At 52.2% G+C, this 57,671-nt stretch carries 52 protein-coding genes and 6 tRNA genes (1 of these 58 running past the window's edge); 48 read left to right on the plus strand and 10 right to left on the minus strand.

Annotated elements, in window-relative coordinates; translation table 11 throughout:
• From ACH6EH_RS04200 to ACH6EH_RS04215, 4 genes are all read right to left on the minus strand, one after another.
• The coding region (locus tag ACH6EH_RS04200) for a helix-turn-helix domain-containing protein (RefSeq protein WP_397331265.1) at positions 1-250 on the minus strand (250 nt) is incomplete at its 3' end.
• 131 nt (positions 251-381) lie between these two features.
• Positions 382-1,293 carry a glycine betaine ABC transporter substrate-binding protein gene (locus ACH6EH_RS04205; protein WP_397331266.1) on the minus strand — a complete coding sequence of 304 codons (912 nt, stop codon included), beginning with the start codon at positions 1,291-1,293 and terminating at the stop codon, positions 382-384.
• A 14-nt stretch (positions 1,294-1,307) separates the two neighbouring features.
• Complete coding sequence (locus ACH6EH_RS04210) at positions 1,308-2,141, minus strand: ABC transporter permease (RefSeq protein ID WP_397331267.1); 834 nt, start codon at positions 2,139-2,141, stop codon at positions 1,308-1,310.
• On the minus strand, positions 2,134-3,336 hold the full coding sequence (locus tag ACH6EH_RS04215) for a quaternary amine ABC transporter ATP-binding protein (protein WP_397331268.1): 1,203 nt from the start codon (positions 3,334-3,336) through the stop codon (positions 2,134-2,136). Before ACH6EH_RS04215 ends, ACH6EH_RS04210 begins: the two co-directional genes overlap by 8 nt.
• Positions 3,337-3,679: 343 nt before the next feature.
• On the opposite strand from ACH6EH_RS04215, the gene ACH6EH_RS04220 reads away from it, so the two are divergent.
• From ACH6EH_RS04220 to ACH6EH_RS04265, 10 genes are all read left to right on the plus strand, one after another.
• A complete protein-coding gene (locus tag ACH6EH_RS04220; RefSeq protein ID WP_397331269.1) occupies positions 3,680-4,243 on the plus strand; it encodes a GbsR/MarR family transcriptional regulator in 564 nt (187 codons plus the stop codon).
• Between the two features lie 112 nt (positions 4,244-4,355).
• Positions 4,356-5,090, plus strand: coding sequence for a LytR/AlgR family response regulator transcription factor (locus tag ACH6EH_RS04225; RefSeq protein WP_397331270.1), 735 nt, complete (start codon positions 4,356-4,358; stop codon positions 5,088-5,090).
• Positions 5,087-6,424, plus strand: coding sequence for a sensor histidine kinase (locus ACH6EH_RS04230; RefSeq protein WP_397331271.1), 1,338 nt, complete (start codon positions 5,087-5,089; stop codon positions 6,422-6,424). The genes ACH6EH_RS04225 and ACH6EH_RS04230 overlap by 4 nt, the downstream gene beginning before the upstream one ends.
• Before the next feature lie 124 nt (positions 6,425-6,548).
• Positions 6,549-7,349 (plus strand): ABC transporter permease, encoded by an 801-nt coding sequence (locus ACH6EH_RS04235; RefSeq protein WP_397331542.1) that lies wholly within the window; start codon positions 6,549-6,551, stop codon positions 7,347-7,349.
• A gap of 14 nt (positions 7,350-7,363) precedes the next feature.
• Complete coding sequence (locus ACH6EH_RS04240; RefSeq protein ID WP_397331272.1) at positions 7,364-8,932, plus strand: hypothetical protein; 1,569 nt, start codon at positions 7,364-7,366, stop codon at positions 8,930-8,932.
• A 29-nt stretch (positions 8,933-8,961) separates the two neighbouring features.
• On the plus strand, positions 8,962-9,630 hold the full coding sequence (locus tag ACH6EH_RS04245; RefSeq protein WP_397331273.1) for an ABC transporter ATP-binding protein: 669 nt from the start codon (positions 8,962-8,964) through the stop codon (positions 9,628-9,630).
• A gap of 107 nt (positions 9,631-9,737) precedes the next feature.
• Positions 9,738-10,847, plus strand: a complete 1,110-nt coding sequence (locus ACH6EH_RS04250) for a LolA family protein (protein WP_397331543.1) — start codon at positions 9,738-9,740, stop codon at positions 10,845-10,847.
• Between the two features lie 277 nt (positions 10,848-11,124).
• On the plus strand, positions 11,125-12,300 hold the full coding sequence (gene alr / locus ACH6EH_RS04255; RefSeq protein ID WP_397331274.1) for an alanine racemase: 1,176 nt from the start codon (positions 11,125-11,127) through the stop codon (positions 12,298-12,300).
• A 227-nt stretch (positions 12,301-12,527) separates the two neighbouring features.
• Positions 12,528-12,809: a CopG family ribbon-helix-helix protein gene (locus tag ACH6EH_RS04260; protein ID WP_138226796.1), complete on the plus strand. Its 282-nt coding sequence runs from the start codon at positions 12,528-12,530 to the stop codon at positions 12,807-12,809.
• 5 nt (positions 12,810-12,814) lie between these two features.
• Complete coding sequence (locus ACH6EH_RS04265; protein ID WP_138227849.1) at positions 12,815-13,165, plus strand: type II toxin-antitoxin system PemK/MazF family toxin; 351 nt, start codon at positions 12,815-12,817, stop codon at positions 13,163-13,165.
• Positions 13,166-13,256: 91 nt separating this feature from the next.
• On the opposite strand, the gene ACH6EH_RS04270 is transcribed toward ACH6EH_RS04265, so the two are convergent.
• Complete coding sequence (locus ACH6EH_RS04270; RefSeq protein ID WP_397331275.1) at positions 13,257-13,406, minus strand: hypothetical protein; 150 nt, start codon at positions 13,404-13,406, stop codon at positions 13,257-13,259.
• A gap of 245 nt (positions 13,407-13,651) precedes the next feature.
• On the opposite strand from ACH6EH_RS04270, the gene ACH6EH_RS04275 reads away from it, so the two are divergent.
• On the plus strand, positions 13,652-15,871 hold the full coding sequence (locus tag ACH6EH_RS04275; protein WP_397331276.1) for a Tex family protein: 2,220 nt from the start codon (positions 13,652-13,654) through the stop codon (positions 15,869-15,871).
• 132 nt (positions 15,872-16,003) lie between these two features.
• On the opposite strand, the gene cmpA is transcribed toward ACH6EH_RS04275, so the two are convergent.
• Positions 16,004-16,132, minus strand: coding sequence for a cortex morphogenetic protein CmpA (cmpA, locus tag ACH6EH_RS04280; protein WP_138226794.1), 129 nt, complete (start codon positions 16,130-16,132; stop codon positions 16,004-16,006).
• A 130-nt stretch (positions 16,133-16,262) separates the two neighbouring features.
• On the minus strand, positions 16,263-16,613 hold the full coding sequence (locus ACH6EH_RS04285) for a hydrolase/acyltransferase (RefSeq protein WP_397331277.1): 351 nt from the start codon (positions 16,611-16,613) through the stop codon (positions 16,263-16,265).
• A 141-nt stretch (positions 16,614-16,754) separates the two neighbouring features.
• On the opposite strand from ACH6EH_RS04285, the gene ACH6EH_RS04290 reads away from it, so the two are divergent.
• From ACH6EH_RS04290 to ACH6EH_RS04340, 11 genes are all read left to right on the plus strand, one after another.
• Complete coding sequence (locus tag ACH6EH_RS04290) at positions 16,755-17,237, plus strand: SprT family protein (RefSeq protein ID WP_175415432.1); 483 nt, start codon at positions 16,755-16,757, stop codon at positions 17,235-17,237.
• Positions 17,238-17,267: 30 nt separating this feature from the next.
• Positions 17,268-17,343: transfer RNA gene (locus ACH6EH_RS04295), tRNA-Asn, on the plus strand.
• Positions 17,344-17,350: 7 nt separating this feature from the next.
• Positions 17,351-17,439 (plus strand) — tRNA-Ser (locus ACH6EH_RS04300).
• A gap of 289 nt (positions 17,440-17,728) precedes the next feature.
• Complete coding sequence (locus ACH6EH_RS04305) at positions 17,729-18,568, plus strand: HAD-IIA family hydrolase (protein ID WP_397331278.1); 840 nt, start codon at positions 17,729-17,731, stop codon at positions 18,566-18,568.
• Between the two features lie 78 nt (positions 18,569-18,646).
• Positions 18,647-20,008 carry an ABC transporter substrate-binding protein gene (locus tag ACH6EH_RS04310; protein ID WP_397331279.1) on the plus strand — a complete coding sequence of 454 codons (1,362 nt, stop codon included), beginning with the start codon at positions 18,647-18,649 and terminating at the stop codon, positions 20,006-20,008.
• 64 nt (positions 20,009-20,072) lie between these two features.
• Entirely contained in the window at positions 20,073-20,969 is an 897-nt protein-coding gene (locus ACH6EH_RS04315) for a carbohydrate ABC transporter permease (RefSeq protein WP_397331280.1), read from the plus strand.
• 13 nt (positions 20,970-20,982) lie between these two features.
• A complete protein-coding gene (locus ACH6EH_RS04320; RefSeq protein ID WP_397331281.1) occupies positions 20,983-21,795 on the plus strand; it encodes a carbohydrate ABC transporter permease in 813 nt (270 codons plus the stop codon).
• Positions 21,796-21,827: 32 nt separating this feature from the next.
• Complete coding sequence (locus ACH6EH_RS04325; protein WP_397331282.1) at positions 21,828-26,807, plus strand: S-layer homology domain-containing protein; 4,980 nt, start codon at positions 21,828-21,830, stop codon at positions 26,805-26,807.
• Positions 26,808-27,029: 222 nt separating this feature from the next.
• Positions 27,030-27,104: transfer RNA gene (locus ACH6EH_RS04330), tRNA-Glu, on the plus strand.
• 47 nt (positions 27,105-27,151) lie between these two features.
• A tRNA-Lys gene (locus ACH6EH_RS04335) sits at positions 27,152-27,227 on the plus strand.
• A gap of 28 nt (positions 27,228-27,255) precedes the next feature.
• A tRNA-Leu gene (locus ACH6EH_RS04340) sits at positions 27,256-27,338 on the plus strand.
• A gap of 99 nt (positions 27,339-27,437) precedes the next feature.
• Here the strand turns inward: ACH6EH_RS04340 and ACH6EH_RS04345 are convergent.
• Complete coding sequence (locus ACH6EH_RS04345; protein ID WP_397331283.1) at positions 27,438-28,079, minus strand: PAS domain-containing protein; 642 nt, start codon at positions 28,077-28,079, stop codon at positions 27,438-27,440.
• Positions 28,080-28,244: 165 nt separating this feature from the next.
• On the opposite strand from ACH6EH_RS04345, the gene ACH6EH_RS04350 reads away from it, so the two are divergent.
• The 6 genes from ACH6EH_RS04350 to ACH6EH_RS04375 all read left to right on the plus strand — a co-directional run bounded on the left by ACH6EH_RS04350 (position 28,245) and on the right by ACH6EH_RS04375 (position 30,718).
• Positions 28,245-28,601, plus strand: coding sequence for a helix-turn-helix domain-containing protein (locus ACH6EH_RS04350; protein ID WP_208203205.1), 357 nt, complete (start codon positions 28,245-28,247; stop codon positions 28,599-28,601).
• A 177-nt stretch (positions 28,602-28,778) separates the two neighbouring features.
• A tRNA-Leu gene (locus tag ACH6EH_RS04355) sits at positions 28,779-28,861 on the plus strand.
• A gap of 183 nt (positions 28,862-29,044) precedes the next feature.
• Positions 29,045-29,464, plus strand: a complete 420-nt coding sequence (locus ACH6EH_RS04360) for an organic hydroperoxide resistance protein (RefSeq protein ID WP_138226785.1) — start codon at positions 29,045-29,047, stop codon at positions 29,462-29,464.
• 165 nt (positions 29,465-29,629) lie between these two features.
• Complete coding sequence (locus ACH6EH_RS04365; RefSeq protein ID WP_138226784.1) at positions 29,630-29,872, plus strand: zinc ribbon domain-containing protein; 243 nt, start codon at positions 29,630-29,632, stop codon at positions 29,870-29,872.
• Between the two features lie 89 nt (positions 29,873-29,961).
• Positions 29,962-30,240, plus strand: a complete 279-nt coding sequence (locus ACH6EH_RS04370) for a hypothetical protein (RefSeq protein WP_138226783.1) — start codon at positions 29,962-29,964, stop codon at positions 30,238-30,240.
• A gap of 79 nt (positions 30,241-30,319) precedes the next feature.
• On the plus strand, positions 30,320-30,718 hold the full coding sequence (locus ACH6EH_RS04375; protein WP_397331284.1) for a thiol-disulfide oxidoreductase DCC family protein: 399 nt from the start codon (positions 30,320-30,322) through the stop codon (positions 30,716-30,718).
• Between the two features lie 2 nt (positions 30,719-30,720).
• On the opposite strand, the gene ACH6EH_RS04380 is transcribed toward ACH6EH_RS04375, so the two are convergent.
• The gene (locus ACH6EH_RS04380; RefSeq protein WP_397331285.1) at positions 30,721-31,575 is read right to left on the minus strand and encodes a thermonuclease family protein; all 855 of its coding nucleotides are present in this window, start codon (positions 31,573-31,575) and stop codon (positions 30,721-30,723) included.
• 315 nt (positions 31,576-31,890) lie between these two features.
• Between ACH6EH_RS04380 and ACH6EH_RS04385 the strand changes: the two genes are divergently transcribed.
• From ACH6EH_RS04385 to ACH6EH_RS04430, 10 genes are read left to right on the plus strand one after another with little or no spacing between them, the layout of a single operon-like run.
• Positions 31,891-33,057, plus strand: a complete 1,167-nt coding sequence (locus ACH6EH_RS04385; RefSeq protein ID WP_397331286.1) for a P-loop NTPase family protein — start codon at positions 31,891-31,893, stop codon at positions 33,055-33,057.
• The gene (locus tag ACH6EH_RS04390) at positions 33,054-34,313 is read left to right on the plus strand and encodes a TadA family conjugal transfer-associated ATPase (protein ID WP_397331287.1); all 1,260 of its coding nucleotides are present in this window, start codon (positions 33,054-33,056) and stop codon (positions 34,311-34,313) included. The genes ACH6EH_RS04385 and ACH6EH_RS04390 overlap by 4 nt, the downstream gene beginning before the upstream one ends.
• Before the next feature lie 53 nt (positions 34,314-34,366).
• Positions 34,367-35,128 (plus strand): type II secretion system F family protein, encoded by a 762-nt coding sequence (locus tag ACH6EH_RS04395; RefSeq protein ID WP_397331288.1) that lies wholly within the window; start codon positions 34,367-34,369, stop codon positions 35,126-35,128.
• Positions 35,129-35,167: 39 nt separating this feature from the next.
• A complete protein-coding gene (locus ACH6EH_RS04400) occupies positions 35,168-36,040 on the plus strand; it encodes a type II secretion system F family protein (protein WP_397331289.1) in 873 nt (290 codons plus the stop codon).
• 41 nt (positions 36,041-36,081) lie between these two features.
• On the plus strand, positions 36,082-36,255 hold the full coding sequence (locus ACH6EH_RS04405; protein ID WP_397331290.1) for a Flp1 family type IVb pilin: 174 nt from the start codon (positions 36,082-36,084) through the stop codon (positions 36,253-36,255).
• A 7-nt stretch (positions 36,256-36,262) separates the two neighbouring features.
• Positions 36,263-36,922 (plus strand): TadE/TadG family type IV pilus assembly protein, encoded by a 660-nt coding sequence (locus tag ACH6EH_RS04410; RefSeq protein ID WP_397331291.1) that lies wholly within the window; start codon positions 36,263-36,265, stop codon positions 36,920-36,922.
• Positions 36,922-39,111: a hypothetical protein gene (locus tag ACH6EH_RS04415; protein WP_397331292.1), complete on the plus strand. Its 2,190-nt coding sequence runs from the start codon at positions 36,922-36,924 to the stop codon at positions 39,109-39,111. The genes ACH6EH_RS04410 and ACH6EH_RS04415 overlap by 1 nt, the downstream gene beginning before the upstream one ends.
• Before the next feature lie 9 nt (positions 39,112-39,120).
• Positions 39,121-40,137, plus strand: coding sequence for a TadE/TadG family type IV pilus assembly protein (locus ACH6EH_RS04420; protein ID WP_397331293.1), 1,017 nt, complete (start codon positions 39,121-39,123; stop codon positions 40,135-40,137).
• Positions 40,124-40,681 carry an A24 family peptidase gene (locus tag ACH6EH_RS04425; protein WP_397331294.1) on the plus strand — a complete coding sequence of 186 codons (558 nt, stop codon included), beginning with the start codon at positions 40,124-40,126 and terminating at the stop codon, positions 40,679-40,681. Before ACH6EH_RS04420 ends, ACH6EH_RS04425 begins: the two co-directional genes overlap by 14 nt.
• A 21-nt stretch (positions 40,682-40,702) precedes the next feature.
• Complete coding sequence (locus ACH6EH_RS04430; protein WP_397331544.1) at positions 40,703-42,730, plus strand: DUF6382 domain-containing protein; 2,028 nt, start codon at positions 40,703-40,705, stop codon at positions 42,728-42,730.
• A 180-nt stretch (positions 42,731-42,910) separates the two neighbouring features.
• Here the strand turns inward: ACH6EH_RS04430 and ACH6EH_RS04435 are convergent, their stop codons facing one another.
• Positions 42,911-43,384, minus strand: coding sequence for a DUF2621 domain-containing protein (locus tag ACH6EH_RS04435; RefSeq protein ID WP_138226771.1), 474 nt, complete (start codon positions 43,382-43,384; stop codon positions 42,911-42,913).
• Between the two features lie 133 nt (positions 43,385-43,517).
• Here ACH6EH_RS04435 and ACH6EH_RS04440 point away from each other — a divergent pair, with 133 nt between their 5' ends.
• From ACH6EH_RS04440 to ACH6EH_RS04485, 10 genes are all read left to right on the plus strand, one after another.
• Entirely contained in the window at positions 43,518-44,633 is a 1,116-nt protein-coding gene (locus ACH6EH_RS04440) for a deoxyribonuclease IV (RefSeq protein ID WP_397331295.1), read from the plus strand.
• 195 nt (positions 44,634-44,828) lie between these two features.
• Positions 44,829-45,722 carry a formyltetrahydrofolate deformylase gene (gene purU / locus ACH6EH_RS04445; RefSeq protein ID WP_138226769.1) on the plus strand — a complete coding sequence of 298 codons (894 nt, stop codon included), beginning with the start codon at positions 44,829-44,831 and terminating at the stop codon, positions 45,720-45,722.
• 295 nt (positions 45,723-46,017) lie between these two features.
• Entirely contained in the window at positions 46,018-48,363 is a 2,346-nt protein-coding gene (locus ACH6EH_RS04450) for a DUF7408 domain-containing protein (protein WP_397331296.1), read from the plus strand.
• On the plus strand, positions 48,364-49,293 hold the full coding sequence (locus tag ACH6EH_RS04455) for an ABC transporter ATP-binding protein (RefSeq protein WP_208203196.1): 930 nt from the start codon (positions 48,364-48,366) through the stop codon (positions 49,291-49,293).
• The gene (locus ACH6EH_RS04460) at positions 49,290-50,240 is read left to right on the plus strand and encodes an ABC transporter permease (protein ID WP_397331297.1); all 951 of its coding nucleotides are present in this window, start codon (positions 49,290-49,292) and stop codon (positions 50,238-50,240) included. The genes ACH6EH_RS04455 and ACH6EH_RS04460 overlap by 4 nt, the downstream gene beginning before the upstream one ends.
• A 59-nt stretch (positions 50,241-50,299) precedes the next feature.
• Complete coding sequence (locus ACH6EH_RS04465) at positions 50,300-51,991, plus strand: coiled-coil domain-containing protein (protein ID WP_397331298.1); 1,692 nt, start codon at positions 50,300-50,302, stop codon at positions 51,989-51,991.
• Positions 51,992-52,017: 26 nt separating this feature from the next.
• Positions 52,018-53,007 (plus strand): AAA family ATPase, encoded by a 990-nt coding sequence (locus ACH6EH_RS04470; RefSeq protein WP_208203193.1) that lies wholly within the window; start codon positions 52,018-52,020, stop codon positions 53,005-53,007.
• Positions 53,004-53,957 carry a DUF58 domain-containing protein gene (locus tag ACH6EH_RS04475; protein ID WP_397331299.1) on the plus strand — a complete coding sequence of 318 codons (954 nt, stop codon included), beginning with the start codon at positions 53,004-53,006 and terminating at the stop codon, positions 53,955-53,957. Before ACH6EH_RS04470 ends, ACH6EH_RS04475 begins: the two co-directional genes overlap by 4 nt.
• 90 nt (positions 53,958-54,047) lie before the next feature.
• The gene (locus ACH6EH_RS04480) at positions 54,048-56,036 is read left to right on the plus strand and encodes a BatA domain-containing protein (protein WP_397331300.1); all 1,989 of its coding nucleotides are present in this window, start codon (positions 54,048-54,050) and stop codon (positions 56,034-56,036) included.
• Positions 56,020-57,671, plus strand: the 5' portion of a protein-coding gene (locus ACH6EH_RS04485) for a VWA domain-containing protein (protein ID WP_397331301.1). 1,258 nt of this gene lie beyond the right edge of the window; 1,652 of the gene's 2,910 nt are visible here — the first part of the coding sequence; its start codon is at positions 56,020-56,022; its stop codon lies off the right edge, out of view. The genes ACH6EH_RS04480 and ACH6EH_RS04485 overlap by 17 nt, the downstream gene beginning before the upstream one ends.

Here is a 57,671-nt window from a genome sequence, read left to right on the forward strand (position 1 = left end):
ACTTTGATAGTCCACTATTCAAATAATCCAGTACTGCTTGGAGTTTAAGCTCCGCAGAGTAACTTCGATAATGGGTCCGTACTTCTAGGCCTTCATATCCGTGAACCTCATAACGACGTCTCCATTTGGCAAGAGTTGATTTAGAAATACCGTATTTTTTCACTGCAGCTTTAACTCCGATATGTCCCAGCCTGATTTCTTGAATAATGGCAAATTTCTCTGAGGCATTCCGCTCTATTTTTCTGGACACAAAAAATGCTCCCCTCACGAAAACAGGTTTTATTATTTCACCTGTCTACCGTAAAGGGAGCATATCATCTTTTGGGACAGCCTCTTTGTCATTATACGTTATGCGTTAAGTACGAAAGAATCGAGTCTTCTTTATTCGCCTTTGAGATCCTCAATAGAATTGGCTTCGACATAAGAAGGAACGACCAGCCCTGTCTTCACGCCTTCCATGCTCGGGCCGAGATCGACCACCTTGTCCTCAAACTCAGCCATGTAATCGGCGTGAGTCAGCGGCAGCCATGCTGCAACAGTGGCATCCACGTCACCGTTTGCGACGCCGGTCCACATTGGGCCAGCCTCAACCTGCAATGCCGTTACTTCATAGCCAAGTCTGCTTTCCATAATGTACTGCACAAGGTTCGTGCTCGCAATTTCAGAGTCCCAGGCTACATAGCTGAACTTGAATTCTTCGCCATCTACAGGCTGAATATCCTTTGTCCATTCATCGACGAGATCCGTGTTATTCTCCGCCCATTCCTTCGCAGCTTCGGCGGGATCCTGGCCTTCTTGAATCGCGGTCATGATTTCACCCATAGCATCGGAGGTCCACATGAAGTTGTCCAGGAACTGATACGCTTCTGGCTGGTCCTCTTCCAGTCCCAAACGAACGAGAGTGTGAATCTCTTCAGCTTCACCATAGATCTTCTTCGGATCCTCCAGATATTTCAGATCATATTTAGAGAACATCCAGTGTGGCGTCCAACCGGTAATGATGACCGGCTCTTCGTCCTTGATCGCTTTATCGAGAGCTGCGGTCATGGCAGCACTGGAGCCTTCCACCAGCTTCCAATCGCTGAGCTCGTAGTCCTCGATTGCTTTGGCCGTTGCCTTCATGATCCCTGCGCCGGGATCGATACCGATAATTTCATAGTCTACCTGTTCTCCGATGGAAGCCGCAGCTTCTTCATTGCCGCCTTCACCGGTACCTGCTGTCCCTTCGTCACTTTGACTGCACGCCGACAGGAGAAGCATCGCGGACAAGCTGAGCATTAACAACCATTTCATGTTCTTTTTCAAAACTAAGCACCCCTTTTGTTGGTTTTAAATATATTTTGTGTAAAGCGGTCCAGCACAATCGCCAGGATGACGACAGCCAGGCCGGCTTCAAACCCTTTACCAATCTGAAGCTGAGTGACAGCACGGTACACTTCGGCACCAATGCCCTGCGCTCCGATCATGGACGCGATGACGACCATAGACAGAGACAGCATAATAGTTTGGTTCACGCCCGCCATGATGGTAGGCATCGCCAGCGGCAGCTGTACCTTGAACAGCTTCTGCCCCGAAGTGGAGCCGAATGCGTCTGCGGCTTCGGTCAGCTCTCCGGAAACCTGCATAATACCAAGCCGCGTCAAGCGGATCGTAGGCGGAATCGCAAAGATGACAGAGGAGATCACCCCCGGTACCACACCGAGACTAAAGAAGGTGACGGCAGGCAGCAGGTATACAAAGGCTGGCATCGTCTGCATAAAGTCCAGCACCGGAATAATGATGCGGGAGGCACCTTTACTATAGGCCGCCCAAATCCCGATCGGCACACCCAGAATGATGGAGATCAGTCCGGAGGTAAGCACCAGGCTAAGGGTGTCCATCGTTTCCGGCCAGTAGCCCAGATTGTCAATGATCAGGAAGCCGATGACCGTAAACAGCGTCAGCGGAACACGGCCCAGAATAAAGGCCAGAATACCGAGAATGGCGATAAACAGATACGGATGAGGCAGCATGAACAGATCGGTAAACGAGTTTACAATCCATTCAATGACCTCGGCGATGCCGTCGAACAGACCGGACAAATATTCTCCCATCCAGTCCACGATGGCGTTGATCCAGTCGGCTAATGGAATCTTAGGCATGTCCATTCACCTCCCCGGACTTACTCTCGCCGGCCAGGGCGCCGAGCACCGCACCCCTGACAATGACGCCCAGCAGACGCTGCTTGTCATCAACGACCGCTACAGGCACCTTGGACAAGCTGGTCATTTCAAACAGCTCATTTAACAGCGTGTCGGGTCCGACAGCCGGACCGTCTTGAATGACGATGTCCTCCAGCTTGCGGTTGCTGCGCAGCGCTTCGGAAGCATCCTCTGCCGTGATTACGCCGATCAGCTTCTTGGAGCGGTCGATGACGAACAGGTTCGATACACCGCGTTCCCGCATAATCTCCAGTGCCACACGAGGACCCCGGTCCGGTGTGATCGTCTCCGGACGCCGCATCACATGAGAAGCAGTCAGCACCTTGGACAGATCCACGTCCTCGACGAAGCGCTCGACATAATCATTGGCCGGCTGGGTCAGGATTTCTTCCGGTGTGCCGATTTGCACCACAGCGCCATCCTTCATGAGGGCGATGCGATCTCCGATTCGGAGCGCTTCATCCAGATCATGTGTAATGAAGACGATGGTTTTCTTCATCTTATCCTGCAGCTCGATCAGCTCATCCTGCATATCGCGGCGGATCAGCGGATCCAGCGCACTAAAGGCTTCGTCCATAAGCAGAATCTCCGGATCGTTGGCCAAGGCGCGGGCAAGCCCGACACGCTGCTGCATGCCGCCACTCAACTCGCTGGGCAGCTTGTTCTCCCAGCCCTTCAAGCCGACAAGCTCGAGTGATTTCAGTGCGGCCTCGTGACGCTTGCTTTTGTCCACCTTCTGGACTTCGAGCCCGTATTCCACATTCTCCACCACCGTCCGGTGAGGGAACAGGGCGAATTTCTGAAAGACCATGCTGATGGATTTACGTCTCACATTGCGGAGATGCTCCTTGTTCATTTTTCGAAGATCCTTGCCGTGAATCAGAATTTCACCCGAGGTGGGCTCAATTAACCGATTCAGCAAACGCACCAGCGTCGATTTGCCGCTGCCCGAAAGGCCCATAATGACAAAGATTTCGCCTTCCTGTATATCGAAGCTGACTCGATTTACGCCGACGGTAATATTTTTTTCTTTAGCGATGCGTTCTTTGCTCCAGCCCTTTTGCAGGAGCGCAAGCCCTTGGTCGGGATGATTCCCGAACAGCTTGCTGACATCTTTTACTTGTAGAATAGCCAAGCATATTCCCCCTCTATCATGATCCAGCATTCATAATGAACCTTGAAACCGATTCTTGCGTCCTAGTCCGGTGAACCCATGTGCAGAATTATAACAATACAAAAGTTACAGTTGCAAACGTTAAATCCGTACATTAAGTTCATACAGTAAAAACTGTACAAAGTTATGCTCCCATATCCTCTTTGATGCTCCTAAATGCTCCCGCCAGGAGTTCTTTACATTTAAAAAAGCTTTACCTACAATAGAACAAGAATCTTTTGGAGCGATATGGATGCAAGTTCATCACTACAGGACACTATAAGAATAGAGAAGACGACGGTTAGCAATAAGAGGAGGCTCGAGCATGGGCTTGTACCCGCTGGATGAAGAACGGCAGGCTGCTGTAGATAAAATACGCAAGCGTGTTATTGAGAATATTGGAAGAAATATGGACTTATACGGAATTCCCGTTTCCACAGGCCATTTATATGGACTGCTGTTTTTTGCTGATAAGCCGATGAATCTGGATGAAATGGGCCAGGAGATGAAGATGAGCAAGACCAGCATGAGTACCGGAGTCCGAACGCTGCTGGATTATAAAATGGTGCATAAGGTATGGGAGAAGGGTTCGCGGAAGGATCTATACGAGGTGGAGTATGACTGGTATCAGACCTTCTTCGATTTCTTTGATATCAAGTGGCGCAAGTCGGTAGAGAGCAACATTCATATATTAAAAAAATCGATGGACGAAATGAACCGGCTCATGAAAGACCATCATGAGGATGAGCTCCTGATTGCAGTTCTGCAGCAGGATGTATCAAGAATCAAGGAGGCCGTTGCCTACTACGAATGGCTGGACCGATTGATCGACACCTTTGTCAGCGGAGAGATTTTCAAGCTAGTTCCTAAAGAACCGCCAGGGGAGTAGAGAAGCGCGAAGGCGCTTGGAATGAAGAGGGAGAGGTGCAGCCGTGAGGTTGTACCTTTTTGGCGTGAGGGGTTAGAATAAATGCAGACATATAGATAAGGAGGATTTCCTGGTGAATGTACTCATCGTGGAAGATGAGCCTCACATTGTGAGCTTACTGGCTTCCTGTATTCAGGAGGCCGCCCCGGGCGCGAGCCTGTTTACAACGGATCAATCCGCAGAAGCCATACAGATTGCTTTGGCAAATCCAATAGATCTGTTTATTCTGGATATTCAGCTAGCCGATTATAAAGGGACACAGCTTGCAAAAGAACTGCGTGCCATGGAGTGCTACAGCTTCACCCCGATTCTATTCGCCACCGGACTTGCCAATGAGGAGCTTAACGCATACCGGCAAATTAAGTGCTATGGCTTTCTGATCAAGCCGTTTACAAGGGATGAAGTGCTGCATGCGGTGCGGGACGTGCTGTCCTACATGGATCACCTTGGAGCAGGAATGACTCCGCAGCCGGAGATCCTGAGTATTGAGCAGAAGAGCCACGTGCTGGAGTATCCCATACACCAGATTGTTTACGTGGAATCCTTCGGCAAGCATCTGGAGCTGCACATCAAATCGGCGGGGGAAGAAATACGGTCCGATCGGATTTCTGGACTGTCTCTCAAAAAGATCGCTGAGCTGCTGGGAGAGAAATCGTTCATTCAATGCCACAAAAGCTATATCATTAACACGGCGTATATTCAAAAAATCGACAAAAGTGAAGGAGCCATCAAGCTGGTCGGTGCGGATCAGCTCATTCCCATTGGCCACACCTTCAAGCACGCGCTAAAGAATCGGGGACATTCATGATTTATTTTCAAATTCTGCTGGATACAGTGATCATGCTCTTGATCTGTTACAGCATGGCCGGACAACCCGTCAGATTTACAAAAGCTACGGTGAGCTGGTTTATATGCTTTCATCTCCTTTGCTTGATATTCCGCTATCAGAGGGTAGATTACACAGAATGGGGGGCAGGGTTCAGTGTAAATAATTACGATCTGCTTCCGGTCAATAACCCGGTGCTGCTATGTGTGCTGATTCTGTGTGTGATGATGCTGAATAGCAGCTTTTTCCGTCCTATATCCAACATGAAGGTTATCGTGGTAACGTTTCTAAGCTTTCTGATCTGGATCCTGCTTCGGACCTTCAGCATTGCCGCGATCAGTTTGCTGCTGGAGCAAGACGCAGAGGCCTTTCCATATGTGCATCGCGGGGTCACATTGCTACTAGCAGGCGCTCTTTATGCTGCCATGATCATAAAGCAGGGAAATCATTATCTAGGAGATTATAACGGCATCTTTCTGCGGATTATGCTGATTCAGTCTTCTGTCATGGTGCTCGGGCTCGTGATCTATGCTAATTTTGAGACCGCTTTTGTGACCCGGAACCTGCTGCTTCTGTTCCTTGTGTTTACGCTGGTGATCAGTATGAACCTCTGGATTATTTATGAACATCATCGGCAGGCACGTCATGAGAAAAGAGTGTCCGCCATCGAGCAATATCTGCCCGCTATTGACGAGCTGGTATCCGAGGTGCGCGCCAGACAGCATGAATTTCATAACAAGCTGCTGGCCATCCACAGTATTGTGGAAACCGCCGGCTCCCTGCCGGAGGTCCGGGCTCAAATTTCAGCCTATACAGACAGCGTCATCATACAGACCGGGATTCGTGAAATTCTGCAGCTCGACAGCAAGGTGATTGGAGGCTTTCTGTACACAAAGTTGAAGCTCGCAGAGGTTCGAGGAATGGTCATTACCACGCAGATCTACACTTCTTTTCACAAGATCGTGGCAGAGGAGCAGCAGCTGGTGGAAATTCTGGGCGTGCTGATCGACAATGCGATTGAAGCTTCATATCCGGGAAACGAGATCGTAGTAAGAGTGCAAGCGACTCAGCAAGGGTGGGTGGACCTGCTCGTAATGAATCCAGGGTCACCCCAATCCAGTACAGCATTCATGCAAATGTTTGAGAAAGGCTACACTACCAAAAGTACAGCCCAAGGACCTCGCGGATTTGGCTTGTACAATGTGAAGCAGCTGGTTGTGCAGCTTAAAGGTAAGCTGTTGACCTCCAATACGGAGCATCAGGGCGGCGCCTACTTGTCTATCGGTGTGCGGCTTCCCTCATGCACGGAAGCATAAACAAGAGCTTTATGGGAACGAAATTCCGTTCATTCCCGTAAGGCTCTTGTTCCTTCTCAAGCTATTGTACATGAGGATGCTGCAGACTATATTGTAGACAGATCCGAGAAAAAAAGGAGTGAGTATGTTGAATAATCTGCTCAGATTGGAATGGGGCAAGCTGCGCTGGCCGGTCCTGATCACGCTGCTGAGCTTGAGTCTTGCTGTAGCTCTTCTAAGTGGAACCATTTATAAAAGCTATGCACTAGAGCATGATTTAGAGGCCTGGGAAGTCGGCATTTCTATCATTGTATTTCTATTTCCGCTAATAGCAGTTCTGCCTGTAGGCTGGCTGATGTATTTGGAGCGCCGAGACGGATTTCTGATGTACACGCTGCCGAGAGTAAGTAAAAGGCGCTATCTGTCCGCAAAATGGCTGGTGGTGGCAGGAAGCTCGTTCTCGATCATGTTTATCGCCATGATGATCGGCGTCATATTCGCACTCTATATCAAGCCGGAAATCACTCCGTTTTATAGCTTAGTCGATAAAAGCACAGGCGAACCGGGTCCCAGGCTAGAGAAAACGCACTTTCTGGGCTCCTTGTTTGTGAATCATCCGCTGAGCTATGGTCTGCTCATCAGCTTCTGGCAAGGAGTCCTGTCCGCGATGATGGCTACACTTGCATTTGTGCTGTCCTTGTTTGTTTCGAATGTGTTTATTATTCTGACCGGACCTTTTCTGTATGTCACGTTGGAAAACTTCATTTTATCTCTGCTTCAATTGGAGATCTACAGAATCTACACCGCCTTTAATCCGGAATCTTTTGATGTTAATCAGCACGGGTATGGGCCTCTGCTTGTGGGTCCCGCGCTTGCTCTGCTGTTCACGGCGGGTATTGCCTTTTACTTCAGCAGGATTCAAAAAGTCACGGTATATCCGTCTTAAAGGAGGGGAGCAAGATGGGGGCTGTTTTTCTCCGGGATGTGAAAAGGTTCTATACGCCGAAGCTGCTTCTGCTCCTGCTGGGCGCCGCTTTGTTCAGTCTCTCAGCGCGTCAAGGCTTTGCATACTCCTATGAAAGCTTTGTGCTGTTTGTTCTGGTGGACCATTACTACATTACTTTTTTTATGGTGCCGAAGTTTCTGTGGATCAGCTATACCTATCTGGAGGACAATCTGGATTATGTCTTGATCCGCATCTCCCGGTTCCCTCGCTATTTTGCCGTGAAGGCGGCGGCATGGGCTTTAAATACAAGTGTGTTTGTCCTTGTGCAGCTTGCCGTCATCATGAGTGTGGGTCTGGGCCTGCCAGCAGGCTCCGGTTTTCCTTCGCCGGCTGAACAAGACTTGTCGATGGAAGTACTGATGAAATTAAGTGACATTGTACAGCATCCATGGCAGGCCTCCGCGCTGTCGGTTCTGCATCTGATCCTGGGGCTAAGCATGCTGGGTCTCGTTATGATGACGCTGCATCATTTTCTTGAGAAGAGATGGGTTGCTGTGATAACGGCGGGATTGTTTATTCTGATGGTCTTTGCCATGAAATCCAAAATTCCGGAGCTGACGCGCATCCCGTTTCTGTTTATCAATAATTACATCATCTTCATGTACAATCTGACCTATCCATATGCATTTTGGGTCACTTACATTTCACTGGGAATGATCTTTGGAGGCACAGTGTATCTCATCTGCAAATATTGGAACAAAGACTTTGAATGGCACCGGAAATGGCTTAGGCCCCGGGGAGTGATGCCTTATTATGCTGCGCAGCTGTTTTCATTCCGAAATGTGGGTATCCTGGCCACTCTAGCGATTGTAATCTGCTTATGGAAATGGCTGCAGCTGAACAACCTGGCAGTCGGACCAAGCACATGGGCGGACTACATGATCTATACCTTTTGGGGGCATGGGCACGGTTATTTCAAGCCGGCAGATTTTCTCGTGATGCTGCTGATGAATGCGGCCCCGTTATATATGCTTGCCCTATTTTTGGAAAATGAAAAAAGGGTGCACAGCATGCTGCTGACCATCCGTCTTGCTTCCAAAATACAGTGGGCTTCCTCGATCCTCGCTGCAGGCAGTATCTATGTGCTGGTGTACACCATCGGGTTGACGACAGGGAGTCTCCTCATTCCATCCATAGCAGGCTTGCCTGCTGAAGGCGTTACAATGATCCCGGACCTGGCACTCAGCTGGAATGAGATCTGGGTCTATATCACAGCCGTGAAATGGCTGGAGCTGCTGGTGCAGTTTCTGCTCATGCTGCTGGTGTTCCTGTGGAGTCGGCAAGTCACGGCCGCATTCGGAGGGCTGCTGCTGATGTACGCGCTCTACCTTCTTCCATATTCCTGGACATTATACATTCCTGCAGGCATGTCCAGCCTGGCACAGCATCAACCGTTTATGTCTGCGGCGGACTCCGCGTATGAGGGACTGCCTCCGCAAACCATTTTTCTGATCCTTATAGTCATAGCGGTATCAGCGGTGCTGTACATCCTGATCCATGGGTATAAACGGCGGTTTCAATAGCTCAACTATGCTGAAAGAGGTGATTGACATTGACACAGATCAAGCTGGAAGGGGTATCCAAGGCTTACAACGGAATCCCCGTAGTATCTGACATTCATTTAGACATTCAGAAGGGGGAGAGCATCGGCATCGTCGGTGCGAATGGCAGTGGCAAATCCGTATTGTTCAAAATGTTGTGCGGGTTCACGGCGCCGGATACCGGAAAAGTCTTTGTACGGGGCAAACAGCTCGGCAAGGACATTGATTTTCCTGAGCAAGTGGGGGTGTTCATTAATAGCCCGGGATACATTTCCACCTACAGCGGTTATAAAAACTTGAAATTTCTCGCTGATATTAACCGGAGAATTGGTGATGCCGAGATCAAAGACGCCATGAGACGGGTAGGCCTGGACCCGGAGCTGAAGACTCGGGTTGCCCATTATTCTCTGGGGATGAAGCAGAAGCTGGGCATTGCCCAGGCCATCATGGAAGGGCAGGATATTTTGGTGCTGGATGAGCCCTTTAATGCGCTGGACTACCAGACCTACAACGATATGAAGGACATCGTAATGAAGCTGAAGGAGGATGGCAAGACCCTGCTGCTCACCAGCCACAACTATGAAGATTTAGAGTCGCTATGCGATACGCTGTATATTATTCAAGGAGGAAGGATGGAGCTGTTAACCGGGGAGCTTAAAGAGAAATATTTCAGGCGCTAAAAAAGAATCCGCTCTCCGGCTTGTCAAGCCCGTCTGCATAATGTGACCAAGTCCCTCATAGACATGTATCAATGAATTCAAAACATGTGCACAAAGGGGATGATGACATGCGCCGGGTGTCTTGGGTGCTGCTTGCTGCTGTATTATGCTTCACATTGGTGCTTTCGGGTTGTGGCGGGAAAAAGGATGCAGAAGGAGTCATCAAGGATCTGGCTAAGGTAGCGGATCAGCTGGAAGGCGAGAAGGGGGCATACCAGGGCAAGGGAGTCATGACCATCAACACCGGCTCGACGCCGCAGCAATATGAGGTCGAGGTATGGTATCAGGCCCCGTCCTATTACCGGATCAGCTTGACCAACGGACAGAAGGACCTCACACAGATCGTACTCCGAAATGATGAAGGGGTCTTTGTACTCACACCGAGCCTGAACAAAAGCTTCCGCTTCAAGAGCGATTGGCCGGAGAATCAGGGTCAGGTATATCTGTATCAGACGATGCTGGGCAGTATTCTGAGTGATAGCACGCGTCAGTTTGCAGAGATCGAGGATGCCTATGTGTTTGAGGTGGCGGCCAATTATCACAGTCATGCTCTGGTGCGGCAAAAAATCTGGCTCGCCAAAGATAACTACTCGCCAAAGCAGATTCAGGTGTCTGACTCCGAAGCCAAGGTCGTCGTCGATGTCAGGTTTAGCGACTTCACCTTTGATACGAACCTGACCAAGGATTCATTTGATACGAACCGGAATCTGAGTGCCATGAACGAAGAGAACAAGGACGTGATGGCCGAGGTGGGCGAGGATGGAAAGCCGGTTGCACAAGGTGATCCGGCCGGGGAGCAGCCAGGGACAGCGGCCGAGCCGGCAGCGGCCCAGCATCTGGGGGCTTTCGGCATCATCGAGCCTTCCTATACACCAGCCGGCGTAGTGAGTAAGGGGATTCAGGAAATGGCCAACAGCGAGGATCATGCCGTGATTCTGAGGTACGATGGCGTCTATCAATACACGATTATGGAATCGCGTCCGCTGGATCGGGCAGTATCTCTAGCGCCGGGTCAGGTCATTGATCTGGGCTTCACGGTGGCCCTGCTTACAGGGGATGAGCAGCAGACCTTGACCTGGACGACAGAAGGCGTGGAGTACCGGATTACGAGCGGGAATCTGCCGGCTTCTGAAATGGTGCAAATCGCTGCTTCCATGCACGGACAATCGGGTAAGTAATACGATGAAGGCGGATAACCGAGATTTGCAGCAATCAGGATATGGCTGCAAATCTTAGGCCATTCGCCTCTTTCTTCAACCGGGGTGCCAAACGTCAGGAAAGCCGTCTTCACCCTGGTTTAGCGGAATCAGCCGAGTCCGCTTGTCCGCGAAGGGTTTGCGTCAGCAGTAGGATGGGAATTCTCACAGCGGTGGCCGGATTGACAGTTGCCGGGCAGAACATTACCATGAGTTTAATGACAACAGAGCTATTCATAATGGTAAGAAGGTGACTGGATTGCAACATATTTATCGGCCTACCCAGGCAGAAATTGATCTGGATGCTCTGGGTGACAACTTGAATGCGTTCCGGGCACATGTGCCTGAAGGCATGAAGGTGCTGGCATGTGTGAAGGCAAACGCCTATGGCCATGGAGCCGTTGAGGTATCGCGGGAGCTGGAGCGCTTAGGGGCAGACTACCTGAGCGTTGCGTTTCTGGATGAAGCTCTGGAGCTGCGTAAGGCCGGGATCACGCTGCCGATCCTCGTCCTGGGGTATACCCCGCCTGAGGGTATTATGACCGCATGGGAGCAGGACATCACGGTGACCCTGTTTAGCCGCGACGTGCTGACAGCCATTCAGAAGCTGCCGAAATCCCTGGATCGTCCGCTGAAGCTTCATATCAAGATTGACAGCGGCATGGGACGCTTGGGGCTGCTCCCGGAAGAGGCAGCAGCTTTTGTGGAAGAAGCCTTTGCTCTTCCTCAGGCCTTCATTGAAGGAATGTTTACCCACTTCGCAAGAGCGGACGAAGAGAACAAGAGCTATACACTGGAACAGCACCGGCGGTTCAAGAGCGTGGCGGATGCGCTGCGGGAGGGAGGCTTCTCCATCCCGATTATACATACGGGCAATAGCGCCGCAGCGATTGACACTCCCGAATTATCCTTCAATATGGTGCGAATCGGCATCAGCTTGTATGGAGTTTATCCTTCGGAGGAGGTCCATCGCACAGCGGTCAGCCTGCGCCCGGTCATGACGTTAAAGACGCAGGCGGTCTACGTCAAAACCTTGCCGCCGCAATCCGGCGTGAGCTACGGCTCCAGATATGTAACGGAAGAGGAAGAGCGGATTGCCACGCTTCCTATCGGTTACGCGGATGGCTACTCGCGCATGCTGAGTGGAAATGCGGAGGTGCTTATACGCGGACGCCGCGCTCCTGTGGTCGGCAGCATTTGTATGGACCAGTGTATGGTATCGCTAAAGCATTTCGCCGAAGAGGCGGAACAAATCAAAGCCGGTGAAGAGGTTGTGCTCATCGGCCGGCAATCTGGAGAATGTATTTCTGCAGATGAGCTGGCTTCCAGGCTGGGTACCATTCCTTATGAATTGGTTTGCATGATAGCACATCGCGTGCCCCGCACCTATATCCGCGGCGGCATGCCGATCACCCGGGTTAACCCCCTTTTGTAGTGTTTTTTGACCTCAGCAGGTATCGTTTTTTCAAGGAAAGCAGGAATTCGTGCCGATTTTCCCGAACTTAACAATATGTCGGTTGGTCTGTACGAAGTGCCGAGTGTGGTTTATAATGGGATGCAGCATACATGATATACCTTCGGCATATATATTTTTGTATAAATTTCCTTGAATAACGTAATACTGGTGCACAGGGCAAGAAGGTTGTGGGGGTGTAATAAAGGGTGGCCAACATGCAGAACACCAAACGAATCATGATCAGTCTACCAGATCATCTTTTGCAGGAAGTGGATGGGATCGCTCAGCTGGAAAATTCCAACCGCAGTGAATTGATCAGGCAGGCCATGAAGCTGTATTTGCACGAGCGGAAGAAGCGCTATATCCGTGAGTCAATGCAGAGAGGTTATATGGAGATGGCCAAGATTAACCTCACCATGGCGTCCGAGGCGTTTCACGCGGAGGAAGATGCAGACAGCACTCTGGACCGCTTAGTTAGCGGGGTGTGAACAAAGTGATCGTAAAACGCGGCGACGTATTTTTTGCGGATCTTTCACCCGTTGTGGGTTCAGAGCAGGGTGGTGTCAGGCCGGTTCTGATTATTCAGAATGATATCGGAAACCGGTTCAGTCCAACGGTCATTGTAGCAGCAATTACAGCACAGATTCAAAAAGCAAAGCTTCCGACTCACGTCGAAATCGACGCGGCGTCCCATGGCTTTGACCGGGATTCCGTGATTCTGCTGGAGCAGATCCGGACGATTGACAAGCAGCGCCTGACGGATAAGATTACCCATCTGGATGATGAAACCATGAGCAAGGTGGATGATTCCCTGCAGATTAGTCTCGGTTTGATTGATTTTTGATACGAAAGCGAAGCCGCCTTGATAAAGGTCGTGTGCGTGATAGTCCGCCGGTGCTCCGGCGGGCTATTTGGCGTCCTGGTTTCCGGCTGCCTCATGGGACCGGAACGAGGGCGTAAGGGACGGTGGAAGCCGAGCTGTAATCCGGGCGGCCATCCGGTATGAGTCGGTAAGCGGCCGTAACGATGGCAATCCAGGTGAAAATACCGATGAGAGACCAAATCCAGATTTTTTTGCGTGTCATGCTGTGAACCTCCTTAGGATGATGACTGCTGAAGAGCGCCGGGTGAGATTTGAGTACAGTGTACAGGCTGAAGCTTAAAGGAAGCTGAAGGGAAGCTTAAAAGCCTGCTTTTTTTTCTTACATTTACTGCTCCTTGGAGCATGTGTAAAAACTTCTGTCCCGGTTGTGTCTGTCGAACTGGTAAATGCACGGGGGTTTTGGGATAATGGGGGTACAAGTTTTTTTGAAGAAAGAGGGATTGTACATTGTCTGATATTGAAGCAGCGGTTGCATTGAATGAGGAACAGCTCCATAGAGAAGAACAGGAACGGATTGTCAAACAAATTGCGAAGGAGCTGCAGCTTACGCTGAAGCAGGTGCGCACCACCGTTGATCTGCTGGATGAAGGGAACACGATTCCCTTTATTGCACGCTACCGCAAGGAGATGACGGGGGAACTGGATGAGAACCGTCTTCGGGATATCGAGGACCGCACGTCATACCTTCGCAGCCTGGAGGTCCGCAAGCGTGAGGTGCTGCGAATCATCGAGGAGCAGGGCAAGCTGACAGAAGAGCTGAGAGGGTCTATTGTCAAAGCCGTCAAGCTTCAGGAGGTTGAGGATCTGTATCGCCCTTACCGCCAGAAGCGCAAGACACGTGCCAGTGTCGCGAAGGAGAAAGGCCTGGAGCCTTTGTCCGCCTGGATCTGGTCCCAGCCGAAGCAAGGGGATCTTATGACAAAGGCCGCGGAGTATATGGATGAGGAGAATGGCGTGCATTCGGCGGAAGAGGCGATTCAGGGAGCAATGGATATTCTGGCAGAGAATATCGCGGATGATGCGTCCATACGTGCCTGGGTCCGCCGGTATACGATGGATCATGGTATGCTCACTTCCGAAGCGCGGGATGCTGATGCGGAGTCTGTTTACGAGAATTATTACAGCTATCGGGAGCTTGCCAAGAAGATGCCGCCTCACCGGATTCTCGCCATTAATCGCGGAGAACGGGAGAGTATTCTGAAGGTCGGGCTGGACGTGCCTGCCGACTCTGTGCATCAGTACATGATGAAGCAGATCATTCAAGGTCCATCGGCAGTGAGCGAGGTGCTGAAAGCGGTCATTGAGGATGCGTATAAGCGCCTGATTGCACCTTCGATTGAACGGGAGGTTCGCGGTGAGCTTACAGAGAAAGGCGAGAACCAGGCCATCTCGATCTTTGCTGGCAATTTGCGCAGCCTGCTGCTGCAGCCGCCGGTAAAGGGACGGAATGTCCTCGGCGTCGATCCCGCTTACCGTACTGGCTGCAAGCTGGCGGTGGTTGATGACACCGGCAAGCTGCTCGAAGTGGCGGTCACGTATCCGACGCCTCCCAACAACAAGAAGCGCGAGGCGGCGGCGAAGTTTACGGAGCTGATTCATAAATACGAGATCCAGCTGATCGTCATTGGTAACGGCACCGCCTCCCGCGAGACGGAGCAGTTCGTGGCAGAGGTCATTGCCGAGGCCGGGCGCCCGGAGTTAGCCTATCTGATCGTGAACGAAGCGGGAGCGAGCGTATATTCAGCCTCCAAGCTGGCGCAGGAGGAGTTCCCGGATCTGGACGTAGCAGAGCGAAGTGCCGCTTCCATTGCCCGCCGGGTGCAGGACCCGCTGGCAGAGCTGGTGAAGATTGATCCCAAGTCCATTGGCGTCGGTCAGTACCAGCATGATGTCAGCCAGAAGCATCTGGAAGAAAGCCTGAAGGCGGTCGTGGAGTCTGCTGTAAACCACGTCGGCGTAGATGTTAATACCGCTTCGCCTTCCCTGCTGTCCTATGTAGCCGGAGTTAATGGCACGATTGCCAAGAATATTGTGAAGTTCCGTGAGGAGCATGGCCGGTTTCTGAGCCGCAAGCAGCTGCAGAAGGTACCGCGTCTCGGCGCCAAAACGTACGAGCAGGCGGTCGGCTTCATGCGGATTTCTGATGGCGAGAACACGCTGGACCGTACGCCAATTCACCCGGAATCCTATGCGGTGGTATCCCGCTTGCTGAAGGAGCTGGGCGTCGGGCTTGATAAGGTCGGCACGAAGGAGCTGGCCGAGCTGCTTGCGCAGCAATCAGCAGAGGAGCTGGCCGCGAAGCTGGAGGTCGGAATTCCAACACTGCGGGATATATTGGACAGCCTGCAGCGTCCGGGACGCGACCCGCGGGAGGAGCTGCCGCTTCCAATCTTCCGCACCGATGTTCTTAAGCTGGAGGACCTGCTGCCAGGAATGGAGCTTCAGGGCACCGTGCGCAACGTTATCGACTTCGGTGCATTTGTTGATATCGGCATCAAGAATGACGGCCTGGTGCATATTTCCCAGCTTAGCGGCGGGTATGTCAAGCATCCGATGGACGTCGTATCCGTAGGCGATAATGTCACGGTCTGGGTGCTGAACGTCGATCTGAAAAAAGGACGTGTCGGACTGACCATGAAGCCGCCGAAGGAGCTGGCGAACGGGTAAAGCCGGCTTTCGCACGAAGCAGCGGGCAGCAGCGCATTGCCGTTCCGCTCGCCGCAGGCTTGCGCGTGGCGAGAAGGACGTGCAGGTCAAATAAGCCGGACCCTCTGGGGATCCGGCTTATTTCTTGTCGCGTTATGGTGCTTCCGGGTACTCCCCCGGAGAGGTGCGGTAAAAGAACCAGCATTCGTTCAGCAGCTTGATCTGGCGTCGGTCCTTCTTGCGGAAGGCGCGGGTCAGCTGATTGCAGAGCCACTGCGGCAATGAAATCTCCTCCTCTGACTAAACACTCTGTATCCTTAGCATATGGAGGAAGGGCCTATTGTGTGCAGGTCTGCTGCAAGACGGACGCTAAACGGCGTTCCATTGGAACGGTTCGCACAATTTGACGTCTTTATACCATCTCTTCTTCGTACCACTGCTCCAGCTGGGCCTGCAGGGCCCGGATCTCAGTGAGAAGGGCGATCAGCGGATATTCGCTTTCATTTAGCGAGGCAAAAGAGGACTCCAGCTGATTAATATAGTCCAGCCCGCCAATGATGTGCGAGCCCTCCTGCAGCAGCTCCAGCTGGCTGCACTCAGCCACAGCAAGCGGCAGCTCCGGCTTGCCCGCAGCGGTCAGCTTGCTAATCTCTTTGTTTAATCTCAAGTTCAGGGCGCTCAGCTGATATGCATAATCCGATGGCATTTCTACATATTGAAGCTGGTCGCCGTGCTGCAATATACAATATCGCATTTCCGGCATTGGTGTTCTTCCCCTTCCATACGTCCTCATCACCTGCGGTGTGAGTCTTCACTTGACAGTGTAGCGTAGGAAGAAGTTAAAATTCAAGTAGATTTACGTGAGAAGAAGGCAGAGATCGGAGGCCGACTGTTGAAAAATATGATGAGCAATGAAGAGCTCCAGGCATGGGTGGAGCACATATCGCTGACCAGCTTTCAGCTCCCGTTCCGCCACCGGGCTGTGTTTAACAGCCGGCTGTCCACTACAGGCGGACGTTATTTTATGAAGAGTCATGATATCGAGATCAATCCCCATCAGCTGGTGGAGCACGGGCCGGATGAGGTGGAGAGAATTATTAAGCATGAGCTGTGTCACTATCATCTGCACTTGTCAGGCAGGGGCTACCGCCACCAGGATGCGGATTTCAAAGCACTGCTGCAGGCTGTAGGAGGGAGCAGGTACTGTAAGGCAATACCGCGAGCAGACTCTAATAAGAAAAAAGCGCTGCCCTACCGCTACCTCCTGCGCTGCAAGGAGTGCCATATGGAGTATAAGCGTAAACGAAGGATGGATCCGGCGCGTTATCGCTGCGGTCGCTGCCAGGGCCCGCTTCAGCTGTTAACGCTTGACTCCGGTAAGGAATAATGGTACATTAGTGAACGTACTAAATACTGTTCCCTGATAGCTCAGTTGGTAGAGCACTCGACTGTTAATCGAGTTGTCACAGGTTCGAGTCCTGTTCGGGGAGCCATTATTCTGGAGAGATACCCAAGTGGCTATAAGGGGACCCTCTGCTAAGGGGTTAGACTGCGTAAGCGGTGCGAGGGTTCGAATCCCTCTCTCTCCGTTCTGTAACACATGATGAAGAAGGACCTTCCGTTTTCGGAAGGTTCTTTTTTTTGCAATATTCCACAAATTTACTCAAAAATAACAAAAGGTTGATTCTGCGTTAATTGTTCTATTTTATATTGGAATGGTAATATGGTTGCTGCAATGAAAGGTTGAGAACAGGAGAAAACCTTTGTTCTGTAGCGATGATACGACTTGAACCACTTGGTTTGTAGGGGTGGTCCGTTTCCGTATCTCGTTATTTGAGCAAGGGTTATTTTGCTTGAAAGGAGCAGCAGGAAAGGCCCATGCATCGTACCTTGATTAATGAATTTACCGCTTATCTGTTTGATCTCGACGGCACGATTTACATAGGGGACCGTGTGCTGGATGGGGCTGAAGACACGATCCGTACATTACGGGAACGTAGAAAATCGGTCATGTTCGCTACGAACACGACATTGTACACAAGAAAGCAGGTGATGTACAAGCTGGCTAGACTTGGCATCCACTGCTCCGGAGATGAGATCATAACGGCGCTTACCGCAGCAGGAGAGTATTTTCGGGAGCATGCTCCTGGTGCAAGCATCTACCCGCTCGGCGGGGAGGCCATGACTATGGAGCTGACCGGAATGGGGCTAAATGTGACACAGCATGAAGAAGACGCCACCCACGTCTTGGTCGGACTGGATCAGAGCATGAATTATCGCAGATTGACCGCTACGGTGAATGCCGTAAGGAACGGAGCGTTCCTGGTAGCCGCCAATCCTGATCCTTTCTGTCCGGTGGAGAAGGGGGTGATCCCCGACACCTGGGCGCTGATTTCTGCCATTGAAACGGCGAGCGGCCGGACGACGGACATCAGGCTAGGCAAACCATCGGCTTACTATGCCGCCTGCGCCTTGAAGCAGCTCGGAGTCCGTCCGGAAGACTGCCTCATGGTCGGGGACAAGCTCGAAACGGATATTGCACTTGGTCAACGTGTCGGAATGTCTACGGCGCTTGTTCTTACGGGGGTCGATGCTGCAGAGTCCATTGAGCAAACAGGCATACAGCCGGACTACATATTGCGGTCTGTGGGAGTCATTGCTGAGCATTTTCGTTCAAAAGAAAGCGAGCTTCGCTGGCCATCCGGTTCATCCGGATAGAGCGGTATCAGCCTTCGCCTTTTCTCGCGAGGGAGCAAATAATTAGTGGCATATTAATTTTTGAGGAGGAACTTCGAAATGAAAAAGTTAAGCCTGGTTATTATGGTGTGGATGCTTCTTCTTACAGCTTGCAGCAGCGGAGGGCAACAGGGAGCAGCCGGGAATGGAAACAGCGTGGCTTCTGCAGATCAGAGCGGTAAGGAGAGCCAAGGCAGCGGCAATGCGGAGGATGAACAGCCCATTGAGCTTAGCTTCTACTTCCCGGTAGCGGTTGGCGGACCAATCACCAGCTTTATAGACAAGCTGGCCGCAGATTTCCACCAGGAGAACCCATCGATTACTGTAAAGCCGGTTTATGCGGGCAGCTACCAAGATACCATGACCAAGGCTGCCACGGCTGTGCAGGGCGGCAACGCTCCGGATCTCGCCGTGCTGTTGTCAACCGAGCTGTACAGCCTTTTGGAAATGGACGCGCTGGAGGAGCTGACGCCTCGGTTTTCGGAGGAGTATTTTAATGGCTTCTATGAAGCGTTTATGAGCAACACCAAATCCGGTGATCAGGTATGGAGCGTTCCGTTCCAGCGGAGCACCATCGTGCTTTACTATAACAAGGACATGTTCAAAGAAGCAGGGCTGGATCCGGAGAAGGCGCCCGCGAACTGGGATGAATTGAGAGAATTCGCGAGCAAGCTGACGGTCAAAGACAGCAGCGGCAGCGTGAGCCAGTGGGGCCTGGAAATTCCGAGTACCGGATATCAATATTGGATGCTGCAGGCACTTTCCCTGCAATCCGGAAGCAATATCGTCAACAACAACGGGACAGAGGTATATTTCAACAAGCCGGAAGTTAAAGAAGCGCTTCAATTCTACACGGACCTTGGACGCAAGGACAAAGTGATGCCTGAAGGTGTACTGGAATGGGCAACAGTCCCTTCTGATTTTATCAGCGGCAAAACAGCGATGATGTTCCATACAACGGGGAATTTGTCCAAAGTCAAAGCCGATGCAACATTTGATTTCGGTGTAGCTTATTTACCGGCTAACAAAAGCTACGGCTCTCCAACAGGCGGCGGTAATTTGTATGTATTTAAGGACATCCCTGAAGAGCGGAAAGCGGCAGCCGTCAAGTTCATTGAGTTCTTGACTCAGCCTGAGCGTGTAGCGCAGTGGTCCATAGATACCGGATATGTGGGGACTACGGAAGCGGCTTATGAAACAGAATTGTTAAAAAACTATGTTGCCGGATTCCCGCAAGCTGCCGTAGCACGGGATCAGATGAAGTATGCCTCCAGTGAATTGTCCACTTATCAGAACGGACAGGTCACCAAGCTGTTCAACGACAACATACAGTCTGCATTGCTGGGTGAAATGACGCCTGAAGAAGCATTGGAGAAATCCCAGCAGCAAGCGGATGACATTCTCAAGAAGTACCGTAAATAAATGAGAAAAGCTAAGGGGGGGGGCTTCCTCCCCTATCATCGCCTGAGAAAGAAGTGAGAGGCTCGTGACACGCAGCTGGCCGCGTCGTTTGCGCGGATATCGTCTGAAAGACAATCTTTTGGCCTATGCTTTATTGTTTCCATCGCTACTCCTTCTGGCTGTATTTACGTTTTATCCGATGGTCAAGGTGCTGGACTGGAGTTTCTATGAGACGGTGTTAAAAGAGAGACATTTTGCGGGACTTGATCAGTATAAGCATGTCCTTCAGGATGAGGTGTTCCACAAGGTGCTCCGTAATAATGTTTGGCTCGCTCTCGTAACCGTGCCTGTTAGTATATGGCTTGCGCTATATATGGCTGTGTGGGTCAATGGGAAGCTGCGCGGGAGAAGTCTGATCCGCGCGGCATTCTTTTATCCGACACTGATTCCGATGATTGCAATCGCAAATATATGGCTCTTTATTTACACACCAGACTACGGGCTGTTGGACAAATTTCTCGGATTATTCGGCATTCAGGGTCCGGGCTGGCTGGGGGAACCGGGATGGGTGCTGGTATCCATGATGGTGATGCTGATCTGGAAGGAGGCTGGATACTTCATGATTTTCTTTCTGGCCGGACTTCAGTCGCTGCCTCAAGAGGTGTATCAGGCAGCCCAAATGGATGGAGCGGGTCCGCTTCGGAAATTTCGAGCGATCACCTTTCCACTTCTGATGCCGACGACGTTGTTCGTACTTGTGATTGCTACGACGAATTCCTTCAAGCTGGTGGATCACCTGTACATCATGACTAAGGGCGGTCCGAACAATGCGAGCAATTTGCTGCTCTATCATATTTACGAAACGGCGTTCAGCTTCTGGGATATGGGAAAAGCGTCCGTATTAACCGTCATTCTGCTCGTGATGCTGCTGGCCGTATCGATATTCTATTACGGTTTCCTTGACAAGCGGATCCACTACTGAGGAGGAAGGTTTCATGCATCGCTTACTCAATCAAATGGTGATATCACTGCTGGCGCTTGGGTTTGTCATGCCTTTGATCTGGGCAGCCGTCACCTCCATTACGCCGTCGAGTGAAATGCTGACGCGTTCTAACCCGTTCGCCGTCACAGAACCGACCTTCGGCAACTATTTTAAGGCGTGGGAGACCATTCCTTTTCCAGTTTACTATTGGAACACCATCATGATCGTGTTGGGCATTCTGATGGTTCAGCTGCTTACGCTTACGCTTGCGGCGTACGCGTTTGCCAGGCTGCGATTTGTTGGACAGGGACTGCTCTTTGTCTTGTTCCTGGTTCAGATTATGGTGCCGCCGGATATTTTGATTTTTCCCAATTATACCGTGATGAAGGAGCTTCATCTTATCGATACGAAGTGGGCGATTATGATTCCGTATTGGGTCTCTTCGTTCGGTGTGTTCCTGCTGAGACAGACCTTCAAGCAAATCCCCTATGAGCTGGATGAAGCCTCGCGGGTGGATGGGTGCAGATGGTGGCGAACCCTGTGGCACATTTATTTGCCGTCGGCACGACCGACCTACATCGCATTTTCACTGATCTCGATCAGTACGCACTGGAGCAATTTTATGTGGCCGCTAATTGTTACGGATTCTGTTAACAACCGACCGCTGACGGTCGGCATCGCCATTTTTGCCCAATCCTTCGAGACAGGGGCTCAGTGGGGGACGGTGACTGCGGCAACCATGATGGTCATTTCACCTTTGCTGATTGCATTCTTCTTTTTCCAAAGAAAATTTGTTGAGAGCTTCATGCACGCCGGCTTGAAATAGTCAGGAAATCATGAAGAAGAGGAGACGATGAAGTGGGAAAAGCAAAAAGGTTTATCGGTGTCAGCTTGACATGGGTACTGGTCGGAAGTTTAGTAATGTCCCTTGTTCTGCCTGCTGCGCCTGTGAGCGCACAGGAGGAGATGAAACGGACGGAGGTCCGGAAAACAATGACTCCTCCAGTGATTGACGGTGATGTCGGGGAAGCGTTCTGGTCGTTGAGCGAAACGCTGGACGTTCCACTCGGGGAGGGCTTGTCCTCAGCGGCAGAAATGGGATTTCTCTGGGACAATCAGTATCTGTATATCGGCATGAAGATGAAGGATGATCAGCTCATGTCCGAGGCACCGGGATATTGGTTCCAGCAGGACAGCGTAAGTCTGTTTTTTGATCCAACGCTGCATAGATCTGCGCCGTATGTTAACAGCGATATGCAGGCTGGCTTTGTGTACAAGCCGAATTCTGCAACGCCAGATTTTTATTTTGGCGCAGCGCTGGACCACCATTCCGGCAAGGATGCCCAGCAAATTTTACGAGCGATCCGGACGACCGGAGAGGGGTGGTCTCTAGAGGTGGCTGTGCCTTGGAGCATGCTGGATATGAATCCGATTCAACAGCAGCAGCTTGGCTTTGAGGCGACTGCGACGGACCGTTACGGCAACGATGCTTCCAATGGACGGGTCAATGCCTGGAGTGCACATCAATCCAGCTCATTCTGGAATGATACAAGCGGCTTCGGGATCCTTGCGCTGGTGAAGGACAACCCGGTGTCCGGCGATGCAAATCCGGTATTGCTAGAGGAGAATTTTGACTCTTTCGGAAGTGGTGAAATTCCATACGGATGGATATCAGATGTTCAAGCGGGAAGTCCGTCATTTTCGGTGACGGAAGATACCTATGGTAATAAAAGCATGACATTCGCGGGAACTGCTTCCGGTAAGCAGGCCAGAATTACAGCACCGGTGCAATGGGATAATTACTCCATTGAGGCGGACGTTCGGTTCCACAGTGTTCTGAATGCGGCCCGCTGGGCAGCGCTGATGTTTAGAGCGGCGCCGAACGGCCAAGCGCCATACCATCAAATGGCAGTCCGTCAGAACGGAAGCTTTGAGGTAGCTTACCGCAATCCGAGTAACAGCTGGTCTGTTATGGCAAGCGGTTCCTCAGACGCTTTGGAGCTGGGAAAAGACTATACCCTGAAGGTCAGGGTGTTCGGCGATAACGTCAAAGAGTACATTAAGGTCAAGGATGAAGGAGATTACAAGCTTTTGCTTGATCAGGAGTTCACATCCGGATTGCTGGGTCGTGGAAAAATCGGCTTTCAAGGAGACCAAAGCACCGTCTCGTTCGACAATTTGAAAGTAACACGGATTAAAGTCGATGATTTGCGGCTTGCATTTCCTCCAACGGTGGAGTCACTGACGGGCCCTTATACGGTCACTGGCAGTGTATATTTCTCCGATGGAGTGGAGGAAGCGATCGTGCCGGAAAGGATTCAATATGTCTCCTCCGATGAATCGGTGCTCAAGGTGAGCGGCGGCATGCTTTACCCTTTAAAGGCAGGATCTGCAGTTCTGACAGCGGTATATGCTAACGCAGAATGGTCCCAGGAAGTGACTGTAGAGCCGGGAGCTGACGGGGTCTCTGTCACTTCGCTCAGCCATGATTCGGGATATGTGCTGGCTGAAGCAGGGAAAGAGATGGCCTTGGCGGAGCTTCCGTTCACTGCCCAATTCAATGATTTTACTTATGGTACGATGACCGGAGCTGATCTGACTTGGTCGGCAGACGACTCGTCCATCGTGGTCAACGACGGCAAATTGATCGTTCAAGACAAGGGCGTGTATTCATTAACAGGGGAGAAGGACGGGGCTAGCGTTTCCCTGCTGGTTGTTGCCAAAGACGAGGCGAGTACAGAATATGTGCTTTATGAGAATGATTTTGAACAGGAGGCAGATGGAGATTTCCCTGATGGATGGACGAAAGTGGAGGGGAAAACCGACGGAAAGGCAGCGGTCAAGGATGGTGCATTTGTGATCGATGCGTCCAGCGCACCGGATAATCCGACCCGTGTCCTGCTTCCGGAGTATTTGGAGCTGTTCGGGAATTATGACATTGAGGCCGACGTAACCCATGCTGCGGCAAACGAGCCCACTCGCTGGCATTCAATCATGTATCGTACTCAAAACCGAACAAGCGGCAGCTATCCTTATTATCACATGGCGGTCCGCCAGAACGCTAAAGCGACCAATGGCGTGGAGTTTGCGGAACGTACGGCGAATAATACATGGAATGTGATGAATAAAGGGGCGTTTGGAGAAACGATCCATTCAGACACGATGTACCGTTATAAGGTTGCCGTTCATGGAGTCAGGGTCATGCAGTCGATTAATGGTCAGGTGATCGTGAACACTGATCAAGCAGGCTCTTACCTCCGGGGTGGTATCGGTCTGCAGGCCAATGGCAGTGTCATGAAGGTGGATCATCTTAAGGTAACGTTACGGGAGACAGAGCTGCCGCCGCTTCCGGAATCCAGCTTCGTAGAGACTGCCAAGGCCGATACCTTCATTGCTCTTGCTCCGTCGGTCATTGCAGAGCTTCAGAACAAGGCGCAGCTGGATTCCTACGCTGAAGGAAGCTTACCAGCCACGCTGGTCATCTACGTGAACTCCAACCTGCAGGTTACCGATCCTGAAGGAAAACAAGAGTTTATGAGTCTACAGGATGCACTTCAATCCATAGGCACAAGAATCATGCCGGCCTTCTATGTAGAGGACTCAGAGACGGTTGGTCGGTTGATAGCCCACCTGACAAGCATCGGTCTGGAAGATGCCTTTATCGTGTCTAATCAGCCGGAACTGGTCAAGGAAGCGAGGCAGGCTTACCCGATGCTGCGGGGAATTGTGGATTTCAGCGGGTGGAATGTGAAATCCAACGAAGACTTGATGGCTATTCGCAAGCAGACAACGCTGAGCGGCGCCAAGATTGCCATGCTCTCCCGTGATGCAGCAACCAAAGACAACACCGCATATCTTCAGCAGAGAACGATAGTGGTGTGGAGCAAGGAAGTAAAGCTGCAGAATGAGCAGGATAAATATATGGATATTCACCGTATGATTACAGCAGGTGTGAACGGAATGATCACGAGCTCACCGAGCGAAGCCTATCGGGCCTTGGGGGTGTACTTCTATCACACCACCTTGATTCGTAAGCCGTATATGATCGGGCACAGAGGGATGCCATCGGTTGCTCCGGAGAATACCATCATCAGCAATGAGCTGGCGATCGAGGCTGGAGCGGATTATATTGAGAATGATATTTTTCTTTCCAAAGATGGGCATTTGGTTATTATCCACGATAGTGCTGTACATGTAACCACTCATGGAACTGGCCGGGTGGAGGATATGACTTTAGAAGAGCTGCGGAGCTTAAAGGTTCGGCAGGTGCCGGGGGCGGAGTATCCGGAAGCACGGATCGCAACACTGGAGGAGCAGATTGATTTGGCCCGGGAACGGGGTGTCATGATCTATGCAGAGATCAAGACTCATAATCCTGCAGCAGTAGATGCTTTTGTGAAGCTTGTAAAAGAGAAGGATGCAGAAGACTTGTTTAATGTCATGTCCTTCGATACGAATCAGCTGGATCGGCTTGCTGCCCAGCTTCCGGACATGCCTCTTGGCCTGTTGACTGGCGGGTATGCGAGCGAGAATCGGGTTAATGGCGCTATGCGTGAGACTCTGAAGGTGATGCAGCGTTACAACAGCACCTTGAATACCAGCTACGGCGGATTAGGCCCTAAATTTATGGATGCTGCTCATCAGCGTGGTCTGATCATTTCACCGTGGACGTTTAACAATTATGATCATTTCATCAATACTTTTCTGCTGGGTGTGTTTGGAATTACTACAGATTATGCATACTGGGCGAAAGATTGGGTCATTTCAATAGAGCCTGAAAATCAGGAAGTCATCATGAAGTCCGGCGAGAGCTCGGAACTCTCCGCATGGGCAGAAAGCTATAGTCACGAACGAAAACAGGTAAACCCGAGTATTGTACTTCTTGATGACAGTGGTATTGTAAGCCTGGACCAGGACAATGGCAGCAAGATCAAGGCTGGGAAACCGGGTACCACTTACGTGCTGCTTCGATATACGGGAACGATTGATGAAGAGAAGACGTACGATATTTACACGGAGCCGGTGAAGGTCAAGATTGTCGGAGGCGATCACGGTGATGGCAGCGGCATCGGCAGTGGTGGTGACGGCAGTGATGATGGAGACGGCAGTGGTGGTGGAGATGGCAGCAGTAATGAAAATGGCGGCAGCGGAGATGATCATGGAAGCACGGGCCCGATTGTGGACCAGGACAACAACGGAAATCCCGGTAACGATGACAGCTCCAGTGATCCTGGCAGTAACGATGGTCCAGATTCGCCAGTGAGTGAAAATCCTTCAACCGGACAAGGAAGAGCCTATGCAGACATAAATGACCACTGGGCTTTTAAAGCGATCATGCATCTATCCGCTAACGGAATTATGGAGGGCTACGATAACGGCTCCTTCAAACCGGATCAGGAGATGACCAGAGCGGAGTTCGTCACTGTTGTTTCGCGGATCCTCGGATTATCTGGAGCCCCAGCAGGTTCTGTTTATACTGATGTTGCAGAGAGTGCGTGGTATTCAGAACATGTTAAAGGCATGGTTCATGCGGGAATCATACAAGGCTATGCCGATGGAACCTTCCGGCCGGATCGCCAAATGTCAAGAGAAGAGGTATGGGTAATCCTGTACCGTGCTTTCCAGAATAAACTGACACAGCAAGATCTGACACAGCAAGAACTTAACGCATCGAGCTACTCGGACCTAAACGAGATCTCGGCTTGGGCTCAAAAAGCAATTTCCGCCTTAACGATGATCGGCATAGTTAACGGTTACCCGGACGGTACGCTGAAGCCAAAGGGAACCATTACCCGCGCTGAGGCTGCAGCGCTGCTTGTAAAACTGGTGGACAAGTAACAAGCAATTTACGGCAGAGATAAGCTCTATTGGTTTAGAAAGTGAAGCTGTTCAGAAGGATGATGCCGGAGTCTTCCGTTTGTAGAGGAAGCCTCCGGTTAACTTTTATGGCTTTAAATACCGAGTAGACGCAGATTGCCGTCGATTCAAAAAAAGTGCTTGCCACATAAATATATATTTGATATACTCAATCTTGTCGTCACGGCGAGCAGCTATTAATAAGGCCCGTTGGTCAAGGGGTTAAGACACCTCCCTTTCACGGAGGTAACAGGGGTTCGAATCCCCTACGGGTCACCATTTTATCTAACATATGAATGATGGCGCAGCTGGTCCATTTTCTTCGAGAGCCATTAGCTCAGTTGGTAGAGCACCTGACTTTTAATCAGGGTGTCGAAGGTTCGAGTCCTTCATGGCTCACCATTTTATTCATAGGTAATCCTTATATTGTGCGGTAGTGGTGGAATGGCAGACACGCTATCTTGAGGGGGTAGTGGGTGTATACCCGTGGAGGTTCGAGTCCTCTCTACCGCATAAACAAAAGGCTCCTGCAGCGATGCAGAGCCTTTTTCTATCTAAATAAACAACCCGGGAGCATCATCCACCCGGGCTGTTTGTCATATGATGATTCATTTACTCTTCTTCCGCGGAAGAGGCATGGTCCAGGATCGAAGAATATCTGGGGTATAAACGGCGGATACAGGCGGGACAAATATCATGTGTAAAATGCACCGGCAGCTTGCTCTCCAGGTAGCTCTCCACAGGATCCCAGTGTCCCGCAGAGCGGACATGCTTACAGACGGCGCAGATGGGAATATGCTCCGGGAGCACACAGACATGGCCTAATGCATGCCTAAGTTCGGTTTCTCGGTTCTTAAACTCTGTGATGTCTGTAAATGAAAGAATCGCACCGTGTGAGGTGGATTGGGGGCCTCGTGTCAGAGCGTGAATCTCGAACAAGTACCAGGCGATACTTTGCTGAAGCTGGATCTGATGCTCCATACGAAAGCTGTGCTCATCGCCCCGAAGGATACTATGGATGGCAGGTAAGTATATGTCATGGCAGAAAGTGCTGAAGGAAGGCCTGCCGAACAGTTCCGGACTCAACTCAAAAACAGAAAGTCCTTGAAGCTGAACGTCGGGCAGGAGTCCCCAATGTGAAATGATGGAGAGCAGACGATCATTGATCTTGTCGATGGTGCCGTCTTCGCGGAGGATTACCATTCCAGACATCACATGATGTACAGCATGGCCCCAGGATAATATATCACTCAACCTCATCGTGCCTCCAATTCAAATCTGGGTGCAGTAACAGTGCGATGACAAATGTGGTATAATTTAGACGTAATGCACCTATTATACACTTATCTAAGTATGGTGTCAATAATGCATGACGTACATAAGTGATTTTTTTTAGGGATCAGGAAGGCGGTTCTTTCAATGCACTCGATATATCAACGAATTGAACAGCTTATCGAAAGCCGGGGGATGACAAAAAAAGCATTTTGTGAAGCGCTGGGAATTAGTACCGGGAACTTCGGGGATTGGAAGAGGGGTAAGACGACGCCGAGCACGAATAAGCTGATTGAAATTTCAGCTTTTTTCTCTGTCAGCCTGGATTGGCTCATTGTGGGCCGCGGAACACCGGAAGGAATTATGGAAGAGCGCGAAGGTTATGAATGGGATCAGGCAGCCAAGGAAAAGCATCTTGATGGCCTGTCTGAGGAGGAGAAGAATTTCATTCAGGAATATATAGCGTTTACGGAGTACCGGAAGAAGAGGAACAAGAAGCTTTAAATTCATTTTCGGTTTCAACAACCGCAGTTTAAGGAGCAGCCGTGCTTTAAGGCTGTTCTTTTTATTTGATGCTGAGGCAGTGGCTTCAAGTGCATAGGTACAGGCGCAGATCATGCTTTACTTCCACAAGCAAGCAAGGTATAATAGGAATGTTCTCCTCAAGAGGAAGCTTATTATGCGGTAGTGGTGGAATGGCAGACACGCTATCTTGAGGGGGTAGTGGGTGTATACCCGTGGAGGTTCGAGTCCTCTCTACCGCATCGCAATGTGAAGCAGCCTTTCGTTGAATACTCAGCGAAAGGCTGCTTTTTTGCATACTCCATCCCGGGGTTGGAAATGCTACTTGACGGTCATCCACCCGATTTTACGTTTCAATTACAGTGAGACGTTTATAAAACAAATGTGGATAATAGTTTTTTCTAACCGAAGGAGATGATTTTGTGATGCAGGCAATGTATACAGCAGATGTGAAGGTTAAAGGCGGAAGAAACGGATCCCTGGAGTCCTCCGATGGTGCGTTAAAGCATAATCTTTCCATGCCGAAGGAGCTTGGTGGACCCGGCGGAGACGGTACGAATCCAGAGCAGCTGTTTGCGGCGGGATATGGTGCCTGCTACGAGAGTGCCTTGGCGAATGTTGCCCGAAAGGAAGGCGTCAAGCTGGACAATGTGACGGTACACTCCCAGGTTATGATTGGCAAGGATGACAGCGACGGCGGCTTCAAGCTGGCGGTGAAGCTCAATGTAGACATGCCGGGGATTGATCGTGCTCAAGCCGAGGATTTGGCCAAAAAAGCGCATGATTTCTGTCCTTATTCCAAGGCTACCCGCGGAAACATTGATGTAGAATTAAATGTAGTGTAATCAAGGAACGGGTCTGCGACATAGCAGCAGCTCATATATGAAGGCGGGCTCATTGGGAGCCCGTCTTTTTGACGTGAAGACCTGAATTTGTGAAGAAAATGAACCGAAATGAAGCGCATGCCGTAAAGAAGGATATGTTGAATCGGGAAGGGAGAGGGGAAGTTTATGAAAATTGAGGATATGATTGCGGAACGTTTTGTTTGCACGAAATGTAAGGGGACCGAGTGCAAGACGAAAGAGGTATCCATGTCCGGAGCCGGCCTCAGTAAGATGTTTGATATTCAGCATAATCACTTTTTGTTCGTATCCTGTATGGACTGTGGATATGTAGAAGTGTTCAATCCGGATATTCTGGAGGGGAAAAAGCGGGGACAGCTGGGCTCCATCTTTGACGTCTTCTTTGGTTGACATTGCCCCTGAAATTCTTTAATATGTCTAAGTACCGGAAAGTACAATGTACTAATGAACGAGAAATTTAAGATAAATGGGTGATGCACATGCCATACAGACCGCAGATTACCAATGTAACTAAAGCCGGAAACAATGAGAAGGACGGGCTTTATGAGTTCATCATCAATCTGGCAGACGGAACCGATTGCCGCGTGTTTTACAACCGTTATCCAGAATGGAAATTGACGAATGTCAGCCGTCTGGGCAAGACGCCTTGTCCCGTATGCCGCAAGGATTTCATTTGCAGATGCATGGAGAAGTTTTCTTCGGATTTTGATGAGCAGATGAAAGAGGGAGAATGGCTGAGCAAGGCAGCTGCCGAATAATTGAATGAGGCACAACGACAGCGTGGACTTTGGTATGAGTTCCACGCTATTTTTGTACATTTTACCTGGAGGAATGAGGATGACGGATCACGTTATTGTACTGATCGATGGTGTGTGCCATTTATGCCAAGGCCTTACGCGCTTTATCATCAAACGGGATCCTGAAGGGCGCTTTCGCTTTGCCTCTCAGCAGTCGGACATTGGGCAGGAGCTCCTTCTTGCGGGGGGCCTGTCTCCAGAGCTGAATAATACCGTGATTGTCATTGAAGGAGGAACCTATTATACGAAGTCCGCTGCTGCGTTGCGGATTGCAAAGCGGCTGCCGCTGCCATGGCCGCTTTTTTACGTCTTCGTGATGGTACCTCCTTTTATCAGGAATCCTGTTTACCAATGGGTCGCTAATAACCGGTATCGCTGGTTCGGAAAGTCTGAAGAGTGTATGATTCCGACTCCGGAGATCCGCCGTCGCTTTCTGTAATGCTAGCTCTTCGGCGCCCGAAATCCGGCAGCCTCAGCTTCCTGCTCACTGCAGAACCACGCCTCCGGATCGGTAGCGTCATAATATCTGGATTCCGGCGTGTGGTAGATTTTATCTCCTTTGGAGTTGATATTGCCTTTAATGCTGCAGCCATTGGCCGGAGTCTTGTCTTCCGCTGGTGTGGCTTTGGGTGCTGGCTCTTCAGCTTCAGCTGCTGCAGTAGCATCAAAATGCTCGGGATAAAAGCCGTCCTCCTGTGCATAATTTTCTACACTCCAGATGCCTTGCGCCTCATTGCGGCTGTCCTGCTGAAGTCCGTTGAATTTATCGACATATCGCACATTGGGGGGATAAATGTAGGCGACCCGCGCGAGACCTTCCTGTAGAAGGGCTTCCTGAACCATTACCCCATCGGCATAGACATAGGCGAGCAGGCGTCCATATTTATCGCGGTTGGGCCCAATATCAAATTCCAGCTCCAGAAGGTCTGCTTCTTCTACCATACGGGCAGTAAAGTCCTTGGCTTCCGGGCCGTACGGCTGTACGCCGAGCTGAGGGTGACTGGTTTCGGGTGTATCAATCAGAAGAAAACGAACATTCTCCTCTTGTCCCTGCCACTCTACCCGGATGGTATCTCCATCCACGGCTCTAACTAGCTGAACCGGTGCTTTAGCGATATCCAGTTGGTCGGTTTCATATCCTTTGCCGGAGACGGGAGGTGCAGAGTTCTTGTCAGCCCCGGAGGATGAAGCAGGTGCTTGCCCGGAAGCCGGGACTTGGGGGCGTTCTGCGTGGTCACTACCGCAGCCGGTCAGCAGCAAAGCTGCAAGCAGCGCAGGGATCAGTTTCAATCTCATGATGATTCTCCTCTTTAAGTAGTTGTAATAGGTGTTAGATAGGGAGCGCGTTATGTAGTTCAACTGTATATAAACCGACATCGACTCGGAACACTTGTTCCATTGTATTATGATAGGTTTGCCGAGGTTTGGCAAGGGTGCCTATAGCAGCAGATAGGGTGGGAATGATCCAAAATTTCGGTTGCAGACCCCGGGAGTATATGCTATCCTATGTAAAAATATAACAAGACGACGGAAGCACCGTTCTATGACTGCAGATGCTGCAGTATAGAAGGGTGCTTTTTTGCGTTGTCTTGGGAAAAGGAGAATGGAGATATGGATCCGGTGAGGCTGGTACTGGCAGTACAGGACCCTCCATATGCAGAAGCCGTCCTGAATTATGTGCAATCTAGTGATGATGCCACTCGTTTACAGATTGCGGCATTTACTCGCGTGGATGCCCTGCAGCAGTACAAGGAAAAGAGAAAGCAGCATGATCTGGTCGTCCTGGATGGAGCTATGCTGGAGGCCTGGAGGGGCCTTGAGCTGCCTTTGATCCCGGGACGGTGGATTTACCTGAGTGACGGGAGCATTGGCCCTGTGGCGGAGCATGAGGTGGCTGTACCGAAATATCAGCCGATCCCGGAGCTGCTGAGCGGATGGCTTGCTCGAGCGGGCCGAAGTGTGCACAGCAGCCATACGGGCCGGGAGCTTCGGTCTGGAGGGACCCGTGTACTCGGAATGGTCTCGGCAATAGGTCATTGCGGCAAGACGATGATTGCCATGAGCATAGCGCGGCAGCTCGCGGAGCTGGGCTGCCGGGTGCTGTATCTTAATCTGGAAATGCTGAACTCCAGTGAGCAGCTGTTGTCCGAGGAACGTCTGCAGGGCGGCAAGAGCAGCTTTTCCCGGCTGCTGTACGACCTGAAGGTGCTTCAGGAGAACGGAGAAGAGATCGATCTGGAGCCGTACATTGTCAGGAAGGAAGCGTTGAAATGCGATGGACTGGTTGGCGGTGCTGAGGTGAAGGAGATGCTGGAGATGAATGCAGACGATACGGCTGCTCTGCTGGGAGCTCTGCAGGGCCTGAATCGTTATGACATGATCGTTGTTGATAACGATGGATTAAACCAGAAGCTGCTTCAGGCGGTCACCCGGCATGCGGATGAATTGCTCTGGGTCCTGACTGCGGATCATACAGGGCAATGGAAGACGGGGAAGTGGATACAGCATCTTGGCACCCAAGAGATGAACGGCACAGACTTCGCAGCGAAGAGTCGATTTATCATAAACCGCTATACGCCTAAGCTGGATTCAAGGAAGCAGGAGATAACAGCAGATCATGTTCTGCCAATGATGAACAGCTGGGACAGCAGTAACCTATTGGAGCAGCTTCATACTCCTGCCTTTCAGAAGGAGATTCTGAAGCTGTGCCATGAGCTGTATGGAACCGCTCAGTCCTCCGGAGCCTTCATGGATGGAATGCGTGGTGGCGGCAGATGAGTCTGGACGAGATGTTCCACTCGATACGTAATGAAGTCCGGGGCAGTCTGGATTTGTCTGCGGCTGTGAGCAATCGGGAGCTGATGGCGCAGATTGAGGATTATGCCTGGCGCCGGAGCGACATCTCGTCACTGACGGCAGCGCAGAAGCGGGAGCTGATTCGCCGTGTGTTTGATTCCTTTCGCGGTCTGGATGTGCTTCAGCCTCTGGTTGACAATCCAGCGATCACTGAAATCATGATTAACAGCCATGAAGAAGTGTTCATCGAACAGGAAGGCGAGGTCAAGAAGCTAAATGTCCGGTTTGAGTCCAGGAACAGGCTGGAGGATATTATCCAGAGTGTTGTCGGGTCCGTGAATCGGGTCGTGAATGAATCGTCTCCCATTGTCGACGCCAGGCTGCAGAATGGCTCCCGCGTAAATATCGTGCTGCCGCCTGTTGCGCTGAAGGGACCGACCATGACCATTCGCAAGTTTCCGGAGTCTCCGATGACGATGGGGCAGCTGGTGGAGCGGGGGGCGTTATCGTCTGAAGCTGCGGAGCTGCTTCGCATTTTGGTGAGGAGTAAATATAACATTTTTATAAGCGGAGGCACAGGCTCCGGGAAGACGACCTTTCTCAATGCGTTGTCTCAATACATTCCGGGAGATGAGCGGGTGATCACGATTGAGGATTCTGCCGAGCTGAAGATCGTCACGGTTCCCAATCTTGTAGCACTGGAGACCAGGAATGCAAATACCGAAGGAAAGGGCGAGATCAATATTCGAGATCTTATCCGCTCCTCTCTTCGCATGAGACCCAATCGGATTATTGTAGGCGAGGTTCGCGGCAGTGAGGCGCTGGACATGCTGCAGGCGATGAACACGGGACATGACGGGTCGCTGTCCACAGGACATAGCAACAGCAGCAAGGATATGATCAGTCGACTGGAAACCATGGTGCTCAGCGGTGGAGAGCTTCCTGTGCAGGTGGTTCGTCAGCAGATCAGCTCGGCGGTGGATATTCTGGTTCATTTATCTCGGCTGCGCGACCGCTCGCGCCGCGTAACAGAGATCAGTGAGGTGGCAGGGCTAAGCGAGGGGGAGGTTCAGCTAAACCCGCTGTATCGTTTCGTGGAGCGGGGAGAGTCTGACGGACGGCTGCGGGGTGAACTGGAACGCTGCGGAAATCCTATTGTACATACGGATAAGCTCTTGATGGCCGGAATGACACGGTGGCCCCTGCAGGAGCTCGGAGAAGCTTCAGAGGGGCTGTGACAAAGGCAGGGAGTCAAGTGATTTTACTGCCATGAAGGGAAGGGAGGAGGACTATGCAAAGACAGATACAGCTCAGGGATTACAAGCAGTACACGCTCTCATCAAAGCAGCGGATCAGCTTCGCCATCATCGGCTGTGTTCTTTGCTTCATAGCGGGGCATTTGTTCTATCAGAACCCGCTGCTGTCGCTGCTGGTGGCCCCGGCAGGCTTGCTGCTGCCGCGGTTTTGGCGGCAGCATCTGCTTCAGCGACAAAGATCGGCGCTGAATCTTCATTTCAAGCAGGCGTTGTATTCCCTCTCGTCCTCTCTGTCTGCGGGACGTTCTGTCGAGAATGGCTTTAAGGATGCGACTGAGGATTTGAGGCTGCTTTATCCGGGACAGGAGAATGACATGATGTTTGAGCTTCGGGTCATCACAGCCAGGCTTGAGATCGGCGAACCTATGGAGGCAGCGTTACAGGATTTTGCGGTCCGGGCAGGACTTGATGATATATCCAGCTTCGCCGATGTTTTTGTCACCTGCAAAAGAACAGGCGGAGATTTGGTAGAGGTGATCCGCCGGACCTCCTCCGTCATTGGAGAGAAGCTGGATATCCAGCAGGAAATTGCCGTGATGGTGGCACAGAAGAAATTTGAATCCAAAGCGATGATGGCTGCACCGTTCCTGCTCCTGTTATTTATGAATTTCACGGCAGGTGATTATATGCAGCCTATGCATAATAGCGGCGCTGGCATTGTGATTTCAACGCTGGCTCTGAGTGCGCTTGCCGGCTGCTGCTGGTGGATTTCAAGAATGATGGATATTCGCGTCTAGAGACAGCGGGATACTTCAGATGCTGAGGTGATGAAGGAAATGCTGACATTTGGTGCGGCGGTGCTGCTTACATTGCTGGCAGCAGTCTGGCTGGGGCTTTATTACCGTCACCATGCGCGGTACCGGCTCTGGAGCCGGATTCCGGTGAGTGGACTGAAGCTGCAAAAATGGCTTGCACCGGGATTGCACCTGCTGGAACGCACTTCTCTTTTGCAGCGTGCACCTACGCTGTATTATCGGACTGAACGTTCCGTACAGAAGCTGCACGGCCTGCGTTTAAGCAGGGAGAAGACATTGCTGGTTCTCGCAGAGGCTATGTCATATGGATGGGCTGCGCTGATCGCAGGCAGCTCCATAGCTCTACTAACCGGAGAGGGCATAGGGATGATCGCGGGCGTGCTGCTCGGTGGTCTGCTGCCGATATCCATGCTGCGTGATCTGGAGCGCAGGGTGATCATGCGGGAGCAGGATATTGTAATGGAGCTTCCAGAGCTGCTCAACAAGCTGGTCCTGCTCGTCGGGGCAGGTGAAACCGTGCAAAAGGCTTTGCTGCACTGCTGTCATCGTGCAGACAACGATACGCATCCGCTCTATATGGAGCTGAGGATGATGGTTTCCGAGTGGGAAGGCGGTCATTCCTTTCAGGAGGCATTTGAGCAATTCAGCAGGCGCTGCGCGGTGCAGGAGATTTCCGTGTTTACGACCACAGTGCTTCTTCATTTCAAAAGGGGTGGAAGCGACTTTGTATTAGCCCTGCGGGATCTATCGCGATTGCTGTGGGAGAAAAGAAAGGCTATTGCCCGCACAAGAGGGGAGCGGGCCTCCTCCAAGCTGGTGTTTCCGATGGTTGTTATATTCATGGTAGTTCTGGTCTTGATCGGAGCTCCGGCATTAATGATGATGAATATCTAGAAGGAGAAGGGAATGGATATGTTATGAAATTATCTACAATTATGAATCCTGTAAGACGCTTTTGGAAGGATGAGGAGGGGCTGGGAACGCTGGAGGTAATTTTGATTATTGTGGTGATCCTGGTCATTGCTCTGATATTTAAAGAACAGATCACGATCTTGGTAAACAATCTTTTTGACAATGTAAATGAGAAAACTGAAGAGTTTCTTAAGTAGTCGATCGTTGTGGAGGGATGCCAGGGGACAGTTTACAATTGAAGCCTCTCTCGTTCTTCCAATCGTGTTCCTCGTCGTAGCTATGCTGTTATTCTTATGCCTGTATCTGTATCAGAAATCCTTTCTCACCCAAGCGTCTTCCGCCGTGTCAGAGCGTGCCTCCTTCATGTGGGACAACAGTCACAAGGAAGCAGTCAGCGGCTCGGTTGAACCCGGCCTGTATGACAGCCTGTATTGGAGATTGAAGGATGACCATCTGCTGTCAGGCTTGTTTCAGTTAGGGCAAGCTGAGAGGCAGGTGTCCCTTCAGCTGCCTGGAGGAGCGGCTTCAGAAGCTGATTTACCCGAAGTAAAGCTGTCCAAGGCATCTTTGGCGGTACCGGCTGGCATGGAAGGAGAGCTGCGTTATGAGAACAAGCTGCTGCTGCGGCGGGTGTATACTCAGCTGTCCTGGCCATCTGACATCCAGCCGCTGGATCATTTACTGTCTGGGGGGATGGAGCTTAAAGCTTTGTCTCAGTCGGTGATTGTGGATCCGGTGGAATTTATACGGACTGTGGAGCTGATGCGTTATTATGGCTCCCGATTTGCACAATCCGGGGGAGGTCGTACGGATCCGAAAGCCGCTGCACAGGTGCTGGGACGATTTGGGGGAGAGCTCCAGTGATGAGAAGAGTTTTCCGGAGAGAAGAAGGCGCGGTATCTATTTTTTTGATGATCGCGTTATCGGTCGTGTTTATGTTCGTTGCCGTGTTTATTGATTATGCGAGAATTGCTGCGATGAAGGTGCAAGGGGAACGTCTGACTCATGCTGCGGTGCGCTCTGTCATGTCAGCTTATGATCCGCAGCTTCAGCAGAACTATGGACTTTATGCGATTGGCGAGACCCGCGGAGATCTGATCATGGGAAAAGCTTTAAATGAAAGCCTCAAGCCATCCTCCCGTGCAGATGCATTTCCGCTGCTCCCGTTACGGCTTGACAGCTCAGCGCTTCAGCTCGAACGGCCGCTGGGAACCTATGACATCTTTAATCGCCAGATTAGTGAGGATATGAAGTACAAAGCCCCTATTGATTTTACATTGGAGATGCTAAGTAAATTCAAGCCGATGTCTCAATCCATGAAGGAGGCCTCGAGCACCTTTGATGTCCTGAAGAAGCTCGGCAAGCTGTATGACCAGCGGGAGAAAGCGCTGGACGATATGCTGGAGAAGCAAAGAAAGGCAGGGCAGCAGGCGCCGCCATTATCCAGGCTAGTCCTGCAGCCTCCGGGTAGTCAGATCTCTGATGAAGTCCTTGGAGGAGCCATTGCAACGGCAGGCGATGCGGCATCTCAATACCAGGATTACATGAATAAATCAGCCGAGGATGCATCGCGGGAGAGCGATGAGAAGCTGTATACCGACCTGCTCCGGAAATACCTGGTGGGCACTGCTTCCATGTCTTCCACTCTTGCTGCAGGGGTCAGGGGAGCCTCATCGAGGCATGAGGCTCTGCTTCAGGAGGCGGAAGAGCACTTTAAGAAAGCGCAGCAGCTGAATGAAGAGATGAAGCAGGTCATTGAAGAAGCGGAGTCCCGTTCTGCGAGCAGCGGGTATGATGCGCTATCTCATCAAAGCGTACCGGGCACGGACAGTAGCAGCGCTGGAGATGCGCCCATGATTCAGTCCATTCGGCAGCAGACCGGAAAGCTGATTCATCATGATTCATTTCTAGACAGCTTTCAAGCTGAAATCAATCGTCAGAAGAATGAGTGGGGGCCTGTGGTGCAGAAACTGGACGCACTGGCAGGCTCTCTCGGAAGCTCCGCAGCAGCATCTTCCGTTAGCAGAGCCAGCAGATCTGTGGAGGAATACATTCAGGAATATAGTGATCCCGGGACAAGAAATAAGTTGAGTCAGAAGCAGCTTGAGCTGGAGCAGCTTCGTTCCTCGGACAAAGAACGGAAAGCGCTGGAAGGAGAGGCTCGCGGAAAGCTGAAGCAGGCTGAGCGATGGATGGCGGCTCTTCATGGGGGCAAAGAGAGTGGCGAGGTTCAGGCTCAGTTCAAGGAGCTCAAGCGTTATTATGACGACAGCCTGTCCTTTAACGCGGTGGCTGCCGAGGAAGACCACAGAGGGACAGAGTGGGAGAGTGATCCCTATGACGCGGGGCATGCCTCCATGGATCAGATGGATGGTTCCTTCGCTGCCATGGGAGGACTGATGGATGGCGTTATGGATGAGCTGTTTCAGAATGAATACGCCGTGCACTATTTCTCGCACTACGACATAACAGAGCTGTCCGGGCTTTCAGATCCCGGCACGCTGTCTGGCTTTACGCCACCTGATCTCAAAGAGCAGGAAGTGGAGTATATCCTATACGGCTTCCACAACGGATACGCCAATATTGCTGCTGCTTACGGTGAGATTTTTGCGTCTCGCCTGGCCATTCGAACGATGGAGGGCTTTGTGGTCAACAGCAATAAAGGAAACCCGCTCTTAATTCTCGCAGCGGCGATCCTGTACGGCGTCGAGAAGGCCATTGAAGATATGATTGCACTGAGCACGAAAGGGTCGGTGGAGCTGTCCAGATATATGCCGGTTGAAATGACCTACAGAGATCATTTGAGATTGTTTCTGTTTCTACATAGCCATAACGACAAGAAAATGTCGCGCATGCTGGCGCTCATTCGTTTTCATACCGGCATCAACCCGGCGGAAAGAGCAACCTATGCCTCGGGTGAGATCGAGCTGGGAATGAAGCTATGGTTTCTTCCTGGAGTGACTAACGCTCTGGGGGTGGTAATGGATCACGGTGATGATGCTGTAAAGGGCAGTGAATATATCATTACTCGCCGAGCAGATTTTTCCTATTAGGAGACAGCGATGATGAAATGGACAGTAAGGAAGACGCCGCCGGAAATGAAACAGCGGAACGCTGCATGTGAAGCCGGCAGCATGGTGCTGGAGGCCGCAATGGTGCTTCCGATGTTTATGTTTTTTGTCATTTTTCTAATTTATATCATTCAAATGACCATTATTTCGACCGCTCTGCAGACGATGGTATCGGACAGTGTGAAGACTGTGGCAGCGCATATATACCCGGTCTCGATCGCAGTACAGTCATCAGGCGGGGCGAAGAGAGAGGGAGAGATGGAGTCAGGGGGCTTCTCTTTCGAAAATGCCTCCAGCTCGCACTGGGAGGTTCCCAAGCTCTCCCTCCAAGACTGGGCAGCAAGGTACAGCGCTACTTTACCTGAGCCTGTGAAGGGCTGGATGAATGCTGCCGCGGCAGCAGGAGACGAGCCTTTACAGCAGCTAAAGAATCAGGCCGCCGAGGCCGTACTGGATCCGGTCATCAAGCCGATGCTCCGGCCTTTTATTCCGGGAGGACTGCTTGAATATGAGCGTATTCATGTATCCAATGTCTCCATTCCCAATTTAAAGAGCGGGAAGCATCCATATTTCGGGATTGAGGTCAGCTATGAGCTTCCAATCCAGGTTCCGTTCTTGAACCGAAGCATTGTGCTTCAGGCCAAATCTCAGGAACGGCTCTGGATCGGAGATACCGGAGAAGGGGGCTCAGAAGGTGATGCTGGGGCTGAAGATGGAGCAGCGGGTGGAATTGAGCTGCTGGAAAAGCCGCACCCTGCTGTGGCCAGCAAGCAAGCGCGGGTTAGAGCCAAGCTGGCTCCGGGTACTGCCGCACAAATGTCGGTGTATTACAAATCCGGAAAAAGTACAGCCAAGTACTTGGGCTGGAAAACCGCAGATGAGCAGGGCTTCATTGAATGGGAGTGGAACGTCGGCTTTAATACAACGCCAGGGTCCTGGCCCTTTGTCATTGAAACTGCAGACGGTGACAGGATCGAGGTCATGTTTACTGTGGTTGAAAGGCCCTAGATCGGCGGTAGAACGAGATGAGAAAGGACGAGGTGCGATGAATATCGCTTTTTGGATGTGTGCTGTGTTTCTTGCGGCAGCTTTCGTCATGGATCTGCGGTACATGAGAATTCCTAATATGCTCACGGTACCCTCTGCATTGCTGGGCTTGGGATATCACGGCGGTACCGGCGGCGTGGAGGGTGTATTGTTTTCGCTGCAGGGCATGGCAGCAGGCTTTGGCATTGTGCTCGTGATGTATCTGGCTGGAGCCGTCGGCGCAGGGGATGTAAAGCTCTTCGGGGCAATTGGTGCCTGGTGCGGGCTATGGTTTACGATTCAGGGCGTGTTTTATTCCGTGTTCTGTGCTGGCATCATTGGTCTTTGCATCGTGATATGGCGCCGGGAGATCCGGCTTCGCTTCAAAAGGATTGTTTTTCAGGCCGCTGAAATGTTGAGGTTTAAAGCGGCCTTCAGCAGCAAACAGCAAGGCGGGCAGCTGCGCTTTCCATTTATGCTGGCGGTGCTGCCGGGAATGCTCTGGACTTATTTTGCTCAAATGTAGGAGGGAACAGCCGTGTTCGGAATGACACGTGATTTTGTTCAGAATGCCGGGACACTAATGGTGCTGGCAAAAGATCAGGGGCTGGATGAAAAGGACATCAGTCATGTTCAGATGGGGATGATCCGGGCTGTCAGCATTCCGCACTTTTTGCCGCTCTATCTCAAGGAAATGGACTGCAGCATAACACTGGAATATAACATCTCCGGCAAAAAAATGCTGTCACAGGTGCTGCGAACCGAAAAGCTGACTTTGACCGAATTCTATGCCCTGCTGCTCCAGATCGTCACGGCGCTTCAGGATAGCGGGAAGTACATGCTCAAAGCAGACCAGTACGTTTTGAATGAAGAATACATGTTTCTGGAGGGGCCGCTGCACAGCGGACTGATCTATCTTACCTACCTGCCGTTTACCGCGGGTGTATGGGCTTCGGAGCAAAGCCTGGCTGACAGCATTAAAAGCCTGGTTACCCGCTGGCTTGCTCTTGTTAAAGAACTGCAGGGCAATGGTGTTCAATCGCTCCTGCACGCCTGTTCACAAGAAGAGTTTGAGCTGTCCGGGCTGAAGAAGCTGCTGCTGGGCTTAATGGCTGGATCGGGTGAACATGATGCGGCTGTTCAACACCAAGCAGAGGTCGCGCAGCTTGTTTCCCACACAGCGGATGCCCTGCATCTACGGAGCGGCGCGGATACTCGGAGTAAGCCGAATGTGAAAAACGAGCCAAATCCGCTGAATGCCTCTCATATGCCCAGTGCGCCGCAAATTCCACACATCCGTAATGGCTCCAGCTCTTCAAAGGGTCCTGTGACTCCTTTCCCGGGAGCAGCTCAACCGCAGCGTTGGCGAGAGGAACGCCCTCTGCAAACGGTATGGAATGCCGATTCCGTGAAGCAGCTGCAGGTGAACGTGACAACAGGCTCGCCGGGATTACCAGCATCCGGAGCATCCGGAACTGAAGCTTGGGAGAGCGGAGGCTGGGATGAGCTATATGATGATGAGCCGAGGCAAACCTCCTCCAGCGTGTACTGGCTGCTGGGCGGTTTGCTAGCGATCGCTGTGGTGTGGCGCTTTGTATATATGGATTCACCATCATCTGGAGGGATGTGGTTGTCCATCGCAGCTTCCGCTGTTCTTGGCATTGTCGCCGTTCTGGGCTGGAAAGGGAGGCTCGGCCTGCTCCAAGGCTGGTTTTCGAAAAAGGTGTCAGATCGTATGGATGCCGGAATGCCTGAGGATGTGTCGGGACCGCTTCACTTCGACCGGAAAGAGGCAGAGAAGCATATCTTCTCTTTGGAGCGGTTTACCGGCCTGCTGTCGGGACGGGGTGGAAAGGAGGACCGTAGCGGCCATACCCCAGATCTGGACTCCCCGCCCGGGTCGGAGAAATGGAGATGGAACAAGCCTTCTTCTTCAGGCCATGACTACGGAGATCATGGTGACGATCAGTTGTCGCCGCATGATGAAGGCTTTCCTGGGAGCGGGTATCGCGATTCGGCCAATGTGCGAAATGCCGGCTCTATGGCACTTTATGACGGTGCTTTAAACAACCAGGCGATGCCGATGGAGCAGCTGCTGCAGGAGCGCTTTCAAGGATCGTCCATCGGAGGGACCGGCAAAGATCCTGCGGCAGTAAGCGCGTCCGGGTTCGCGGCTGCGGCTGCGGCTGCTGTTTCTGAAGACGGAGGGACTGTGCTGCTGCAGCCCCGAACAGGATATGGGTCAGATGCAGCAGATAGCACAGGCAGCCCGCGCCCCTATCTGGAGGTATCCTTGCCTTCCCGGCAGGAATCTGAACGGGTAGAGCTTGACCAGGCTCACTTTATTATTGGCCGTTCCGGTGAGGTCGCCCAGTACGTGGCGGCGTCAGCAGGTGTATCTCGTGCGCATGTCGAGCTGTCCCGGAGCCCGGAAGGCTACAAAATCAAGGATCTCGGCTCCAGAAATGGAACGCTTCTGCGTGGGGAGCCTATGGTGGCTTACAAGGAATATATGCTGGGAGAAGGAGATGTATTTGTGATTGCTGAAGGGCAGTATACGTTTCGGGCCTCTTGAGAGCTGACTTGCTGAAGCTGTGCGATGCCCTATGCCCGATGCCCTATGCCTTTCACATTATACCGCTTCGGTCATCAGCCCCCTCTTGCTCCTAACAGAGGTTTCACAGAACAGACTGCTGCTGTATGTATGCCAGAATAACAAAGACCGCAGAGCCCGAAGGCTGGCGGTCTTGTTTCATTATTTATTGATTAAGTGCTGGTAAGGAGAATAATCGATGCCTTTTTTGTGAAGAAAGTTCATTAGGAATTTGTAATCCCGACGCGGTGTCGCGACGATATAGCCTTTGATGCAGTGATCCCGTGTGACTTCCCTCGCTCCGCTCTCTACGGCAATCTTGCCGATCTCGGCAGCAATGGAATGCTTGGCGATATCCCGGAATGGGCCGGGTACGGGCTGTACTAATTCATCCAGAAAGCTCTTCGATTCGTCCGTCCACAGGGGGCGGCTGGTCTCTACCCAATGGTTCTGCCAGTCGAGCTTGGACTTGCCGTCTGCCTTGGGCAGCACCTTCAGGAATTTACGAAACATAAAAAATCCGCCGACCGTCATCAAGCCGAGCATGACCCAGCCCCAAAAAGCGATTGAATACATAAACCACGACGGTGGACCGCTGGTGGTCAAGGTCTGGAAGGATGCCGAAAGGTTAACCATATATAGAATCTCACCTCAATACGTTCTTTTCCAAAAAGACAGCTTTCGTAAGAATTATATCGCATTTCTAGATTTATTTCAGCTTTCGGGCTAAAATAGGTGATAATTGTTTGAAAAAAAAGGGGGATGCAGCATGCTGAAAATCGGTTCCCACGTGTCCTTCTCCGGACAGGGGCTCCTGACAGCGGCAACGGAGGCCAATTCATACGGCTCCAGCTCGTTTATGATATATACCGGCGCACCGCAGAATACGCGGCGTAAGCCCATGGATACGATGTTCCTTGAAGAAGGAAATGCTCTAATGAAGGAAAGCGGTATTGATGAAATCGTCGTGCATGCGCCTTACATTATCAATCTGGGCTCCTATAAGGAGAACACCTATGAGCTGGCGGTAACGTTTTTACAGGAAGAAATCCGCCGTACGCAGGCTGCGGGCGTGAACAACATCGTGCTTCACCCTGGTGCGTATACGGACATGGATGCCGATTATGGGATCGACCGGATTGCACAAGGGCTGAACGAGGTGCTCGGGGGCACGAATGAAACCGAGGTTAAGATCGCTCTGGAGACAATGGCAGGCAAAGGCACGGAGATGGGACGAAGCTTCGAGGAAATGGCCCGGATCATTGATAAAGTGAAGTACAATGAACGACTTGCAATCTGCCTCGATACCTGTCACGTGCATGATGCCGGCTACGACATTGTAGAAAATCTGGACGGTGTGCTGGACGAGTTTCACCGGCTGATCGGACTGGACCGTCTTACTGTGGTGCACTTGAATGACAGCAAGAATCCGCGCGGTGCAGCCAAAGACCGTCACACTCCGCTGGGTACAGGCTGGATCGGCTACGAGGCGATCCAGAAAGTGGTTCACCATGAACGGCTTCAGGGCAGACCATTCATTCTGGAGACGCCGTGGATCGGCAAGGATGCCAAAACCCAGCGTCCGATGTACGAGATTGAAATTGCGCTTCTCCGCGGCAATGTGGAAGAACGCTTTGGATCGGAATTTCTGTCACAGGTGAAGGAGCTTGGCGCTTTCTTTGAGGGACAGAACATTGCAGGCCGGTCGTTCGTGCTGGACACTTGGAATTTGCTCAAGTCGGACGCCAAGGCGAAGAAGGCTGATCCCCGCGAGCCCATGGAACGGCTGTATGATCTTGTTGCGGGTGCAGGCCTGCTGCCGGACGTAAGTGAAGAAGGAATAAATCAGCGTATCGTTGCCTGGCTTGCGGGACAGGGAAAATAAGCTCTAAGCTCATGCTGGCTGTTAGAAGAAGGAGAACGAACGTCTGACCTTAGCGTCACCGGCGGCACGCCATGTCATGAAGTGATGCCGAAGAAGACAGAACGGCCGCCTGCTGGAATTAGGGACAAGCCTGCAAGCAGCGGCCGCGCCTGATTGAAGATCATTTTAGAAGGAATCAGAAGGAGTACATTTACAATGGACATTCACATTCACAAAAATACACCGTCCGCGGCTGAGCGCGAGAACCGTGCCCGCATGCTGATTGCGTGCCCGGACGGACCCGGCATCGTAGCTGCGGTGTCCCGCTTCCTGCATGAGCATGGAGCGAACATCGTTCAATCCGACCAATATACGATGGACCCTGCCGGGGGCATGTTCTTCATGCGCATCGAGTTCGATTTGCCGGAGCTGGCGCACAAGCTGCCGGAGCTGGAGACCTCATTCCGTGAAGTCGCTGAGCGGTTCAGCATGGAATGGAATATTAACAACACTTCACGCAAAAAGCGTCTTGCGATCTTCGTCTCCAAGGAGGATCATTGTCTGGTCGAGCTGCTATGGCAATGGCAGGCCGGTGATCTGGATGCAGACATCGCTATGGTGGTTAGCAATCATACAGACATGCAGGAGTATGTCGAGTCATTCGGGATTCCGTTCCATCATATCCCGGTCACCGCGGATACCAAACCGGAAGCGGAGCAAAGGCAGCTTGACGTGATCGGAGAGGATATTGACGTAATCATCCTCGCCCGCTATATGCAGATTATCAGTCCGCAATTTATTCAGCATTATCGCAACCGGATCATCAATATTCACCACTCGTTCCTGCCGGCATTTGTCGGCGGCAAGCCGTATGCTCAAGCCTATAACCGCGGCGTCAAAATCATCGGCGCAACGGCCCACTACGTAACCGAGGAGCTGGATGGCGGCCCGATTATCGAGCAAGACGTTCAGCGTGTCAGCCACCGGGATGAGGTCACTGAGCTGAAGCGGATCGGTCGGACGATCGAACGGGTAGTGCTGGCCAGAGCGGTAAAGTGGCATATTGAGGACCGCATCTTAGTGCATCACAACAAAACGGTAGTATTCTAAGAGGGCTTTGCCTGTCTTTGCCTAAAACCACGAATAACCAAGCTCCAATGCTTTATTATGAAGCAAACATTGAATAAGCCTATTGGAGCAGCCTAATACTTGCTGCAGAGATCAACATCCCGCTCCTTTTTTATGTGGAGCGGGATGTTTTTTTTGTGGATCAGCAAACTTTTAGCCACGGTGATTCGTCTTACATCATAGAAGGCATAGACCAAGAACTTCATATACATAAGAACTGCTTGGAAGCCATGGTCGTCAGATATAAGGAGAGGGGAATTATATGTTGTCATTGTCCATGATAAGAAAAGGATGTCTACTGCTGACAGCCATCTTGCTGCTGGCGGCTGGCTTGGCTGTTCCGCAGCTAAGCGGCACAGCGAACGCGGCACCTCAGGTTGTAATGCAGACAGAGTTAGGGTACGAGGGAGTGTTCAAGCAAGGGAAATGGAATCCATTAAGAATCATGCTAAAGAGCAGTGAGGATCTCGCCGGCGATATCGTGATCCAGCTGCAGAACAATAACGGTATGGGAGAGGCAGCTTCATACGTTCAGCGGGTGGAGCTGCCTAAAGATACAGAGAAAGAGATCGTCATTGCGATTCCCGGCGTCTTTCTGACGAAGGATAACAATACAATCACCTTCTATGAGGGCTCCTACAGTGAAGGAAAGCCGGTTGTGATCTCCGGCAGCAAAACCTACTTGTCCAAAAGTGCCGTTGCAAGCACGCTTGTCGGTGTGCTGTCCGCGGACCCGGATACGATGAATTTTCTGAACACTTTGAACGGAAAGGGCAACAGCATCGTCAGAGCTCCACTTCAGGCAGATGATATTTATGAAAATGCTATGCTGCTGGATGGTCTGGACGTGCTGGTCATGAACAATTTTGCCTCGGATACCCTGACAGAACGACAGCAGGAGACCATCACTTCATGGGTTCAATCCGGAGGGACGCTGGTTCTGTCCGGCGGAGCAGGCTACGCCAAGACCTCCGCACCGTTTCTCGACATCGCTCCGGTACATCCGGAAGGAACACTGGACGTAGACAGCTTGCTGGAGCTGGTACAGCTGGGCGGAAAACCGCTTAGTCTGGCGGACACACTGACCCTTTCCAAGGGTTCGATCATGGAAGGGGCAGTCGTTGATACAACAACAGCAGGTGCGCCGCTGTTTGCTCATCGCGATGTGGGACAAGGCAAGGTATGGTATGCCGCATACGACGTCAGCATGGAGCCCGTCAGTTCCTGGGCGGGACACGCTGCAGTCTGGGCTTCGGTTCTAAAGAATGACCTGCCGATGAATAATGGTGGATATAACCCGTACATGGACCAGCTCAGCTATACATTGGAATTTTTTCCTTCTATTCAAATGCCATCGTTCCCCGTGCTGCTCTGGATGCTGATTATTTACGCCTTCGTTGCGGCACCGCTGCTATACTTTATCCTCAAGAAGGCGGATAAGCGGGAATGGGCCTGGTTTCTCATTCCGCTGGTCGCGGTCATTGCAAGTGCCGCCGTATATATGGCAGGCTCTACCGACAAGACAGAGGAAATGGCGCACACGCTGAATATTGTGGAGCTGGATGGAGCCGGCCTAGGAACGATAGATACGGCCACGGCATTATTTACACCTCGAAGTGGTGATTACCAGGTTGAATTCCCGCAGAACACGTATGTGAAAACCCAGCGCAGCTCAGGCGGCTTCGGGACTAATCTCGGAGAAAATAAAAACTTCATCCGCGTGGAGCAGGAACAGACGAAGCTGGAGCTAAGGGACATGCCGCAATGGTCACTCGCTAAAATGTGGGCTCAGCGTGCAGCGCCTGAGCAAACCGGACAATTTGCGGTTACCCTCGACATTAATGATAACGGCGAGATCGCCGGGAAGGTAACCAATGAGACGCTTCATGATTTGGATCAGGTTGTGCTCGTAGTGGGCGGCACCGCCTATAAGGTTGGAGATATTCCTGCCCGGGGAACTGCAGATATTCCGTCAGACAAGAAGTCCATGATCACGTTAATGGGATCTGATCTGGCGTATCAGCTTTATCCATACCCGAACCCGAACCAGGGCAGGGATTCTTTTAATCGGCAGCGGGAGATGTTGTCCACGTACACGTATCAGCAGGGTAATTTCTCGACCAGTGCGTATGTTGTGGGGTGGAGTAACGAGGAGCTGTCGAGCTATACGGTTGGAGGAAGCTCGATCCCGAGCGACCAGCTTAATCTGTGGACCCAGAGTGTAGAGCTGGACTGGAGCCAAAAAGGTGCCTTCAGCATTCCGTTTGGTTTCCTGACTCCTCAAGTAAGTCAGGTCAATGCCACGAACTTTTTTGTTTATCCGCACGGCATTGAAATGGGTCAAGGAAGCATCACGGCGGAGTTTCAACTCCTGAGCAATCCAAATGCCAGATATGATGAATTCTCAATTAAAGAAATCAAGCAGGGAAACAACATTACCATGGAAATTTGGAATGCAGAGCAAGCGGCCTGGGAGGTGCTTCCTGCCGATCAGAATACGTATGACGTCACGGACAATACAGAGCGTTACATTGTAGATAACCGAATCCGACTCTCCATCCAATCCAAGGGCCAGGGGATGATCCAGATGCCGGAGCTGCTCTTAAAGGGGGAGAATCAATAAATGATAGAAATCAGAGATCTGAAAAAGCGATACGGCTCCTTTGAAGCCCTGAAGGGGATCAATCTCGACATTGAGCAAGGAACGGTATTCGGCTTTGTTGGGCCGAACGGAGCCGGTAAATCAACCACCATGTCTATTCTCGCCACGCTGGCTCTGCCTACCTCGGGAACAGCCAAGGTTGGGGGCTATGAGGTGACCGAGTATCCCAAGGAGGTGCGCAAGCGGATTGGCTATATGCCGGATTTCTTCGGTGTGTATGATCAGCTGAAGGCGACAGAATACCTTCACTTCTACGGAGCAAGCTACGGGCTTCCGCGTGCAGAGCGGGAAAAGCTGATTCCCCAGCTGCTGGAGCTCGTCAATCTGAGCGATAAAAAAGATACCTATGTCGACAGCCTGTCACGCGGGATGAAGCAGCGGCTTTGCTTGGCCCGGTGTCTGGTGCATGATCCGGAGGTGCTTATTCTGGATGAGCCGGCCTCAGGGCTGGACCCGAGAGCGCGGATTGAGATGCGCGAAATATTGAAAGAGCTGAAGCTGATGGGCAAGACGATTATTATCTCCTCGCATATCCTGCCCGAGCTGGCAGAGATGGTGGACCAGATCGGAGTTATCGAGCATGGAGAGATGGTGGCCCAGGGCAAGGTGTCGGATATCCAGAATCGCCTGCGTGTCAAAAAGGTCATCCACATTCGCACACTAGAGCCTGAGAGCGGCCTGAGCGACAAGCTTCGGGATGAGCCGTTTGTGACCTCGGTGCTGACTGACAATACGGGAGTGCATGTGCATTTTAGTGGTGATGATGCCCAGCAGAGCGAGCTGCTGCGGGAAGTTATTTCCTGGGGAATTCCTGTGGTGTCTTTTCAGGAGGCACAGAGTAATCTGGAGGATGTATTCCTTGAAATCACGAAGGGAGGGACTGCGGAATGAACTGGAGCCGAAAACTAATCAATCCGGTGCTGGATAAAGAATTCCGACTTCGCATGCGCTCTCCGAAATCCATGCTGTCTGTCCTTTTGTATGTGATGGCACTGGGCGGAGTGGCCATGGCTTTTATCTATATATTTCTGTATTTAGAGCAGGGCGGACAGCAGCGTTTTGACCCTTCCATGAGCCGATCCATGTTCTATGTACTAAGCTTTGCTCAGCTTGTTCTGATTGCATTCATGGCACCTGCCCTGACCGCCGGCGTCATTAGCAGCGAGCGGGAAAAGCAGACGCTTAGCATGCTGCTGACGACTCAGCAGAGCTCGGCTACGATCGTGCTGAGCAAGCTGCTGTCTTCACTCAGCTTTATGGCTCTGATCGTTTTATCTACATTGCCAGTGTACAGTATTGTGTTTTTATATGGAGGAATTTCACCCCAGCAGCTTATCTCAGTGTTTTTATTTTATTTATTCGTTATGCTGCTGCTGGGCTCGCTCGGTGTCATGTTCTCAACCCTGTTCAAAAGAACGATTGTTGCGATCATCGTCACCTACGGAGCGGGATTGTTTATTTTCCTCGGGACCGGACTGCTTTATTTGTTTTTTATGAGTCTGGATTCACGGGATCTGATGATCAATGGAGCACCGCCCGTGAACTCGATCTCCTGGACCGGGTATATTCTGGGACTGAACCCTGCTGGTGCGCTCATCAGCTTGTTTGAGCCGAGCTTTTCCAAAGAGGTTTTTTACATGATGCGGGGAGGCTCTTCGCTGAACAGTAAAGCGCCGATCCAGCTGTGGCAAGAGTTTGTAATCGTGTATTCGGTCGTTATTGTGCTGGTTCTCATGGTTGCAATCCGGAAGATTCGGCCTGTTAAGCGGGGCAGCTGGATGAGGAGAAAATCACCCAAGCCGCAGCAGCCGCCTGAAAGCGTTAGCCGCGAAGGCTAGATGAATATTTAAAGCACAGGTACAGCTGTGTCTGCACATCAGAGAAAGGGGCGTAAGGAATGGACAGTATTTTGCGACTCATTGAAGCTGCCAGACGAAGGCTGCAGGCGTTTAAAGCGGCAGTGTATGGATTGTACGGCTTGTTGGCCGGCCTGCTGCTTGCGCTGATTCTGCTTGCAATGGGACGGATTGTCCCAATCCCGGCGCTGAACATATGGGCTTCAGTCCTTCCTGTCGCAGGATTGCTCATCGGAGGGGCAGGGGGCTGGCTCCGGCGGGTGCCCCTGAAGGAAGCCGCTGCCGTCATGGACAACGTGCCGGAAGGCGTGGAACGGAGCGATATGATGACGACAGCGCTGTCGTTCGCCCGTGAGGATTCAGCAACTGTACGCTATCAGCGTCAGCAAGCGGAAGGCTATGGCCAGCAATATGTGGATAGGATTCAGAGCCGGCTGCCAGTACCCAGACCGCAGAAGCTGATCATAGCGAGCAGCCTGGGCGTGCTGGCTATGCTGATCCTGATGCTGATTCCAAATTCCATGGACCAGAAGATAGAAGCGGCGAAAGAGCAGCGCCAGTGGGTGAAAGAGCAGATTCAGAAGAGTGAAGAGCTTGCCGAGTCACTTCAAAATGAGGGGGAGAGCTCTGAAGAGAAGCAGCAGCTGCTGGAGCAGATTCAAGAGCTGAAGCAGCAGCTTCAAGCACTGAAGCAGCCGGAGGAAGCGCTGGAGAAGCTGGAGCAAGCTATGGAGAAGCTGGACAAAATGACAAAGCAGCAAGAGGCGCTGTCCAAGAAGGTATCCCAGCTCGCTCAGCAGATGCAGCAGCAGCCCCGGCTGGCGCAGGCAGGCCAGAGCCTGGAGCAAGGAAAGACTGAGCAGCTGAAGCAGGATATGGACCGTTTGAAGCAGGAGGCGGCCAAGATGTCAGAGGGAGAGAAGAATAAGCTGGCGGAGGAGCTGGAGAAGCTGGCAGAAGAAGCAGCCAAGAAAGAAGCTGACCAGCTGTCCAGTGCTCTTCAAATGGCTTCAGAAAGTCTGAAGAAAGGCTTGACTGAGGAGCAGCAGCAGGCGCTGCAGGAGCTGGCGGAGGAGCTGGCCAAGGCAGCACAGGGCAAGAATGCTGCTGAAGCGGCCTCTTCCCTTTCATCAGAGCTGGCCTCAGCAGTGGCCTCCCAAGGCTTGAAGCTGGCGGAACAGATGGCGGCTTCCGGTATGCAGATATCGGACTCCTGGGCACGAGGCGGCAGTGCAGAAGCGCTCGCACAAGGCAGTGGCGCTGAAGGGCAAGCTTCAGAGCAGACCGAAGGGGCCGGCTCGGATAGCGGCTCTTCAGCTGCTGCGCAGGGGACAGGTGGCCAGGGCTCGGGCCAAGGCCAAGGGTCTGGTCAGGAAGGCGCCGGCGGACAGGGCACTGGCACAGGCCAGGGAACGGGTGGCGCCGGCAGTGGAAGAGGCGGCCAAGGTCCAGGTGCCGGACTCGGCAGCGGAGGCCGGGAGCTGGTCACGACTCCCCGTGGCCTGGAAGGCAGCGGCAATGTGCAGAATGATAAGGGAGAGCTGAACGGAACCGGCGGAGACATTCAAAAGGGCGGCGTATCGCCAACGATGCCAGGGACGTCAAGGCCGTATGAGGAAGTATATCAGGATTATGCTGTACAGGCGCGGCGCTCGCTGGAGCGCAATCTTCTTCCCGAGCAGATGCAGGGACTGGTCGAGGACTATTTTACCCAAATCAATCCGAATCCGTAGACTGATCAAGAAAGGCAGGACATAGTATGTCTGAGATTATGATGAAACCGAAGGAATGGACCGATCAAATAGCCAGACTCCGGCAGCAGATTGGTCAAGTCATTGTGGGGCAGGAGGAAGTGGTAGAGCAAATGCTGTGGTGTATTTTCGCCGGCGGGCATGCGCTGCTGGAGGGGATACCTGGACTTGGAAAAACGATGCTGGTCAGCACGATCTCCAAAGCGCTGGATTTATCCTTTTCTCGAATCCAGTTCACACCCGATCTGATGCCAAGTGACATTACGGGTACAAACATTCTGTCCTTCGGACAGCAGGGCAGTACGGGAATGTCATTTCAAAAAGGCCCGCTGTTCAGCAGCATCGTGCTGGCTGATGAGATTAACCGTGCCACACCGAAGACTCAAAGTGCCCTGCTGGAAGCGATGCAGGAGAAGACGGTAACGGTGGGCGGTGAGACGCATACGCTCCCGAGACCCTTTTTCGTTCTGGCTACCCAAAACCCGCTGGAGAATGAAGGGACCTATCCGCTTCCTGAGGCCCAGCTCGACCGTTTTCTGCTCAAAATTGAGGTTTCCTACCCTAGCAGGGAGGAGCTGAAGGAGATTGTAAAGCGAACAACGTCTTCCCGGGAAATCGGGGTGGAGAAGCAAATGACAGCAGCTGAGCTGCTGGATATTCAACAAGGGGCGAAGGAAATTCTCGTTGCCGATGAAGTGCTGGATTATGCAGTCCGGCTGCTCATGATGACTCATCCGGAGGATGCATCAGCAACGGAGGGAGTACGCAGATATGTCCGGTATGGCTCGGGTCCCCGCGGCGTGCAGTCCATCATTGCCATCGGCAAGGTGCGCGCACTCTTCAAAGGACGAATGCATCTGTCCACCGGTGATATCAATGCCTGTGCGCTGCCGGCGCTGCGTCACCGTCTGTTCCTGAACTTTGAAGGCCAGGCGATGGGCGTGACGACCGATACCGTCATCCGCGAAATTATGGAGCAGCTGGAGAAAGGGGTGTGAGCGGGTCCAAGCATCTGCTGCCACCGGAATGGCTGACCCGGCTGGAGCGGCTGAGCCTGAATACCCGAACCCGGGTGGCAGGGACCCTTCAGGGCAAGCGGCGTTCGCGGAGGCTGGGCTCGTCTTTGGAGTTTGCGGATTACCGGCTGTATGCGCCGGGCGATGATGTGCGCCGGTTTGACTGGGGCGTCTATTCCCGGACCGGTAAGGCGTTCGTCAGACAATTTATGGACGAGCAGGAGCTGATGGTCAGCATCTACGTGGATTGCTCGGCTTCCATGGCTGGCATTCAAGGCACGGAAGCTGGCACAGGAGGCGGACCGAGCACAAGCCAGGGCGGAGCGGCAACCGACAAATGGCTGCTGGCGCGCCAGCTCGCCGCAAGCATCGGATATTTGGCGCTATCCTCATATGACCGGCTGCAGCTGGCATGCTACAGCAAATCAATGGATTCCAGGCTGCCTGTGCTGCGGGGCAAAGGGGCTGCCCACCGGCTGTTCTCCCATCTTCAGCAGGCTCCTCTAGGCGGAGACGGAAGCCTCGCCGCTGCGTTATCGGTACCGGGTGCTTTGCCCCGTCTGCCCGGAATGACGTGGATTTTTTCGGATTGCTGGCTGGAAGGCGGCGAAGAGGAGCTGTCCCGTTCATTGTCGTTGCTAGCAGGGGCAGGTCAGGAGGTCGTGCTCGTGCAGGTGCTGTCCCGGGAGGAACTGGATCCGCGCTTTGCGGGGGATCTTCGCCTTGTGGATGTGGAGACAGGCGGAGGCAAGGAGGTCGCCGTAACGTCAAGGCTGCTGGAAGCATACCGGGAGGAGCTGGATCGCTATCAGGGGATGCTGGCCAGAGTATGTGCCGAAAGAGGAATGTCCTACGTGCTCATTCCGGAGGATATGCCGCTGCAGGAGGCGGTGTTTGGCATCCTGGCCGGCGCCGGTCTGGTCAAGAGCTGAAATGCATGCCGCAGGGCAGTATTGTAATGTACGAATTCGAAGAATTACTTGTTATTTGCTTTATTTGCTACATGGGAGGAGGAAAGGCAAGTGGGGATACAATCATGGCTCAGCCTTTGGTTCGGATTAAGTCTTCCGGCGATTGTGCTGATGTACCTGTTCAAGCGAAAATATATCGACACGCCGGTTCCCAGCCATATGCTGTGGAATCGGGTGCTCCGTAACCTGGAGGCGAATCGTCCCTGGCAGAAGCTTCAGAACCGGCTGCTGCTCTGGCTGCAGCTGCTGGCGGCGGCGCTTCTGGTCTTTGCGCTGATGCAGCCTTTCCTGCAGGTGTCCGGCGGCGGCAGTCAGCACCTTGTTATTGTCGCGGATACTTCGGGCAGCATGAGCGCAGAGGCCCCCGGCGATGCTGCAAAGAAGATAGATCCCTCCTCAGGCGGTGCGACCCGGCTGGAGCTGTTAAAGGAGCGGCTGGTGGAATATACAGGGCGGGAAGGACGCGGACGGGATATTTCGCTTGTTGCCGTGGGCGCAAGGCCGGCAGCACTGCTCTCGCGTGAAAGCAGCCGGGAAGATGTCGTGAAGGCTATTGAACAATTACAGCCGTACTACGGTCAGGCCTCCTACCGGGAAAGTCTCTCTTTGGCCTCAGCACTTACCCGGGAGGATGGAGACTCGGAGGTTGTTATTTTTACAGATGGCCAGTGGAAGGACGATACAGCTCAGATTGCCTTCGAGGTTCCGGTCGGCATTGAGAAGATCAGCGGTGGAAATCCGGTCAATGCCGCTGTGGAGCAGTTCGGTATTTCCGGTGCGTCCGGTCCGGGAGCTTCTTCCAGGGCTGTGGCTGTGATCACCAGCAATGCCAGTTCGCCGGAGGGGGTAGAGGTCAGCCTTTATGGTGACGGCAAGCTGCTTGCAAGCCAGGAGGTACCGGCTTCGGAAGGGGAGAGGCAGACACTGTCATTTGATGGTCTTCCCTATGCCGAGGTTTACCGGCTTGCACTGACGGGTGCAGATCATTACAAAGCGGATAATGAGGCCTACGCTTTTGGATACGACCGGACAGAAACAAGAGTGCTGCTGCTGACGCCAGGGAACTTCTTTCTGGAGAAAGCGCTGCAGCTGGGCGGCTCTCAAGTGACTCGCGTGAATGTTGATGCCGAGAGCGAAGGAAATCCGGCACAGGATCAGGCCTCCAAATCTCTGCCGGTGCCGGAAGGGGAATTTGATCTTATTGTGCTGGATGGCCCGATGCCAGAGACGGTGCAGCAAGGAGAGTGGGAGAAGCTGATCTCCCGGACTCCGCTCTGGACCTTGGGTACCGGGGCAAAGGGGACATCGAGACCGCAGGGTCAGCCCGTCATTGAGCGCCATCCGGTCACGGCTTATCTTAGTCTGTCGGGAGTATACATTGGCTCCGTATCCGGGGAACGGCCGTCGTGGGGAGAGCCTATTGTTAAAGTTGGCGGTACACCGGTCATTTATGCCGGAACAGAAGCCGGGCATCCTCGCCTGTCCTTTGATTTTCGTCTTCAGGATAGTGATCTTCCGCTGTCACCGGAGTTCCCGGTGCTGGTCAGCAACGTCCTGCAGTGGATCACCTCGGATAACGCTTCCGGCCTCGGACGATATATCGCAGGGACGGTTGTAAATATTCCGGTTGCCCTGGATACCGTAAACGCACAGTGGCTTCCGGCAGAGGGATATGTAAAGGAAAGTGGATATATTCCGCCAGAGGCGCTAAAGAGTGATAAAGGAATATCTGCAGCCCAGACGGTTCCGGATGTGCCGGGACTGTACAGGTTTGAGCAGGTGAATCCGGCCGGAGAGACGGTAAGCAGCTGGCTGGCTGTAGCTCCGGATCCTTTTGAAGGCAATCTGGCAGAAGGGAGCGGCCCCGCCGTTAGCCAGCTTGCAGGCAGCGGTGCAGCGGCAGCAGAGACTGGGGAGGATCAAGAAGATCGCCGGTCGACTGCGCTGCCCGGGTTATCGCTTCTGCCATGGCTGGCGCTGCTGGCATTACTCGTGATTGCACTGGAATGGGGGGTGTATCAGCGTGGGCGTTCAATTTAACGAGCCCGGGTGGCTCTTGCTGCTCATTCCGGCAGCCGTGCTGCTGTACCGTGCTTATCGTTCAGATTACCGGCTCAGCGGCTTCCGAAAAAAGCTCGCTTTCGGGCTAAGAACCGTCATTATTCTGCTGCTTGTTTTGGCTATATCCGGTTTACACGGATTTACGGTGCTGCAAGACAAGCAGGTTGTTTATGTGGCTGACCGTTCTGACAGCATGGGGGATGCCGCTAGGCTTCAGCAGTGGATCGGCGAGTCCATGAAGACGAAAGGAGAAAAGGACCGTATTGCGGTGGTCTCGACGGGCCTTGAAGGAGCTGTCGAGCAGAAGCTGTCTGCACAGGGGAGCGGCACTTCCTTGAATGCTTCCGTGGCGGAATCGTTCACGGGCCTGGAGTCTGGTCTGCAGCTCGCCTCCTATTTATTTGAGGGAAAGGGAGATGCGCGAATTGTGCTGCTCTCGGACGGGGAGGAGAATGTAGGCAGCATGGCCTCTATGGGCCGGCTGCTGAAGGACCGGGGGATTGCCGTGGATGTACTGCCGGTACCCGGACAGGACATTCAAGATGTATCCGTTGAGGAGCTGAAGCTGCCGGACAAGCTGTATCAGGGAGAGGCTTTTTCCATGGAGGTGCTGCTGAACAGCACGTACAATACTTCCGGTGAGCTGCGCATTTATGAGGACAGCCGGGAGATTGGGCGGCAAATAATTGAGGTCAGCAAGGGTGAGAACCGGTATGCTGTACAAGGATTGGCCAAGTCTCCAGGGCTGCACCGGTATCGGGCGGAGATTTTTATGGATGGAGACACATCCTCTGCCAACAATGCAGCAGCTGATTTTACCCGGGTAGACGGACCGCCGCGGGTGCTTATTGTAGAAGGAGAGGAAGGCAGCTCAGGGAACATCAAGGCTGCACTGGACTCAGGTATGATTGCTGTCGAAGTCATTCCACCGGAGCTGCTTCCGCTGGAAGCGGCGAAGTATGCGGCGTATGACAGTATTATTTTTAATAATGTGTCTGGCAGCCGGGTCGGGGGGCGGCAGATGGAGATGATTGAGCAGTCCGTGCGAAGCTTTGGCACCGGGTTTATGATGGTCGGCGGCGAAGACAGCTTCGGCATGGGCGGTTATTTCAAGACCCCGATCGAAAAAGCGCTGCCTGTGTCCATGGAGCTGGAGGGCAAGCGGGAAATCCCGTCCCTCGGCCTGATTCTGGTCATTGACCGCTCTGGCAGTATGTCCGGCGCCAAGATGGAGCTGGTGAAGGAATCGGCGATGCGGACGGTCGAGCTGCTGCGGGCGAAGGATACCGTGGGGGTGGTTGCTTTTGACGACAGGCCCTGGTGGGTTGTGGAGCCCCGGGAGCTGGGAGATAAGAAGGAGGTACTGGAGGCAATCCAGGGAATCCAAAGCAGCGGGGGAACGAACATTTATCCCGCTGTCGCCGATGCGCTTGAGCAAATGCTGGACATTACCACGCAGCGCAGGCACCTGATTCTGATGACAGATGGACAGTCGGCGCTGGGGAGCAACTACAGCGAGCTGACGGATCAGATGGTGGAGGAGAAGATTACGATGTCCTCCGTAGCTGTCGGCATGGATTCCGATCAGGTGCTGCTGCAATCCTTGGCAGAGGC

The organism is Paenibacillus sp. JSM ZJ436 (genome assembly GCF_044383795.1).
GTDB classification, from domain to species: Bacteria; Bacillota; Bacilli; order Paenibacillales; family Paenibacillaceae; genus Paenibacillus_AQ; species Paenibacillus_AQ algicola.

Bases quoted from the DNA above. Each gene is read 5' to 3' on its own strand.
- ACH6EH_RS04205 (WP_397331266.1), bottom strand. From the start codon at position 1,293: ATGAAATGGTTGTTAATGCTCAGCTTGTCCGCGATGCTTCTCCTGTCG.
- ACH6EH_RS04460 (WP_397331297.1), top strand. From the start codon at position 49,290: ATGAACTGGAGCCGAAAACTAATCAATCCGGTGCTGGATAAAGAATTC.
- ACH6EH_RS04470 (WP_208203193.1), top strand. From the start codon at position 52,018: ATGTCTGAGATTATGATGAAACCGAAGGAATGGACCGATCAAATAGCC.
- ACH6EH_RS04220 (WP_397331269.1), top strand. From the start codon at position 3,680: ATGGGCTTGTACCCGCTGGATGAAGAACGGCAGGCTGCTGTAGATAAA.
- ACH6EH_RS04365 (WP_138226784.1), top strand. From the start codon at position 29,630: ATGAAAATTGAGGATATGATTGCGGAACGTTTTGTTTGCACGAAATGT.
- ACH6EH_RS04210 (WP_397331267.1), bottom strand. From the start codon at position 2,141: ATGCCTAAGATTCCATTAGCCGACTGGATCAACGCCATCGTGGACTGG.
- ACH6EH_RS04270 (WP_397331275.1), bottom strand. From the start codon at position 13,406: ATGACACGCAAAAAAATCTGGATTTGGTCTCTCATCGGTATTTTCACC.
- ACH6EH_RS04230 (WP_397331271.1), top strand. From the start codon at position 5,087: ATGATTTATTTTCAAATTCTGCTGGATACAGTGATCATGCTCTTGATC.
- ACH6EH_RS04430 (WP_397331544.1), top strand. From the start codon at position 40,703: ATGACACGTGATTTTGTTCAGAATGCCGGGACACTAATGGTGCTGGCA.
- ACH6EH_RS04465 (WP_397331298.1), top strand. From the start codon at position 50,300: ATGGACAGTATTTTGCGACTCATTGAAGCTGCCAGACGAAGGCTGCAG.
- ACH6EH_RS04440 (WP_397331295.1), top strand. From the start codon at position 43,518: ATGCTGAAAATCGGTTCCCACGTGTCCTTCTCCGGACAGGGGCTCCTG.
- ACH6EH_RS04360 (WP_138226785.1), top strand. From the start codon at position 29,045: ATGCAGGCAATGTATACAGCAGATGTGAAGGTTAAAGGCGGAAGAAAC.
- ACH6EH_RS04310 (WP_397331279.1), top strand. From the start codon at position 18,647: ATGAAAAAGTTAAGCCTGGTTATTATGGTGTGGATGCTTCTTCTTACA.
- ACH6EH_RS04395 (WP_397331288.1), top strand. From the start codon at position 34,367: ATGCAAAGACAGATACAGCTCAGGGATTACAAGCAGTACACGCTCTCA.
- ACH6EH_RS04235 (WP_397331542.1), top strand. From the start codon at position 6,549: ATGTTGAATAATCTGCTCAGATTGGAATGGGGCAAGCTGCGCTGGCCG.
- ACH6EH_RS04455 (WP_208203196.1), top strand. From the start codon at position 48,364: ATGATAGAAATCAGAGATCTGAAAAAGCGATACGGCTCCTTTGAAGCC.
- ACH6EH_RS04435 (WP_138226771.1), bottom strand. From the start codon at position 43,384: ATGGTTAACCTTTCGGCATCCTTCCAGACCTTGACCACCAGCGGTCCA.
- ACH6EH_RS04250 (WP_397331543.1), top strand. From the start codon at position 9,738: ATGCGCCGGGTGTCTTGGGTGCTGCTTGCTGCTGTATTATGCTTCACA.
- ACH6EH_RS04380 (WP_397331285.1), bottom strand. From the start codon at position 31,575: ATGAGATTGAAACTGATCCCTGCGCTGCTTGCAGCTTTGCTGCTGACC.
- purU (WP_138226769.1), top strand. From the start codon at position 44,829: ATGGACATTCACATTCACAAAAATACACCGTCCGCGGCTGAGCGCGAG.
- ACH6EH_RS04400 (WP_397331289.1), top strand. From the start codon at position 35,168: ATGCTGACATTTGGTGCGGCGGTGCTGCTTACATTGCTGGCAGCAGTC.
- ACH6EH_RS04405 (WP_397331290.1), top strand. From the start codon at position 36,082: ATGAATCCTGTAAGACGCTTTTGGAAGGATGAGGAGGGGCTGGGAACG.
- ACH6EH_RS04390 (WP_397331287.1), top strand. From the start codon at position 33,054: ATGAGTCTGGACGAGATGTTCCACTCGATACGTAATGAAGTCCGGGGC.
- ACH6EH_RS04385 (WP_397331286.1), top strand. From the start codon at position 31,891: ATGGATCCGGTGAGGCTGGTACTGGCAGTACAGGACCCTCCATATGCA.
- ACH6EH_RS04305 (WP_397331278.1), top strand. From the start codon at position 17,729: ATGCATCGTACCTTGATTAATGAATTTACCGCTTATCTGTTTGATCTC.
- ACH6EH_RS04350 (WP_208203205.1), top strand. From the start codon at position 28,245: ATGCACTCGATATATCAACGAATTGAACAGCTTATCGAAAGCCGGGGG.
- ACH6EH_RS04375 (WP_397331284.1), top strand. From the start codon at position 30,320: ATGACGGATCACGTTATTGTACTGATCGATGGTGTGTGCCATTTATGC.
- ACH6EH_RS04415 (WP_397331292.1), top strand. From the start codon at position 36,922: ATGAGAAGAGTTTTCCGGAGAGAAGAAGGCGCGGTATCTATTTTTTTG.
- ACH6EH_RS04450 (WP_397331296.1), top strand. From the start codon at position 46,018: ATGATAAGAAAAGGATGTCTACTGCTGACAGCCATCTTGCTGCTGGCG.
- ACH6EH_RS04320 (WP_397331281.1), top strand. From the start codon at position 20,983: ATGCATCGCTTACTCAATCAAATGGTGATATCACTGCTGGCGCTTGGG.
- ACH6EH_RS04420 (WP_397331293.1), top strand. From the start codon at position 39,121: ATGATGAAATGGACAGTAAGGAAGACGCCGCCGGAAATGAAACAGCGG.
- ACH6EH_RS04240 (WP_397331272.1), top strand. From the start codon at position 7,364: ATGGGGGCTGTTTTTCTCCGGGATGTGAAAAGGTTCTATACGCCGAAG.
- ACH6EH_RS04285 (WP_397331277.1), bottom strand. From the start codon at position 16,613: ATGCCGGAAATGCGATATTGTATATTGCAGCACGGCGACCAGCTTCAA.
- ACH6EH_RS04370 (WP_138226783.1), top strand. From the start codon at position 29,962: ATGCCATACAGACCGCAGATTACCAATGTAACTAAAGCCGGAAACAAT.
- ACH6EH_RS04290 (WP_175415432.1), top strand. From the start codon at position 16,755: ATGAGCAATGAAGAGCTCCAGGCATGGGTGGAGCACATATCGCTGACC.